63 protein-coding genes (2 of these 63 running past the window's edge) are annotated in these 53,944 nt (G+C 64.1%); 23 read left to right on the top strand and 40 right to left on the bottom strand.

Features of this window, described 5'->3' with window-relative positions:
• From KRZ98_RS02275 to KRZ98_RS02260, 4 genes are all read right to left on the bottom strand, one after another.
• Nucleotides 1-1,430, bottom strand: partial view of a translocation/assembly module TamB domain-containing protein gene (locus tag KRZ98_RS02275; RefSeq protein WP_217672045.1) — the beginning only. 2,749 nt of this gene lie to the left of the window's left edge; 1,430 of the gene's 4,179 nt are visible here — the first part of the coding sequence; the start codon lies at nt 1,428-1,430; its stop codon lies off the left edge, out of view.
• Nucleotides 1,430-3,478, bottom strand: a complete 2,049-nt coding sequence (locus KRZ98_RS02270; RefSeq protein WP_217672044.1) for an autotransporter assembly complex family protein — start codon at nt 3,476-3,478, stop codon at nt 1,430-1,432. Before KRZ98_RS02270 ends, KRZ98_RS02275 begins: the two co-directional genes overlap by 1 nt.
• Before the next feature lie 77 nt (nt 3,479-3,555).
• Entirely contained in the window at nt 3,556-4,035 is a 480-nt protein-coding gene (locus tag KRZ98_RS02265; RefSeq protein ID WP_217672043.1) for a DUF1465 family protein, read from the bottom strand.
• A gap of 122 nt (nt 4,036-4,157) precedes the next feature.
• Nucleotides 4,158-4,337 carry a YdcH family protein gene (locus KRZ98_RS02260; protein ID WP_037492337.1) on the bottom strand — a complete coding sequence of 60 codons (180 nt, stop codon included), beginning with the start codon at nt 4,335-4,337 and terminating at the stop codon, nt 4,158-4,160.
• A 188-nt stretch (nt 4,338-4,525) separates the two neighbouring features.
• On the opposite strand from KRZ98_RS02260, the gene KRZ98_RS02255 reads away from it, so the two are divergent.
• The gene (locus tag KRZ98_RS02255; RefSeq protein ID WP_006966541.1) at nt 4,526-4,684 is read left to right on the top strand and encodes a YdcH family protein; all 159 of its coding nucleotides are present in this window, start codon (nt 4,526-4,528) and stop codon (nt 4,682-4,684) included.
• Nucleotides 4,685-4,847: 163 nt separating this feature from the next.
• Here KRZ98_RS02255 and KRZ98_RS02250 read toward each other — a convergent pair whose 3' ends face one another.
• From KRZ98_RS02250 to KRZ98_RS02230, 5 genes are all read right to left on the bottom strand, one after another.
• On the bottom strand, nt 4,848-5,222 hold the full coding sequence (locus KRZ98_RS02250) for a PilZ domain-containing protein (protein WP_217672042.1): 375 nt from the start codon (nt 5,220-5,222) through the stop codon (nt 4,848-4,850).
• 68 nt (nt 5,223-5,290) lie between these two features.
• Nucleotides 5,291-5,755 (bottom strand): RNA polymerase-binding protein DksA, encoded by a 465-nt coding sequence (gene dksA, locus KRZ98_RS02245; protein WP_006966545.1) that lies wholly within the window; start codon nt 5,753-5,755, stop codon nt 5,291-5,293.
• 653 nt (nt 5,756-6,408) lie between these two features.
• Nucleotides 6,409-6,891: a hypothetical protein gene (locus KRZ98_RS02240; RefSeq protein ID WP_254798021.1), complete on the bottom strand. Its 483-nt coding sequence runs from the start codon at nt 6,889-6,891 to the stop codon at nt 6,409-6,411.
• A 12-nt stretch (nt 6,892-6,903) separates the two neighbouring features.
• Nucleotides 6,904-7,305: a hypothetical protein gene (locus KRZ98_RS02235; protein ID WP_217672041.1), complete on the bottom strand. Its 402-nt coding sequence runs from the start codon at nt 7,303-7,305 to the stop codon at nt 6,904-6,906.
• Between the two features lie 267 nt (nt 7,306-7,572).
• A complete protein-coding gene (locus KRZ98_RS02230; protein ID WP_119744322.1) occupies nt 7,573-8,013 on the bottom strand; it encodes a host attachment family protein in 441 nt (146 codons plus the stop codon).
• A 93-nt stretch (nt 8,014-8,106) separates the two neighbouring features.
• On the opposite strand from KRZ98_RS02230, the gene serS reads away from it, so the two are divergent.
• The 6 genes from serS to rimO are packed head-to-tail and all read left to right on the top strand — an operon-like array spanning nt 8,107 to nt 14,254.
• Nucleotides 8,107-9,516, top strand: coding sequence for a serine--tRNA ligase (serS, locus tag KRZ98_RS23945; protein ID WP_254798019.1), 1,410 nt, complete (start codon nt 8,107-8,109; stop codon nt 9,514-9,516).
• Nucleotides 9,517-9,527: 11 nt separating this feature from the next.
• A complete protein-coding gene (locus KRZ98_RS02215) occupies nt 9,528-9,911 on the top strand; it encodes a DUF2513 domain-containing protein (protein WP_217672040.1) in 384 nt (127 codons plus the stop codon).
• A 4-nt stretch (nt 9,912-9,915) separates the two neighbouring features.
• Nucleotides 9,916-10,680: a 5'/3'-nucleotidase SurE gene (surE, locus tag KRZ98_RS02210; RefSeq protein ID WP_119744324.1), complete on the top strand. Its 765-nt coding sequence runs from the start codon at nt 9,916-9,918 to the stop codon at nt 10,678-10,680.
• Between the two features lie 45 nt (nt 10,681-10,725).
• Nucleotides 10,726-11,772: a M23 family metallopeptidase gene (locus tag KRZ98_RS02205; protein ID WP_217672039.1), complete on the top strand. Its 1,047-nt coding sequence runs from the start codon at nt 10,726-10,728 to the stop codon at nt 11,770-11,772.
• The gene (locus KRZ98_RS02200) at nt 11,769-12,824 is read left to right on the top strand and encodes a TrkA family potassium uptake protein (protein ID WP_217672038.1); all 1,056 of its coding nucleotides are present in this window, start codon (nt 11,769-11,771) and stop codon (nt 12,822-12,824) included. Before KRZ98_RS02205 ends, KRZ98_RS02200 begins: the two co-directional genes overlap by 4 nt.
• Before the next feature lie 47 nt (nt 12,825-12,871).
• Nucleotides 12,872-14,254 carry a 30S ribosomal protein S12 methylthiotransferase RimO gene (gene rimO, locus KRZ98_RS02195; protein ID WP_217672037.1) on the top strand — a complete coding sequence of 461 codons (1,383 nt, stop codon included), beginning with the start codon at nt 12,872-12,874 and terminating at the stop codon, nt 14,252-14,254.
• A gap of 102 nt (nt 14,255-14,356) precedes the next feature.
• Here rimO and KRZ98_RS02190 read toward each other — a convergent pair whose 3' ends face one another.
• A complete protein-coding gene (locus tag KRZ98_RS02190; protein WP_217672036.1) occupies nt 14,357-15,196 on the bottom strand; it encodes a DUF4163 domain-containing protein in 840 nt (279 codons plus the stop codon).
• On the bottom strand, nt 15,196-15,396 hold the full coding sequence (locus KRZ98_RS02185; protein WP_217672035.1) for a hypothetical protein: 201 nt from the start codon (nt 15,394-15,396) through the stop codon (nt 15,196-15,198). Before KRZ98_RS02185 ends, KRZ98_RS02190 begins: the two co-directional genes overlap by 1 nt.
• 144 nt (nt 15,397-15,540) lie before the next feature.
• Between KRZ98_RS02185 and KRZ98_RS02180 the strand changes: the two genes are divergently transcribed.
• The 4 genes from KRZ98_RS02180 (at nt 15,541) to argC (ending at nt 19,213) form a co-directional block, all read left to right on the top strand.
• Nucleotides 15,541-16,935 (top strand): M17 family metallopeptidase, encoded by a 1,395-nt coding sequence (locus KRZ98_RS02180; RefSeq protein ID WP_217672034.1) that lies wholly within the window; start codon nt 15,541-15,543, stop codon nt 16,933-16,935.
• Nucleotides 16,936-16,996: 61 nt separating this feature from the next.
• Entirely contained in the window at nt 16,997-17,404 is a 408-nt protein-coding gene (locus KRZ98_RS02175; protein ID WP_217672033.1) for a MarR family transcriptional regulator, read from the top strand.
• Entirely contained in the window at nt 17,364-18,272 is a 909-nt protein-coding gene (locus tag KRZ98_RS02170) for a C40 family peptidase (protein WP_217672032.1), read from the top strand. The genes KRZ98_RS02175 and KRZ98_RS02170 overlap by 41 nt, the downstream gene beginning before the upstream one ends.
• Nucleotides 18,269-19,213 (top strand): N-acetyl-gamma-glutamyl-phosphate reductase, encoded by a 945-nt coding sequence (gene argC, locus KRZ98_RS02165; RefSeq protein WP_217672031.1) that lies wholly within the window; start codon nt 18,269-18,271, stop codon nt 19,211-19,213. The genes KRZ98_RS02170 and argC overlap by 4 nt, the downstream gene beginning before the upstream one ends.
• Nucleotides 19,214-19,223: 10 nt before the next feature.
• Here the strand turns inward: argC and KRZ98_RS02160 are convergent, their stop codons facing one another.
• Nucleotides 19,224-19,433 (bottom strand): hypothetical protein, encoded by a 210-nt coding sequence (locus KRZ98_RS02160; RefSeq protein ID WP_217672404.1) that lies wholly within the window; start codon nt 19,431-19,433, stop codon nt 19,224-19,226.
• A 226-nt stretch (nt 19,434-19,659) separates the two neighbouring features.
• Between KRZ98_RS02160 and KRZ98_RS02155 the strand changes: the two genes are divergently transcribed.
• Together KRZ98_RS02155 and KRZ98_RS02150 are read left to right on the top strand one after the other, a co-directional pair.
• On the top strand, nt 19,660-19,833 hold the full coding sequence (locus KRZ98_RS02155) for a hypothetical protein (RefSeq protein WP_182913842.1): 174 nt from the start codon (nt 19,660-19,662) through the stop codon (nt 19,831-19,833).
• A 59-nt stretch (nt 19,834-19,892) separates the two neighbouring features.
• Nucleotides 19,893-21,218, top strand: coding sequence for a sorbosone dehydrogenase family protein (locus KRZ98_RS02150; RefSeq protein ID WP_217672030.1), 1,326 nt, complete (start codon nt 19,893-19,895; stop codon nt 21,216-21,218).
• 87 nt (nt 21,219-21,305) lie between these two features.
• Here KRZ98_RS02150 and KRZ98_RS02145 read toward each other — a convergent pair whose 3' ends face one another.
• On the bottom strand, nt 21,306-22,121 hold the full coding sequence (locus KRZ98_RS02145) for an ATP-binding protein (RefSeq protein WP_217672029.1): 816 nt from the start codon (nt 22,119-22,121) through the stop codon (nt 21,306-21,308).
• A gap of 123 nt (nt 22,122-22,244) precedes the next feature.
• Between KRZ98_RS02145 and KRZ98_RS02140 the strand changes: the two genes are divergently transcribed.
• A complete protein-coding gene (locus tag KRZ98_RS02140) occupies nt 22,245-23,204 on the top strand; it encodes an L-threonylcarbamoyladenylate synthase (protein WP_217672028.1) in 960 nt (319 codons plus the stop codon).
• 217 nt (nt 23,205-23,421) lie between these two features.
• Here the strand turns inward: KRZ98_RS02140 and KRZ98_RS02135 are convergent, their stop codons facing one another.
• The 7 genes from KRZ98_RS02135 to KRZ98_RS02105 form a co-directional block, all read right to left on the bottom strand.
• Nucleotides 23,422-23,688: a hypothetical protein gene (locus KRZ98_RS02135; RefSeq protein WP_217672403.1), complete on the bottom strand. Its 267-nt coding sequence runs from the start codon at nt 23,686-23,688 to the stop codon at nt 23,422-23,424.
• Between the two features lie 98 nt (nt 23,689-23,786).
• Nucleotides 23,787-24,320: a peptide-methionine (S)-S-oxide reductase MsrA gene (gene msrA, locus KRZ98_RS02130; protein WP_217672402.1), complete on the bottom strand. Its 534-nt coding sequence runs from the start codon at nt 24,318-24,320 to the stop codon at nt 23,787-23,789.
• A gap of 41 nt (nt 24,321-24,361) precedes the next feature.
• On the bottom strand, nt 24,362-26,068 hold the full coding sequence (locus KRZ98_RS02125) for an AMP-binding protein (protein ID WP_217672027.1): 1,707 nt from the start codon (nt 26,066-26,068) through the stop codon (nt 24,362-24,364).
• 137 nt (nt 26,069-26,205) lie between these two features.
• Nucleotides 26,206-26,889 carry a DUF1013 domain-containing protein gene (locus KRZ98_RS02120; RefSeq protein ID WP_119744336.1) on the bottom strand — a complete coding sequence of 228 codons (684 nt, stop codon included), beginning with the start codon at nt 26,887-26,889 and terminating at the stop codon, nt 26,206-26,208.
• A gap of 115 nt (nt 26,890-27,004) precedes the next feature.
• A complete protein-coding gene (locus tag KRZ98_RS02115) occupies nt 27,005-28,033 on the bottom strand; it encodes a glycosyltransferase family 1 protein (protein ID WP_217672026.1) in 1,029 nt (342 codons plus the stop codon).
• Between the two features lie 96 nt (nt 28,034-28,129).
• Nucleotides 28,130-29,005 carry a UDP-2,3-diacylglucosamine diphosphatase gene (locus tag KRZ98_RS02110; protein ID WP_217672025.1) on the bottom strand — a complete coding sequence of 292 codons (876 nt, stop codon included), beginning with the start codon at nt 29,003-29,005 and terminating at the stop codon, nt 28,130-28,132.
• Between the two features lie 156 nt (nt 29,006-29,161).
• On the bottom strand, nt 29,162-30,193 hold the full coding sequence (locus tag KRZ98_RS02105) for an NAD(P)H-quinone oxidoreductase (protein WP_217672024.1): 1,032 nt from the start codon (nt 30,191-30,193) through the stop codon (nt 29,162-29,164).
• A 78-nt stretch (nt 30,194-30,271) separates the two neighbouring features.
• Between KRZ98_RS02105 and KRZ98_RS02100 the strand changes: the two genes are divergently transcribed.
• From KRZ98_RS02100 to KRZ98_RS02085, 4 genes are all read left to right on the top strand, one after another.
• A complete protein-coding gene (locus KRZ98_RS02100; protein ID WP_006953215.1) occupies nt 30,272-30,469 on the top strand; it encodes a DUF1192 domain-containing protein in 198 nt (65 codons plus the stop codon).
• 156 nt (nt 30,470-30,625) lie between these two features.
• The gene (gene clpA / locus KRZ98_RS02095; RefSeq protein ID WP_217672023.1) at nt 30,626-32,944 is read left to right on the top strand and encodes an ATP-dependent Clp protease ATP-binding subunit ClpA; all 2,319 of its coding nucleotides are present in this window, start codon (nt 30,626-30,628) and stop codon (nt 32,942-32,944) included.
• Nucleotides 32,945-33,651: 707 nt separating this feature from the next.
• A complete protein-coding gene (locus KRZ98_RS02090) occupies nt 33,652-33,942 on the top strand; it encodes a hypothetical protein (RefSeq protein WP_217672022.1) in 291 nt (96 codons plus the stop codon).
• A 146-nt stretch (nt 33,943-34,088) separates the two neighbouring features.
• Nucleotides 34,089-34,718: a glutathione S-transferase family protein gene (locus tag KRZ98_RS02085; protein ID WP_217672021.1), complete on the top strand. Its 630-nt coding sequence runs from the start codon at nt 34,089-34,091 to the stop codon at nt 34,716-34,718.
• A gap of 181 nt (nt 34,719-34,899) precedes the next feature.
• Here the strand turns inward: KRZ98_RS02085 and KRZ98_RS02080 are convergent, their stop codons facing one another.
• A complete protein-coding gene (locus KRZ98_RS02080; protein WP_217672020.1) occupies nt 34,900-35,634 on the bottom strand; it encodes a Bax inhibitor-1/YccA family protein in 735 nt (244 codons plus the stop codon).
• Nucleotides 35,635-35,759: 125 nt separating this feature from the next.
• On the opposite strand from KRZ98_RS02080, the gene thpR reads away from it, so the two are divergent.
• Nucleotides 35,760-36,302, top strand: coding sequence for an RNA 2',3'-cyclic phosphodiesterase (gene thpR / locus KRZ98_RS02075; RefSeq protein WP_217672019.1), 543 nt, complete (start codon nt 35,760-35,762; stop codon nt 36,300-36,302).
• 9 nt (nt 36,303-36,311) lie between these two features.
• On the opposite strand, the gene KRZ98_RS02070 is transcribed toward thpR, so the two are convergent.
• From KRZ98_RS02070 to KRZ98_RS02020, 11 genes are all read right to left on the bottom strand, one after another.
• Complete coding sequence (locus KRZ98_RS02070; protein ID WP_217672018.1) at nt 36,312-36,845, bottom strand: superoxide dismutase family protein; 534 nt, start codon at nt 36,843-36,845, stop codon at nt 36,312-36,314.
• 302 nt (nt 36,846-37,147) lie between these two features.
• Nucleotides 37,148-38,209 carry an OmpA family protein gene (locus KRZ98_RS02065; RefSeq protein WP_217672017.1) on the bottom strand — a complete coding sequence of 354 codons (1,062 nt, stop codon included), beginning with the start codon at nt 38,207-38,209 and terminating at the stop codon, nt 37,148-37,150.
• A gap of 201 nt (nt 38,210-38,410) precedes the next feature.
• Nucleotides 38,411-38,908 carry a DUF2793 domain-containing protein gene (locus KRZ98_RS02060; RefSeq protein ID WP_217672016.1) on the bottom strand — a complete coding sequence of 166 codons (498 nt, stop codon included), beginning with the start codon at nt 38,906-38,908 and terminating at the stop codon, nt 38,411-38,413.
• 20 nt (nt 38,909-38,928) lie between these two features.
• Nucleotides 38,929-41,118: a phage tail protein gene (locus KRZ98_RS02055; protein WP_217672015.1), complete on the bottom strand. Its 2,190-nt coding sequence runs from the start codon at nt 41,116-41,118 to the stop codon at nt 38,929-38,931.
• A gap of 12 nt (nt 41,119-41,130) precedes the next feature.
• On the bottom strand, nt 41,131-41,496 hold the full coding sequence (locus KRZ98_RS02050) for a C40 family peptidase (protein WP_217672014.1): 366 nt from the start codon (nt 41,494-41,496) through the stop codon (nt 41,131-41,133).
• Nucleotides 41,493-42,302: a DUF2163 domain-containing protein gene (locus KRZ98_RS02045; protein WP_217672401.1), complete on the bottom strand. Its 810-nt coding sequence runs from the start codon at nt 42,300-42,302 to the stop codon at nt 41,493-41,495. The genes KRZ98_RS02050 and KRZ98_RS02045 overlap by 4 nt, the downstream gene beginning before the upstream one ends.
• Nucleotides 42,303-42,304: 2 nt before the next feature.
• On the bottom strand, nt 42,305-44,635 hold the full coding sequence (locus KRZ98_RS02040; protein WP_217672013.1) for a DUF2460 domain-containing protein: 2,331 nt from the start codon (nt 44,633-44,635) through the stop codon (nt 42,305-42,307).
• A complete protein-coding gene (locus KRZ98_RS02035) occupies nt 44,635-45,186 on the bottom strand; it encodes a tail tape measure protein (RefSeq protein WP_217672012.1) in 552 nt (183 codons plus the stop codon). The genes KRZ98_RS02040 and KRZ98_RS02035 overlap by 1 nt, the downstream gene beginning before the upstream one ends.
• 147 nt (nt 45,187-45,333) lie before the next feature.
• Nucleotides 45,334-45,531 (bottom strand): phage tail assembly chaperone, encoded by a 198-nt coding sequence (locus KRZ98_RS02030; RefSeq protein ID WP_217672011.1) that lies wholly within the window; start codon nt 45,529-45,531, stop codon nt 45,334-45,336.
• Nucleotides 45,528-45,851 carry a gene transfer agent family protein gene (locus KRZ98_RS02025; protein ID WP_217672010.1) on the bottom strand — a complete coding sequence of 108 codons (324 nt, stop codon included), beginning with the start codon at nt 45,849-45,851 and terminating at the stop codon, nt 45,528-45,530. Before KRZ98_RS02025 ends, KRZ98_RS02030 begins: the two co-directional genes overlap by 4 nt.
• Nucleotides 45,848-46,255, bottom strand: a complete 408-nt coding sequence (locus tag KRZ98_RS02020) for a phage major tail protein, TP901-1 family (protein WP_217672009.1) — start codon at nt 46,253-46,255, stop codon at nt 45,848-45,850. Before KRZ98_RS02020 ends, KRZ98_RS02025 begins: the two co-directional genes overlap by 4 nt.
• A 54-nt stretch (nt 46,256-46,309) precedes the next feature.
• On the opposite strand from KRZ98_RS02020, the gene KRZ98_RS02015 reads away from it, so the two are divergent.
• Nucleotides 46,310-46,636: a hypothetical protein gene (locus tag KRZ98_RS02015; RefSeq protein WP_217672008.1), complete on the top strand. Its 327-nt coding sequence runs from the start codon at nt 46,310-46,312 to the stop codon at nt 46,634-46,636.
• A 107-nt stretch (nt 46,637-46,743) separates the two neighbouring features.
• Nucleotides 46,744-47,769: a hypothetical protein gene (locus tag KRZ98_RS02010; RefSeq protein WP_217672007.1), complete on the top strand. Its 1,026-nt coding sequence runs from the start codon at nt 46,744-46,746 to the stop codon at nt 47,767-47,769.
• A 64-nt stretch (nt 47,770-47,833) separates the two neighbouring features.
• On the opposite strand, the gene KRZ98_RS02005 is transcribed toward KRZ98_RS02010, so the two are convergent.
• The 5 genes from KRZ98_RS02005 to KRZ98_RS01985 form a co-directional block, all read right to left on the bottom strand.
• A complete protein-coding gene (locus KRZ98_RS02005) occupies nt 47,834-48,235 on the bottom strand; it encodes a DUF3168 domain-containing protein (RefSeq protein ID WP_217672006.1) in 402 nt (133 codons plus the stop codon).
• Nucleotides 48,232-48,423, bottom strand: a complete 192-nt coding sequence (locus tag KRZ98_RS02000) for a hypothetical protein (RefSeq protein ID WP_217672005.1) — start codon at nt 48,421-48,423, stop codon at nt 48,232-48,234. Before KRZ98_RS02000 ends, KRZ98_RS02005 begins: the two co-directional genes overlap by 4 nt.
• On the bottom strand, nt 48,420-48,956 hold the full coding sequence (locus tag KRZ98_RS01995) for a phage head-tail connector protein (protein WP_217672004.1): 537 nt from the start codon (nt 48,954-48,956) through the stop codon (nt 48,420-48,422). Before KRZ98_RS01995 ends, KRZ98_RS02000 begins: the two co-directional genes overlap by 4 nt.
• A complete protein-coding gene (locus tag KRZ98_RS01990; RefSeq protein ID WP_217672003.1) occupies nt 48,956-49,234 on the bottom strand; it encodes a hypothetical protein in 279 nt (92 codons plus the stop codon). Before KRZ98_RS01990 ends, KRZ98_RS01995 begins: the two co-directional genes overlap by 1 nt.
• Before the next feature lie 154 nt (nt 49,235-49,388).
• Entirely contained in the window at nt 49,389-50,507 is a 1,119-nt protein-coding gene (locus KRZ98_RS01985; RefSeq protein ID WP_217672002.1) for a phage major capsid protein, read from the bottom strand.
• Between the two features lie 179 nt (nt 50,508-50,686).
• Between KRZ98_RS01985 and KRZ98_RS01980 the strand changes: the two genes are divergently transcribed.
• Entirely contained in the window at nt 50,687-51,355 is a 669-nt protein-coding gene (locus KRZ98_RS01980) for a phytanoyl-CoA dioxygenase family protein (RefSeq protein ID WP_217672001.1), read from the top strand.
• Nucleotides 51,356-51,454: 99 nt separating this feature from the next.
• On the opposite strand, the gene KRZ98_RS01975 is transcribed toward KRZ98_RS01980, so the two are convergent.
• The 3 genes from KRZ98_RS01975 to KRZ98_RS01965 all read right to left on the bottom strand — a co-directional run bounded on the left by KRZ98_RS01975 (nt 51,455) and on the right by KRZ98_RS01965 (nt 53,524).
• Entirely contained in the window at nt 51,455-51,853 is a 399-nt protein-coding gene (locus KRZ98_RS01975) for an HK97 family phage prohead protease (RefSeq protein WP_217672000.1), read from the bottom strand.
• Nucleotides 51,854-51,981: 128 nt separating this feature from the next.
• Nucleotides 51,982-52,302 (bottom strand): DUF6127 family protein, encoded by a 321-nt coding sequence (locus KRZ98_RS01970; RefSeq protein WP_217672400.1) that lies wholly within the window; start codon nt 52,300-52,302, stop codon nt 51,982-51,984.
• A 100-nt stretch (nt 52,303-52,402) separates the two neighbouring features.
• Nucleotides 52,403-53,524 (bottom strand): phage portal protein, encoded by a 1,122-nt coding sequence (locus KRZ98_RS01965; RefSeq protein WP_217671999.1) that lies wholly within the window; start codon nt 53,522-53,524, stop codon nt 52,403-52,405.
• 239 nt (nt 53,525-53,763) lie between these two features.
• On the opposite strand from KRZ98_RS01965, the gene KRZ98_RS01960 reads away from it, so the two are divergent.
• Nucleotides 53,764-53,944, top strand: the beginning of a protein-coding gene (locus KRZ98_RS01960; RefSeq protein WP_217671998.1) for an energy transducer TonB. Its footprint extends 473 nt past the window's final position; only the first 181 of its 654 coding nucleotides appear in the window; its start codon is at nt 53,764-53,766; its stop codon lies beyond the right edge, outside the window.

Below are 53,944 nucleotides of genomic sequence, written 5' to 3'. Positions count from 1 at the left end.
AGCCCGAAATCATAGCGGCCCGTATTGAGGTCGGCGAGCATCACCAGCTTGCCGCGCAGCTTGTCCGAGCGCACGTCCATCGGATTGCTGACGATCTGCTGGCCGTTCAGCTGGAGGACGCCGTCGAGCGCGAAATTGCGGACGATCCCCTCGACCAGTTCGCCCTGCCCGTCGAGCCGCGCGGCGCGCAGGCGCAGCGGGATCAGCGCCGGGCCATTTTCCGCCCGTCGCCCCTCGCCATCCATGCGCACGTTGCTGATCAAAGTCTTGTCGAACGCCAGCTGGCGGGCAGTGAGCAGATATTCATAGCCCAAAGTCGAAAAGGGACCGTCGAGCCGGATCTTCGCCGCGACATCCTGCCCGCGCATGGTCTTGAGCAAGGCCTGCGGGCGGGCGAGTTTCAGCTGCACCAGCATATTGTCGAGCGCGCTGTTACGCAGGTCGATCGCGCCGTCCGCGTCCAGATCGATCGCGGCGGAACGGAGCCAGAGGCGGCCGTCAATCACCCGATCGACCATTGTTCCATTGGCGCGGACAGCGAGGCGCGGCGCGGCGAGACGTTGGACGAGGCCGGTGCCTGCAATCGCGCCGCCCTCGATGGAGCCGCGCGCCGAATAGGCGCCGCTGCGTGCGGCGAGGACGAAGTCGGCGACCGGCTGGCTGTCGAGCGTGGCAGACAGGCGACCGTCCCAGCGGCTCCAGCCGCCCTTGCCGCCGATGCGCAGATTGGCGTCCTGTTTAAGGCCCGCCATTGCCGCCAGTACGCCGCCTTTGGGCGCGTTGACGGTGACGTCCAGGCGGAAGCGGTCATTGTCAGGGCGGCTGTCGAGCGCCACGGTCAGCGCGTCCTGCCCGTCGATGACGCGGGCGGTCAGATCGATGATCGCGCGTCCGCCGCGAATGTCGGCGTCGCCCGCCATCGTCGCCTGCTGCACCCGGCCCGTAATGCCCGGCGCGATCGTCAGTTGCCCGACCGAAAATTGCATCAACCGAATGTCGAAGCCGGGCAGGATCGGACCCTGTTTCTGGCTGGGATTGAGTTTGGGCAATTTGTGCAGGGTGGCGCGTGGGATGACCAGCCGGTCGATATCCAGCCGATTATAAGCCCAGGCGAAGGGCCACCAGTCCAGCTCGACCCGTGGCGCGTCGAAGAAACGGCCTTTGGGATCGGACAGGGTCAGATTGTGGAGGACAGCCTTGCGATAGATGCTGCCCTCAATCCGGTCGACCTGGATGCGCAGGCCCGATGGCGGCTTGATCGTCGCGATCCGGCTGATGAGGAAGCGATGGCCAGACGACGTATCGAGCCACGCCAGCGCGCCGACGACGATCAACAGCAACGATGCGACGATGCCGACCAGCCAGCGCTGCCAGCGCCCGTCCCAGGCGCGGCGGCGATGCGGCTTGGTGGCGGGAGCGTCGTCCGCCATCAGAAGGCCTGCCCCAAGGACACATAGACTGCGACGCGCGGGTCGCCCTTTTGCGGGTTGATCGGGGTGCCCACGTCGATGCGGATCGGGCCGAAGCTGCTATAGTAGCGCAGGCCAAGCCCGGTGCCGATGCGCAGGTCGCGGAAGCGCGGCAGGAATGTGGTCGAGATATTACCCGCATCGACGAACGGCACGACGCCGAAATTGCCAAAGCGCACCCGCGCCTCCAGCGAAAATTCAGCCAGACTCTTGCCGCCGACCGGATCGTCATCGACGCCGAAGCGCGGGCCGATCGCCTGATAGCCATAGCCACGCACCGACGCGCCGCCGCCCGCATAAAAACGCCGCGATGGTGCGATCTGTTCAACCGTCGAGCCAAGGATGGTGCCAAAACGCGCGCGGGCCGCGACCACGACCTTTTCACCAGCAGGCTGGTAGATACTGCCATCGACCTGCACCTTGGCATAGCCGAAGGTCTTGTCCTGAAAGGAGAGTTCGGGGCTGAGCCGGCCGCCGAGGCGAAAGCCTTTGGTAGGGTTGAGCAGGTCGTCGCTGCCGTCATAGGTGAGGCTCAACGGGATCGCGCCGATCAGGAAGGTGCGGCGCGCGCCGCCGCTGAACGCATCGGCTTCATCCGACGCGATCAGCTCCGCACCGAAACGCCAGACCCAGTCCTTCTGGAACAATATGTTGGTTTGCCGCTCCAGCCCGCCCGACAAGGTGATGGTGCGCGCGTCATAGGCGTCGCGCTTGATGTTGCTGACCGACAGCAGGCCAGTCAGCACATTGTCGCGGCGGTGGAAATTGTTGCGGCGATAGGTGAAGGAGGCGGTCTGTTCCTGCGTGCCGACGACACCGCGCACCGTCACTGCGCCTTCGGGCGGGAAGAAGTTGCGATGCTGCCAGCTGACTTCGGCGCGATAGCCTTCGCCCGTGCCATAGCCCAGCTGGCCCGCGATGGTGCGCAGCGGCGCGGGGCGGACATCGACGGCGAGATCGACATGGGTGCCATCGCCTGCCTCTTTGGGCTTCAGGCTGACCGACGAGACAAGGCCGGTCGCGACAATGGCGCGGCGCAAATCCTCGACATCCGACGCCTTGTAGGGATCACCGGGATCGAAGCGGGCGATTTCCTGAACATGGTGGGCGCTGAACAGCTTGTCGTCGTTCAGGCGGATCGCACCGAAGCTGCGATAGCCGCCGGGCGTGACGATGATGTCGAGGTCGCCCTTGCGCTCCTCATGGTCGATCCGCACTTCGGGTTCATCGACCTTGGCGAAGGGAAAGCCGGTTTCGGCCAGCACCGCCGACAGCGCGTCGCGCCCGGCCAGAATCGCATCGGCATCGACCGGATCGCCGACCTTGGGCGGGAAAGCGGCGCGTAGTTGCGCTTCCTTGTCGCCCGTCTCGGCGAGGCCAGTCAGATCAACCGATTCGAGCAGATATTGCGGGCCGGGCGTGATGTCGAAGCTGACGGCAAGCCGGTCGCTGCCTGCGGGCGGCGCAGCGACGGCACCCCGGATGCGCGCGGCATAATAGCCCTTGGCGCGCAACAGCCGGTCGAGCAGTTCGTCATCCTCTTTGATCCGTCGGTTGATCTGCGCAAGGTTGGCGGCCTTGCCCTCCCCCTGCCGAAGCGCGGACAATTCGTCGAAGCGCAGTTTGAAGGTGGCGTCGGCGATCGTGTCGACGCCGGTGAGCTGGACGGTATAGCGCCGTTCCTCCCCTGCGTCGGCGAAGGTCGTGGCTTCCTCGACCGGCTCGGCCGGCGCGCTGGCATCGGGCGCAGCGTCAGGCGTTGCCACCTGCACGTCAGCCGGATCGTCGGGCAGCGGCTTTACGCTATCCTCTTGCCCCAGGTCGGGCCAGTCCAGGCCGATGTCGGGCATGGTATCAAGCGACTGGTCGATGTCCGGCATGGCGTCTGGCGGCGTGACGGACTGCGCCAGCGCCCCGCCCGGACAGGCGAGCAGCATCGGAACAAGCAGGAGCCGTGCGGGGTGCGGGCGGCCAGAAGGGCGGCGAAAGGTCCGCAAACCATGGATCATGGCGATGGTCTAGACCAAGTGCGTGCGAAAGCGCCAGTCTTAGAAAGCGAAGAATGCGGCCAAATGCGGGACCGCGATCAGAAGGCGCTGTGCAGCCGGTCGATCAGCGCGCGGGCCGGGTTGGCATCCTTGACCGTAGCCGGACCCATCATCAGGTCCATCCGGTCCTGCAACCGGGCAACCCGGTCGTACAATTCCTGGCTCGCATCGATCAGCGATCGGGCCATGAAGGGAAAACCGGCGGCGAGTTCAGGTGCCGTCTGGGTCGCGCGGCCCAGCCGATATTTCTCGTCCGACAGATCCGCGTCGCCAATCTCGCCCCGCTGCCACGCCCGCTGGCTGAGCAGCCAGGCGATGATGTGCATCAGGCGGGTGGTCACTTTAAGCGATTCGCAGGCGAAGGAAACGCGGCGGAGCGGATCGTTCATTCCTTCGTCGGTGCTGGTGCTACCATCGAAATAGGATCGCGCCTCGTCAGCCATGACCATGGCTTCGAGATAAAGGCCGTCCACCAGTCGGCGGTGAAGGCCACGATCCAGAAAGGCTGCGCTTTGCATGGAGGATGAGTGACATATTATCGCAACCTTGTCAGGTCCGCCGGTGCGCTTTTAGCGTGCGCTGTCCCATTCAGGGTCGGTTAGCCCAGCGTTAACCACAATATTCCGATATAGAAACGAATTTACGCAATGATGTCTGGCACCAGCGCATCTTCCAGCTGAGCGATTTCGTCGCGCAGGCGCAGCTTGCGCTTCTTGAACCGGGCAATCTGCATCTGGTCACCCGCGCCCGCCGCCATCAGAACGGCGATCGCACTGTCGAGGTCGCGATGCTCCACCCGCAACAGCTCCAGTCGGCGCATAATATCTTCTCGGCTCACTGCGCCCCCGATCCGTCAACCATGCTCGTCATACACCCTGATAACCCGCCGCCCTGATGCGGGCCATCGCAAAATTTTCTCATTCAGGCGCAGGGTGCGAATCAGGGCGAGACAAGCCGAATATTTCATGATCTACTTCGTCATCCATCACCCCTCATCTGGAGAATGTTATGGAAAACAGCCACATTTCAGCTCTTTCTGCCAAGCACGCAGGTATCGACGCCCGAATCAAGGCGGAGACGAGTCGGCCCATGCCCGACGCTATTTTGGTCGCTTCGCTCAAGAAGCAGAAATTGCGGTTGAAGGAAGAACTGGAAGCGCAGCACTAAACAGCAGTGCGCGATACGGAAGGAGGTCGAGACGCGGCAGCAGCAGACTGCCGGTCCGGCCCTTCCCGATCATTCCGGTCTCTATCGTTCAGACAGTAAAACGCCCCGCAACCAGTTGGTTGGCGGGGCTTTTTACTGCCTGGCCGATGAATGACTGCTCGGATCAGCGGCGCGGAATGCTGCGATGGTGCAGCCGCAGATAATCAGGCACCGCCTGTGGCACTGCGCCGGTCGACACCGGCTTGCGCGCCAGTTGCGGGTCGATCGGTTCGTCAAAGGACAAGCCAATCTTGTCCTCACGCGCCCAGGCAACGATGCCGGTCATCTTGCCGATGCCCCGCAGTTCAAATTCCACCCTGGTGCCCGCAGGAACGCCGCGTTCGCAGTCCGCCATCAGGCCGGTGGCCGAAAGGTTGCGCACGCGGGCCTTGCCCAGCGGTGCACCTTCGGGCGTCATGAAGCTGGTTAGCAGGAACAGACTGTCACGCGGCGCGGAGCGTGCCGGTCCCCGATCGGAAGATTCCTGTTCGTCGTTCATGCCAAGACCCGCGAATAAAATGCCAGATAATTGGTGGGCATTATAGTCGCGGGGGAATGGAGAAAGGGTTAATCGTCGCGGGAGATCTTCTCTTGCCGCTCGTGTCGTTCCTGCGCTTCGACCGTCATCGTTGCAATCGGCCGAGCCTCCAGTCGGCCCAGCGAAATCGGTTCGCCGGTGACTTCGCAATAGCCATATTCGCCATCCTCGATCCGGCGGAGCGCCGCCTCGATCTTGGAGATCAGCTTGCGCTGGCGATCGCGGGTGCGCAGTTCGATCGACCAGTCGGTCTCGCTGGATGCACGGTCGTTGAGGTCGGGTTCGCGCAGCGGTTCATTCTGTAGGACAGCGAGCGTCCCTTCCGCTTCAGCATGGATCTGCTTCTTCCAGTCCCACAGCCGCTGCCGGAAATATTCCAGCTGGAGCGGGTTCATGAATTCCTCATCGGCGGACGGCCGGTAATCAGCAGGAAGTTCGACAGTCGATTTGGGCGGCTTGTCGCCGTCTTTATCGGAATTCAGGACCGATGCCATCTGGCTCTCCGACTCGGAGGACGCCGGCGCTTAACGTCCGGGCGCCCATGACTTTTCATTGAGGGCGCCTCATAGCGACGGGCGCAGGGCGACACAAGCGGGCAATCTTACGCGTCCGCTTCATTCTGTCCGATTTCGCGGAAGGTCGCTGGCCTGTCCTGTCGAGTCCGGCCAGCGGGGCAAAGGGGCAAAACATGCCAAGCGATTTTTACCCGGCACGCGCCAGTCGTTCCATAGTGGGACGTTAACCATTTCCCTTGGGAAGAAGGCAGGATTTCCCTCGACTTGACCATCATATTCAGGGTTAACACCGTTGCAGTTAACGCTTTCTTTTGCGTTCTTGCGCATAGGAAGTTCCGAGCAGCCCTTCATTGGATAACGCCAATGCCGGGTTGCAGGACAACAAGATGAAGAGTGGACCCTATGTCGGTACGGATGGCTTTGGCTAAATTGTGCGCCTGCACTTGCGGCGGGGCGATCATCGGCGGTGGCGCGGTGCATGTTGCCGAAAATGCGCGACCGGCAGTGGTCCACAGCAGCAAGAGCACCAAGGCGGCAGCGCCCCGGAAACGCTATGCCGTGCGGACAGTGAAGCGCAAGGTGGTGCGGACAGTCACCAAAACAGTGCCGCAGACCGTTACGGTCGTAACGCATCAGGCTCCCGTGCCCCTGCCCATGCCCATGGCTGAAATGCCGATGATGTCGGGCGGCGGCGGTGCCGTTCCCATGGTCATGGGCGGTGGCGGCGGCTTTGGCGGCGGCGGCTTCGTCGGTGGTTTCTTCGGCGGCGGTGGCGGCGGCAGCGGTGGCGGGTCGGTCGTGATTTCCTCGACCAGCAGCTCGACCGGCGGCATCAGCAGCTCGACCAGTTCGACCACGGGCGGCGTGTCCACATCGACCGGCGGCGTTTCGACCTCCACCGGTGGCGTCTCGACCTCCACGGGCGGTGTTTCCACGTCCAGCGGCAACGTGTCCACATCGAGCGGCGTGTCGACGTCGAGCGGTAATGTGTCGACCTCCAGCGGCAATGTCAGCAGCAGCTCGTCCTCGTCCAGTTCCAGCTCTTCGTCCTCATCCTCCTCGTCCAGCTCCTCATCGAGCAGTTCGGGCGGATCGAGCGGCGGCAAGCCGGGCAAGCCTGGCCATGGTCACGGGTCGAGCGGCGGATCGGGTGGCAGCTCCGGCTCCAGCGGCAGTTCGGGATCGAGCGGCAGCAGCGGATCGTCGGGCAGTTCCGGGTCGAGCGGCAGCAGTTCTTCGTCGTCATCCTCGTCGTCGGGCAGCTCCTCCTCTTCGGGCGGTTCGTCCAGCTTCGGCAGCACGGGCAGCAGCGGATCGAGCGGCAGCTCCGGCTCCAGCGGCAGTTCGGGGTCGAGCGGTTCGTCCTCCTCGTCGAGCAGCAGCAGCTCCTCCTCGTCCAGCAGCTCCAGCGGCGGATCGAGCAGCAGCGGCGGCACCGACGTCCCTGCCCCGCCGATGATCCTGCTGTTCGGCGCAGCCGCGGTCGCACTGGTCGCCCGCCGCCGCTTTGCCGAGCGCAAGGGCGACAAGGCCGCCTGATCCGTCAGGCAGCGACGCGAAAAAGGGCGGCTCCCGATAGCGGGGGCCGCCCTTTTCGTTTGCGATCATGCTCTTGCAAACCCAGCATACACTCTCGTCATGCTGAACTTGTTTCAGCATCCATCGTGCCCCAAAAACCGCCGCTCGCAACGAGAAATGGATCCTGAAATAAATTCAGGATGACGTTGAAAAGGAACGCAATGTCACATGCGATATCCCTTTCCTTTTTAGGCAAGGGAAGCTTTGTCGCTTCCAAATCAATTGTCGGCGATGATCCGTTCGATGTCGGCGATCGGATGGTTGACCAGATCCTTGGCGATCTCGCCGGTCAGGCGGCTTTCGACTTCCTTGTGATAATGTTTGCGCATTTCGCCCAGCGTGCCGGGCGGGGCGACGATGATCAGCTTCTCATAATCATTGGCAAAGGCGCGGTGCTTGAGGATATCGGCGGCTTGCGCTGCGAAGCGATCCTCCTCCAGATCGTGGAAATTGGTTTCCGACATGGCGCTGCGATGTCCGCCGACCGAGCTGAAGGCGCGGCCGGGCGTGTCCGTCCCCTGATCGCGACCGGCCGGATTATCCTGCTTCTCGACCTGTTCGGTTTCCAGGCTGGGGATGGCGGCGTCGCCCTTGTTACGGAAAAACAGCATCTTGCGGCCGTCGGCCACCAATATGAGCGCGTCCTGGTCTATCTGCATCGCCTTGTCCTTTTCATTTTACGGGATGCTTGCCTAACGGATGACAGCGCGCAGGGTTGCGTGGCCCGTCGCACGGCGGCATAGGACTGCCCCATGCACGACATCCGTTTCATCCGCGAAAATCCCGCTGCTTTCGACGCTGGCCTCGCCCGGCGCGGGCTGGCACCCCTGTCCGCCGAAATATTGGCGCTGGACGAGCAAAGCCGGGCGCTCAAGACGCAGTTGCAGGTGGGGCAAGCCCGTCGCAACGAGGCGAGCAAGCTGATCGGTCAGGCCATGGCCGCGAAGGACGTCGAGAAGGCGGAAGCACTGAAGGCCGAAGTCGCAGCGATCAAGGAAGGCACGCCCGTGCTGGAGGCGCAGGATCGCGAGGTTGGCGACGCGCTTGGCGCGATGCTGGCGGCGATCCCCAACCTGCCTGCCGACGATGTGCCGCAAGGCGACAGCGAAGCCGACAATGTGGAGGTGAGCCGCTGGGGGACGGTGCGGGCGTTCGACTTTGCGCCGCAGGACCATGCCGATTTCGGCCCGGCACTGGGGCTGGATTTTGAGGGCGGCGCGGCTTTGTCCGGCGCGCGCTTCACTGCGTTGCGCGGGCAGATGGCACGGCTGCACCGAGCGCTGGCGCAATTCATGCTGGACCGGCAGACGGCTCAGAATGGCTATGAGGAGGTCAATCCGCCTCTGCTGGTGCGCGACGAGGCCTTGTTCGGCACCGGACAGTTGCCGAAGTTCGCGGAGGATCTGTTTTCCACCTCATATCCTCTTGATTTATCAAAACTTCAGCAAGAAATAGAGATCGCTTGCGAAGGCCATTTCACCAATAGATCCACGCGAGATTTGTTCGTATGGGGACTTTCTCGAAAACTCAAAGCTGATCATGACTCGCTACCGAAGCGCTGGCTCATCCCGACCGCCGAAGTCAGCCTCACCAATCTGGTCGCCAACCAGATTGTGCCGCTGGCTGACCTGCCCGTCCGGCTGACCGCGCTGACCCCCTGTTTCCGCTCCGAAGCCGGGTCCGCCGGGCGCGATACGCGCGGGTTCATTCGGCAGCATCAGTTCGAGAAGGTCGAACTGGTCGCGATCTGCGCGCCTGACGAGTCGGAGGCCGAGCATGAACGCATGTGCGCGGCGGCGGAGGGCATCCTTCAGGCGCTCGCCCTGCCCTATCGCAAGATGCTGCTCTGCACCGGCGACATGGGCTTTGGCGCGCGCAAGACATGGGATCTGGAAGTGTGGTTGCCCAGCCAAAACACCTATCGCGAGATCAGTTCGGTTTCCAACTGCGGCGATTTTCAGGCGCGGCGGATGAACGCCCGCTACAAGCCGGAAGGGGAGAAGCAGACGCGCTTCCTGCATACGCTGAACGGGTCGGGGCTGGCCGTCGGGCGGACGCTGGTGGCGGTGCTGGAAAATTACCAGCAGGCCGATGGCAGCGTGATCGTGCCGGAGGTGCTGGCGCCCTATATGGGCGGCATCAGCGAACTGCGGCCCAGCTAATGAAACGGGACATGGACCTCATCAGAGAATTGCTTCTACTGATTGAAAGCCATCCAGTATCTGATCCCATTCTTACCAAAGACATTTGTATCAATGGATATAGTGACGTGCAGATTGGGCTGCACATTAATATGATGAACGATGCAGGACTACTTGTCTCAGAAACTGCAAACAGCAAGACAAATATTCATCGGACGATTTTGGTCATTTTGATATTTGACTTGTCTTGGAAGGGACATGATTATTTAAGCAGTATTCGAGATCCTGCTATTTGGAAAAAGACTAAATCCTTTGCGGCGAAGGCGGGAAATTCCAGTTTTGAGCTAATGATCGAAATTGCGAAATCGTTAGCCAAACAGGCTCTCGGTCAACTTGGGCTGCCAGTTGGGAATTAAGCTATTGCGTATCCTGCTCACCAACGACGATGGCGTTCACGCCCCCGGCCTCAAAGTGCTGGAGGCCATCGCCCGGCAATTTTCCGACGATATCTGGATAGTCGCGCCGAGCGAGGAGCAGTCGGGGGCTGGGCATAGCCTGACGCTGACCCGGCCGTTGCGTATCCGCAAACATGGCGAACAGCATTATAGCGTCACCGGCACGCCGACCGATGCGGTGATGATGGCGGTCGGGCATTTGATGAAGGATGCGCGGCCCGACCTGATCCTGTCCGGGGTGAATCGCGGGGCGAATCTGGCCGAGGATGTGACCTATTCCGGCACCGTCGCAGCGGCGATGGAGGGGGCGATTTCGGGGATCAGGTCGATCGCGCTGAGCCAGGTCTATGCGCGCGAAGGGATGGGCGACGCGGTGCCATTCGCCGCCGCGCAGGCATGGGGCGCGAAGGCGATCGCGCCGCTGATCGCCATGCCGCCATCGCGCCGGATGCTGTTCAACGTGAACTTTCCGGCGATCGAACCCGATGCGGTCAAGGGCATCCGCGTCGTGCGGCAGGGATTTCATGATGTCGATCGCACGAAAATCGTCGAGGGCACCGACCCGCGCGGCTATCGCTATTATTGGTTCAGCCTGGGCAGCAGCGACGCGGTGCCGGAGGGGAGCGATCTGGCGGCGATCGCGCAGGACTATGTCACGGTGACGCCGCTTCATTATGACCTGACGCAGGACAGCGCGATGGCGGCAACGGCGGCGGCGTTCGGGCAATAAAGGCAGGGGGTGGCAAGCGCGGCGCGATGCGATAGACAGGCGGCGATGCAACGATCGCTCTTTCATGCTGCCCTGCTGCTTGCCCCGATGTTGCTGGCTGGCTGCATCCCCAATGAGGCGGCGCCCGCACGGGGCGAGACGCCCCCGCCCCGGCTGGATGCCGATGCGTCCGCCGTCGAACTGGTCGAGGCGGAGCCGGTGTGGACCGCGCAGCAGGTGGTCGCCAATGCGCAGACCGTGGCGACATCCACCTATATCGTCCAGCCCGGCGACACGCTGCGCGGCATCGGCAATCGCAGCGGCGCGGGATCGGAAGCGATTGCGCGCGCCAACGGGCTGACGCCGCCCTTCGCCATTCGCGTGGGTCAGAAGCTGACCATCCCCGGCGGCCGCTATCATCTGGTGGCGGAGGGGGAGACGGGGATTGCGATCGCGTCCGCCTATGGCGTGGCGTGGAGCCGGATCGTGACGGCCAACGGGTTGAGCGAACCCTTCATGCTGCGGCGGGGCCAGCGGCTATTATTGCCGGGTGATGCGCCAGTGGCCGCGCCGGACCTGGAGCAGCGCGCCGCCGCCTTCCGCATCGACATTGACGATGTGCTGACCGGCGGCCAGCCCGCAGCGGCGGAAAATGCGCCGGTGGCCGTCGCCTCGTCCCAGCCGCGCCCGCTGCCGAGCAATGTGCCGATCGCCCAGCCCGCCAGCTTCACCGGCCGTTTCGCCTGGCCGGTCAAGGGTAAGCTATTGTCGCGCTTTGGCCCCGGCGAGAGCGGCGCGAAGAATAATGGCATCGACATTGCTGTCCCCGCTGGCACGCCGATCCGCGCGACGGCAGACGGCGTGGTCGCCTATGCGGGCGACCGGGTGGCGGTGTTTGGCGGGCTGGTCCTCATCAACCATGGCAGCGGCTGGGTGAGCGCCTATGGCCATGCCAGCCGGGTCGATGTGGTGCGCGGGCAGAAAATCACGCGCGGGCAGATTGTCGGCCTGACTGGCGACACCGGCTATGCCAGCCAGCCCAAGCTGCATTTCGAACTGCGCAAGGACCGGGTGCCGGTGAACCCCATTCCCCAGCTGCCGACCGCGCCATGAGGGTGGACCGGGCGGCGTCGCGATCGACCGAAGGCTTTTTGCGGCGGCGATCGTCCATGCCGATGTGGGTGGATTTGAGCTGGCGCGTGGCGCTGGTATTCGGGCTGATCGCGCTGGTGCTGCTGCTCCACTGGGTCGGGCGCGATGGGCTGAAGGACAATCTCGACAATCATATCAGCTTTGTCGATGTGCTCTATTTCACCACAGTCACGGTGACGACCGTGGGCTATGGCGACATTGTCCCTGTCACGCCCGAAGCGCGATTGTTCGAATCGCTGTTCGTCACGCCGATCCGGCTGTTCGTGTGGCTGATCTTTCTTGGCACAGCCTATTCGCTTTTCCTCCGCAACATCCTCTACAGGTGGCGCATGGCCCGCATACAAGCCGATCTGCACAATCACATCATCGTCACAGGGTTCGGCACCAGCGGGCAGGAAGCGGTGCATGAACTGCTGGCGCGTGGCACCGACCCGCGCGAGATCGTCGTGATCGACGGCAGCGAGCAGGCGCTGGAACTGGCCGAGGCGCAGGGATGCAATATCTTGTGCGGCGATTCGACCCGCGACCGGACATTGAAGGACGTGGCGATCCACCGCGCGCGCAGCATGATCGTGTCGGCTGGGCGCGACGATACGTCGATCCTGATCACGCTGACCGCCAGGCATCTGGCCCCGCGCCTGCCGATCAGCATCGTGGTGCGCAATGAGGATAACGAGTTGCCCGCGCGGCAGGCGGGCGCGACCACGGTGATCAACCCGGTCAGCTTTGCCGGACTGCTGCTGGCGGGCAGCACCAGCGGCAAGCATATCGCCGATTATATGGCCGATCTGGCTGCGTCGGGCGGGCGGGTGAAGCTGAACGAGCGGTTCGTCAAGCCGCAGGAGATTGGCGGGCCATTGTCGGCGATCACCACGGGGCTTGGCGTGCGGATCTATCGCGACGATCGCCCGATCGGGTTCTGGGAGGACGGCGCGCGGCAGCTCCAGACCGGCGACCTGATCATAGAGATTGTCGAGGGTGATGGGGCAGGAGCAAGCCGCGAACCGGCCTGAATGGCGCGTCCCCATCGCGCGGCGTGACATTCCGCGCAAAAATCCCTATGTGCGCGACCATCATGGCAACCAAATTTCCTGACGCGCCGAAGATCGGCATGGTTTCGCTCGGCTGTCCGAAAAACCTGGTCGATAGCGAACGCATCCTGACCAAGCTGCGCTCCGACGGCTATCAGATGTCGCCCGACTATGCCGGGGCCGACGTCGTGCTGGTCAATACCTGCGGCTTTCTCGATTCGGCGAAGGAGGAATCGCTGGAGGCCATTGGCGAGGCGATGGCCGAAAATGGCCGTGTCATCGTGACCGGCTGCATGGGTGACGAGGCGGAGCTGATCCGCGCGAAATTCCCGCAAGTGCTGGCCGTCACCGGCGCGCATCAATATGAGCAGGTCGTCAACGCGGTGCATGACGCATCGCCGCCGGTCCCCAACGCCTTTGTCGATCTGGTCCCCGAAGGCGGGCTGAAACTGACTCCGCGCCATTACAGCTATTTGAAGATCAGCGAAGGGTGCAACCATCGCTGTTCCTTCTGCATCATCCCCTCGATCCGGGGCGATCTGGTGTCGCGGCGGATTGACGCGGTGCTGCGCGAGGCGGAGAAGCTGGTCGCGGCTGGCACCAAGGAATTGCTGGTCATCAGCCAGGATACGTCGGCCTATGGCGTCGATACGCGGCATGAAAGCCGGTCGTGGAAGGGCCGTGACGTGCGTGCGCATATGACCGACATGGCGCGCGAACTGGGGCAGCTGCGCACGGCGGAGGGGCGCGCGCCATGGGTGCGGCTCCACTATGTCTATCCCTACCCCCATGTCGATCAGGTCATCCCGCTGATGGCCGACGGGCTGCTGACGCCCTATCTCGACATTCCCTTCCAGCACGCCGCGCCTAGCGTGCTGAAGGCGATGAAGCGCCCGGCCAATGAAGCCAAGGTGTTGGATCGCATCCATAAATGGCGCAGTATCTGCCCCGACATCACGATCCGCTCGACCTTCGTCGTCGGCTTCCCCGGCGAGACGGAGGCGGACTTCCAATATCTGCTCGACTGGCTGGACGAAGCGCAGCTCGACCGCGTCGGCGCATTCCGCTTCGAGCCGGTCGAGGGCGCGGCGGCCAATGCCCTGCCCGGCGCGGTGCCCGAAGAGGTCAAGGAAGAACGCTATCAGCGGATCATGGAAAAGACCGCGGCGATCAGCGCCGCAAAGCTCGCGGCCAAGGTCGGGCGCGTGCTGCCGGTGATCGTCGATGAGGTGGGCGAGCCGGACGAGGAGGATGGCTCGATCGGCGCGACCGCGCGCTCACAGGCGGATGCGCCGGAAATCGACGGCAATGTGTTTCTGCGCGATGTCGGCGAAGGACGCAAGGCCGGCGACATGTTCGACGTCATGATCGAGGATGCCGACGAGCATGATCTGTACGGGGTGCCGGTTTAGGGGCACACGCTCCGTCATCCCGGCGAAAGCCGGGATCTCCCTTCTTCTGTTTCGAGTGGATCAAGAAAAGCGGGATCCCAGCATTCGCTGGGATGACGGACGCTAATTTACCGCCACAAACCCGTCCTGATATTCGGTTTTGATCGCCTTGCGCATCGCCGCATCGATCGGCAGCGCGACCTCGTACGTCCCTTCCGCATAGGGACCAGCGCTGTAAGGGCCGACCACGACGGTCACGCCGTCGATCAGCTTGCCGTCCTTCGACGTCAGCACCAGCACCTGTTCCATAGGGTCGATGCACTGGGTAAATTCATCGTCACCCCGGACAACCGGCGCACCGCGTTTTTCGGCGCGTTGCTTGTCCAGTTCGGCGCAGAAGCGGTCGCGGATGGCGGCGGCGAAGGCGGCGGGGCTGGTCATCACCGCCTTGACGCTGGTTTCGCGACTGCGGGCCTTATCCCATAGCAAGCTATCATAGCCGGTCATGCCGTGCGCGCCGCCGGTAAAGACATAGGTTTGCGACTGAAGCGCCAGGAAGCGCGGGGTATTGGCGGACACGCTCCATTCGGTTTCCAGACTATGGGCGTGGAAGGGGAAGCCTGATTGCATCGACGCAGCGCTGTCGTCCTTCGCCATTTTCAGCGCATCGGCCCTGGAGGTTGCCAATTGCTTGCCAAACTTCTCCACCAGCGCGGGGATGGCGGCGGCCTGCGCAGGATAGGCATAGGCGAATTCCAGCAGTGCGCTCTTGTCCGTCTGTGCGAAAGGTTTGGCGGGGGGAGCTGGTGGCGGTGTACCCGCCATCTTGTCGGCAAAGCGGGACGCCGCGACATTGGCCGCCGCGTTGCCGTTCACCTCCTCTTGCGAGGGGGTGCAAGCAACCAGCAGCATCGCGGCGATACCCAACAGCCCCGCCGACCGGGCCAGCTCCCTGTGACGCATCAGTGCGCCCGTGCAGCGCGGCAGCGTTCGCCGATCGCCTTGCGCGCATAGTCGCTTTGCAGCGCTTGGCCCGCATTGGGCCATCCTTCGGCGATCAGCGCCTGTTCGACGGCATGGCCATTTTCAAAATGGCCGCTCTCCGCCAGCACATAGGCGCGGGCGCGGGCGGCCTGGAGGCCGCGGTCATCGGAATGAATCATCGTCTCTCTCCTTCGCATTTTGTGATGGGGACGAAGCTAGGCCTCACCGGCGCTGGACGCAAATGGGGAAAGGGCGACTTGTGCGGTGCAGGCGATGAAATTTCCCGCTTTCCATCAGTTGCGCCTTTCTCCTACACCCATCCCATGACCGATTATGCAGCCTTGCTCAAAGCCGACAACAAGCAACCTGCCCGTTCGATCCACCTCACTGAGGCGATAGGCTATGACGATTGGCTGGCGACCCAGCCGGAGCGGGTCCGCACGATCGTGGCGGCGCAGAAATTTCAGGGGAAGCCGGGCGAACAGGCGATCGTGCCGGGCGAGGCAGCGGGCGACTGGTGGGTGGTCGCCGGTATCGCCAGCAAGGCCGCGCCAGGTCCCTGGTGCCTGGCGAAGCTGGCCGAAACGCTGCCCGAAGGCACATACCGGCTGGCGGAAGGATCACCCGATGCAGCGGCCCTGGGCTGGCTGACGGCGCATTACCGGTTCGATCGTTATCGCAAGGAGGATGGCGCCGTCGGGCCGCGCGTGCTGTTGACCAGCGATGTCGCGCGGATCGAGGCGACGGTGCAACTGGCGCAGGCAATCGCGCTGGTGCGCGACCTCGTCAATACGCCCGCCGCCGACATGGGACCGGCCGATCTGGAAGCGGCGGTGGCGCAAATCGGCAAGGCGTTCGGAGCCAGCGTCACCACGACGCGCGGCGATGCGCTGGAGCAGGGCTATCCGATGATCCACGCGGTGGGCAAGGCGGCGGACAAGAGCTTCGCCCCGCGCCTCATTGAACTGACTTGGGGTGATCCCGCAGCGCCGCGCATCGCGATCGTCGGCAAGGGTATCTGCTTCGACAGCGGTGGCCTCGACATCAAGCCCTCGTCAGGGATGCGGCTGATGAAGAAGGATATGGGCGGCGCGGCCCATGCGCTGGCGCTGGCCCAGCTGATCATGGGCGCGCGGCTGCCGGTGCGGTTGCACCTGCTGATCCCGGCGGCGGAAAATGCGATCAGCGGCAATGCCTTCCGACCCGGCGACATATTGCAAACGCGCAAGGGGCTGACGGTAGAGATTGGCAATACCGATGCCGAAGGGCGGCTGGTGCTGGGTGATGCGCTGACCCGCGCGGGGGAGGAAAAGCCGGAGCTGATCATCGACTATGCGACGCTGACCGGCGCGGCGCGGGTCGCTGTGGGACCGGACCTGCCTGCGCTGTTCGCCAATGACGAACAACTTGCGGCGGAGATGGCGGCGGCGGGGGGTCAAGTGGACGATCCGACCTGGCGGCTGCCCTTGTGGGACGGCTATGCCGATATGCTCAAATCCGACATTGCCGACATCAACAATGCGGGCGAAGGCGGCTTTGCAGGAGCGATCACCGCCGCCCTGTTCCTCAAGCGCTTCGTGCCGGACGATGTGGCCTGGCTGCATCTGGATACGTTCGCCTGGCGCCCGGCGGCAAAGCCGGGTCGCGCCAAGGGCGGCGAAGCCCTTGGATTGCGTGCGGTTTTCCGCCTGTTGCAGCAGCGTTACGGGCGCGATTGAGCATGTGACGATTGTGCGCGTCCGTTACGCAACCGGATTGTGCATCATGCGTTAAGCCCACATGAACGCTCATCCCGCCACCGATCTTTCGCCCGCAATCGACCGGCCCGGCATATTGCCGCTCACCCACTGGATGCGCACCCTCGTCGATTATGTCCGGTCGGGCAAACCTGACCTCACCAACCGCCAGATGGCATTGATGATGACCGTCTATATTGGCGACGGGCCGCATACGGTGCGCGGCCTTGCCGAAGCGCTGCATGTGTCCAAGCCAGTCATAACCCGCGCCCTGAACAAATTATCGGCGCTCGGCTACCTCCGCCGTGAGCGCGATGTGAGCGACCGGCGCAATATTTTCATCACCCGGACCCCCAAAGGGGCGGAATTTCTTGACGCCTTTCACCTTTTCATCGCAGGAACCGCGCGCGATGACAGGTATGAACAGCCCCGCGCGGAACGGACCGCCTGAAAGAACCCGCTTCAAGCTGGACGGGCGTTCCGTCGCGCTCGATCGCCGTATCCACGCGGCGCGTGGCGACTTGGCCGACCTGGCCTTGGCTGGCACATTGTTTTCCGCCCATTATGCCCGCGCCGTCGCCCTCACCTGCGTTGCGCCCGGCACGCCGATCCTGAGCGCGCCATCGGCGAGCGGCGAAGGGGTCAGCGAATTGTTGCGCGGCGAGACATTCCATGCGCTGGACGTGATGACCGACTGGGCCTGGGGCTTTTGCGGGCATGACGGCTATGTCGGCTATATAAGGCGCGAAGCGCTCGACGTGCTGGAACCTGTCAGTCACCGGATCATTGCCAAAACCGCCCCGCTATTCCGCGCACCGGACATCAAGGCGCCGATCGCCGACTATTGGCCGGGCGGCGCGCTGTTTTCGGGCGAGGCGGAGGATGGCTTCATCGCCTGCGCCGAAGGCTTCATCCATGCGCGCCACGCCGCCCCGCTCGACGCCCCTGCCGCGGACTGGGTCGCGGTGGCGGAGCGTTATCTGGGCCAGCCCTATGTCTGGGGCGGGCGCGGGCATCGCGGCATCGACTGTTCGGGACTGGTGCAGGTGGCGCTGGGCCAATGCGGCCTGTCCGTGCCGCGCGACACCGACCTGCAATGCGAAGGGATCGGCAATCCGATCGACAGCGACGCGGTGTTGCGGCGTGGGGATATTCTCTTTTTCCCCCGCCATGTCGGCATCATGATCGACGGCAAGACGCTGCTCCACGCCAATGCGCACTGGATGGCGGTCGTCGCCGAACCGCTGGCCGATGTGGTTGCGCGGTTGGCCGGCGACCATGCCCAACCCATCATCGCGCGGCGGAGGATCGGCGCATGACAACACAGGTTTTCATCGACGGCGGCCATGGCACCACCGGCATCGAAATCGCCGACCGGCTGGCGGGGCGTCCTGAACTCTCGCTGATCCGGCTCGATGAGAAGGATCGCAAGGATGCAGGCGCGCGCCGCGATGCGCTGAACGCGGCGGACGTCGTGATCCTGTGCCTGCCCGACGATGCGGCGCGCGAAGCCGTCGCGCTGATCGACAATGACCGCACCTGCGTGATCGACGCATCGACTGCGCACCGGGTGGCGGATGGCTGGACCTATGGCTTTCCCGAACTGGAGCCGGGGCATCGCGAGACGCTGGCGGCCAGCCGCTTCGTCGCCAATCCGGGCTGCTGGCCTACCGGCTTTCTGGCGCTGGTGCGGCCTCTGACGCTCGCGGGACTTGTGCCTGCGGACTGGCCGGTTACCGTGTCTGGCGCGTCGGGCTATTCCGGCGGCGGCAAGGCGATGATCGCGGAATATGAAGGCGCAAACGGCGCACCGACCGCATTTCGCGCCTACGGCCTCGGTCTGGCGCACAAGCATGTGCCGGAAATGACCCGCTATTCGGGTCTGACCCATGCGCCTCTGTTCGCGCCTGCCGTCGCCAACGCCTATCGCGGGATGCTGGTCGAAGTGCCGCTGCAATTGCGCGCAATGCCCGGTGCGCCTGCGCTGGGTGACGTTCATGCCGCTTTGGCGTCGGCTTATGCCGGTTCGCCGATCGTCAGCGTCGCGCCATTGGCCGACAGCGATGCCATGGGCGTAATCGAGCTGGAGCAGGTCGGCGCGACCGACCGGCTGCAACTATACGTGTTCGGCAATGCTATGAGCGGTCAGGCGCGGCTGGTCGCTGCGCTCGACAATCTGGGCAAGGGCGCGGCTGGCGCGGCGGTGCAGAATCTCAATATTTTGGCTGGACTGCCGGAGACGGCGGGACTTCGGTTTTAACGCCGCACCCTCAGTGAATCGTCCCTAGCGGCTGGTCATAGGCCAGCAGCACGATCAGCCGCTCGATCTGCCGCCAGTGGCAGAAATGGATATGATTGCCCACGTCCAGGCTGCGGTCGGCGCGCGCGGCGGCTTCATATCCGGCATTGTCGCCGAACAGCGCCATCAGTTCAGCAGCATCCTCATAGCTTTTTCGGCCCGAAAGATATGGCAACTGCATTGCGACCCCCGTCATTCTTCTTGGCGACACCTGTTGGTTCGCTCCCACCTTCAATCCCCGTGCCATTTCAGCGCCTTGGCGCGGCAGGCGGGATGCGAGGGTGAACGGGGTGTTAGCCAAGTCCCATCGCGGGACGGACATCCCGTAACGGCACGATCCGTCCCGACACGGCGCGCAGCATCAAAGCCGCTGGCCTTGCCACGCCGTCCATGGCAAGGGGCTGGGCATGAGCAATGACAGGAAAGACCCGACTGGCGCGGGCGCGATCATCGCCTTCCTCATCCTGGGGGGGGCGATCACCGGCGGGCTGATGGGCCAGCCCAGTATCGGCCTGCTGGCGGGCGTGGGCGCGGGCATCGTGATCGCGCTGCTGCTGTGGCTGCGCGACCGACGCAAATAAGCGAGGCGGCCAGCCCCATCTGCCTTGCCCGACGCGGCATCGCGACATAGATGAGGGGAATGAACAAGCATCTGATCGCCCTCCCGCTCGTCGTCCTCACTTTGGCCGGCGGTGCATTCCTCTATTTCGCGCAAGGCGACACGGCGCAATTGCCGCCCGGCGCGGATATGGGACGCGAACCGGTGTTCACCGGGCCGCGCAGCGAGATGATCCCCACGGTCAATATCGCCGAAGTGAAGCCATGGACCGCAGGCGAGAAGCCGGTGCCGGCCAAGGGGCTTACTGTCGCGCGCTTTGCCGAAGGGCTGTCCCATCCGCGTTCCTTGCTGCGTCTGCCCAATGGCGACGTGCTGGTGGCCGAAACCAACAGCCCGCCCCGCCCGACCGGCGGCATCGTCAACCGGGTGATGAACTATCTGATGAACAAGGCGGGCGCGGGCGATCCGTCACCCAACCGCATTTCGCTGCTGCGGGACGCCGATGGCGACGGGCGGGCGGAGACGAAAACCGCCTTCCTGACCGGGCTGAACTCGCCCTATGGCATGGCGCTGCTGGGCAACACATTGTTCGTCGCCAATACCGACGCGCTGATGGCCTATCCCTACAAGCCGGGCGATACGAAGATCAGCGCGCCGGGGCGCAAAATATTGAACCTGCCCGCGCAGGCGCCCAACATGCACTGGACCCGCAGCCTGACCGTCAGCCCCGAAGGGATGCTTTATGTCGGCGTCGGGTCAAACAGCAATATCGGCGAAAACGGGCTGGAAACCGAAGCCAACCGCGCGTCGGTGCTGGAGGTGAACCCCCGGACCGGCGACTATCGCATCTGGGCGTCGGGGCTGCGCAATCCGGTGGGCCTGGCCTTTGAACCCAAGAGCGGCGCGCTGTGGGGCGTGGTCAATGAACGCGACATGCTGGGCAGCGATCTGGTGCCAGACTATCTGGCGCGGGTCGAATTTGGCGGCTTTTATGGCTGGCCGTGGAATTATTGGGGCGGCTATGAGGACCGCCGGGTCCAGCCGCAACGCCCGGAAATCCGCGAATATACCAAGCGGCCCGACTATGCGCTGGGCAATCATGTCGCGCCGCTGGGGCTGACCTTCGCCGACAAGGTGACGCTGGGCGCGCCTTATGCCGACGGCGCGTTCGTCGGCCTGCACGGCAGCTGGAACCGCAAGCCAGCGGCGGGATACAAGGTGGTGTTCGTCGGCTTTGGCGATGGCGAGGCGGGCAAGGCGAAGCCGGTCGATGTGCTGAGCGGCTTCCTCGACAAGGATGGCAATGCCCATGGTCGCCCGGTGGACGTGACCGCCGATGCCAAGGGTGCGCTGCTGGTCAGCGACGATGTCGGCGGCGTTGTGTGGCGGGTGACGAAGGGGACGTGATTTCCAAACCCGTTCGCTTCGAGCGAAGTCGAGAAGCCTCGGCTAGGCGTTTCTCGACTTCGCTCGAAACGAACGGATCTATGCCTGTTAGACGCTCAACCCGTTGCGCCCCGCCAGTTCAACCACATATTGCCACGCCACGCGCCCCGATCGGCTGCCGCGCTGGGTTGCCCACTGGATCGCTTCCAATGGATCGAAGCTGATCCCCAGTTTCGCCGCATAGCCGCGCACGATCGCGACATAGGCGTCCTGATCGAGCGCATGGAAGCCAAGGCTCAGGCCAAAGCGGTCGGACAGCGCCATCCGGTCATCCACCACATCACGCGGATTGATCGGGTCGTCCTGCTCCGACAGATGGCGCGGTACGATATGACGACGATTCGACGTCACATAGAGGCGCACATTGGCCGGCCGCGCCGCAGTGCCGCCCTGCAACAGCGACCGCAGCGACCGGGCATCGCCCACGCCTTCGTCAAAACCGAGATCATCCAGGAACAGGATGAATGGCCGGCTTGTGCCGCGCAGCAAAGAAAAGAGCGTGGGCAGGCTCGCCAGTTCGTCGATCGCGCATTGCAGCAAGGCGATGTCCTGCCCCTCCCCCTGCAACTGGCCGACGACGGATGCGACCACCGCCGACTTGCCCGTCCCGCGCGCGCCCCATAGCAGCACGTCATGGGCGGCATGGCCCGCCGCATGACGACGGCTATTGTCGAGCAGCGCGCCTTTCTGCGCGTCGATCCCGGTCAGCAGGTCATAATCCACCGGCGCAAACGCCTCGACCGCGTGGATCGCGCGACCATCCCAGACATAGGCGGGCGAAGCGGCAAGATCGGCGGACAGCGCAGGCGGCGGCGCGAGCCGTTCGAGCGCCTGGGCAATGCGGTTGAGCAGTTCGTCGGTCATGGCGCGGGCTTACCCGGCGACGGGCGCGACGGCAAGCATGGGCACTGCTGTCATGCGCCTATGTCATGCGACTGACGCAATGCCCTTTTACTGGGTCGATGCGCCGTCTATATCGCGGGGGCCGTGACCATCGCCAATCCAGCCTATTCCACCCGATCCTGCCGTTATGGCGCGGAATCCCTGCGCGAGGCGGCTTTGCTGATCCGTGCCGGTGAACCCGTCGCGGTGCCCACCGAAACCGTTTATGGCCTGGCCGCCGATGCGACCGACAGCCACGCCGTCGCCGCCATCTACAGCGCCAAGGGGCGGCCCAGCTTCAATCCGCTAATCGTCCATGTCGCAGACCGGGAGATGGCCGAGCGGCTGGCGGATTTCTCCGCTGTCGCCGATACACTGGCCGACCGCTTCTGGCCGGGACCGTTGACTTTGGTGCTGCCGGTGCGGGCCGATAGCGGCCTGTCGCCGCTGGTGATGGCGGGTCTGCCGACCGTAGCGCTACGCCTGCCTGCCCACCCCGCGATGCGCGCGCTGATCCGGGAAAGCGGACGACCGCTCGCCGCGCCATCGGCCAATCGCAGCGGATCGATCAGCCCGACACGGGCCGAGCATGTGCTGGCCAGCCTGAATGGCCGGGTGCGGATGATATTGGATGAAGGGCCGACCAGCGAAGGCGTGGAATCGACGATTGCCGCGCCGGAGCATGACCATGTCCGCCTGCTCCGGCCCGGCCCGGTGACGGCGGCGATGCTGGAGGAAGCGACTGGCCTGCCGGTTATGATTGGTATGGACGGAGGCAAGATCATCGAAGCGCCCGGCCAGCTCGAAAGCCATTATGCGCCGTCCAAGCCGGTACGGCTCGACGCCATGCGGGCGGAGCGGGACGAATATCTGATCGGCTTTGGCCTGATGCCCTGCCACATCAATCTCAGCCCGGAAGCCGATGTGCGGGAGGCCGCGGCCAATCTGTTCGCGGCGCTGCATATTGCCGACGCCAGCGCGCAGCAGCGCATTGCGGTTGCGCCTATTCCCGAAGAGGGGATCGGCGCCGCGATCAACGACCGGCTAAAACGCGCGGCGGCTTGATTGTGATTACCTGACCCTAAGCCGTTCGTCCTGAGTAGCCATTGAGCCCTTCGACTGCCTGCTTGCAGCAGTCGCTCAGGATAAACTTCACCAAAGGTGAAGTCGAAATGGCGTATCGAAGGATCAAGCGCTCTGCGCGATGCTTCGATACGAGCCTTCGACAAGCTCAGTCTCTACTCAGCACGAACGGAAGTAATTCAAAGGAACGTCATCGCGCTCAATCGCAATTATCGTAGCCCGCATCCTCGCACTGGCGGCGGCGTTCCTTGTCCGCCTTCTTGCGCGCCTTGCCATCGCGCGCTTCCTGCTCGCGCATCTTGCGGCCATAATTGCGATCGGATTCGTCCTGACTGGTCGTCGCCCAGTCCGCCGCCTGCGCGCCCGCGCGCACCGGCATCGTCGCGATGTCCAGCGCCGTCTTGGCGATACAGCCGGGCAGAGCCAGCAGCATCAGCGGCGCGGCCAGCATCAATATCTTGTTCATCATCAGTCCCCCGACTTGGTTCGCCGCCGTCCTGGCACAGGCTACCTTAACCGCCGCCTAATCAGGATGCCAAAGACGGCGAAGCGTGTCGCGGAAAATCAGCCGTCAATCCTGTCGGCAAAGCCCTTGCGCAATTTTGCGAGCTTGGGCGGGATCACCGCCATGCAATAGGGATTGCGGTCGCCGACCCGGTCCCAATATTGCTGATGATAATCCTCCGCCGGATACCAGGGGCCATCCGGCTCGATTGTCGTGACGATCGGATCGTCATGGTCCGCCTGCGCCCGGTCGATCGCGACCCTGGCCTCCGCCTCCTGCTCCGGCGAATGGGGGAAGATGGCGGAACGATATTGAGTGCCGACATCATTGCCCTGCCGGTTCAAAGTCGTGGGATTATGCGTCGCAAAGAAAATGTCGAGCAGGTCGGCATAGCTGATGATGTCAGGATCGAAGCTGATGCGGATCGCCTCGGCATGACCGGTCGTGCCGGAACAGACCTGTTCATAGGTCGGGTCGGGCTTTTCCCCGCCGATGTAGCCGCTCTCGACCGCGCTCACGCCCTTGAGATTTTGATACACCGCCTCGGTACACCAGAAGCATCCGCCTGCGAGTGTCGCGATTTCCTGCGCCATCTGTCCATTCCTATCCATGTTGGCCACACAGATAGGAACGCTCAGGCCGCCGTTCCAGCCTCCGCCGTCATCGCCGCCGCTTTCGCCCGTTCCTCGGCCACCAGTTCCTTGCGCGACAGCTTGCCGACCAGCGTGCGGGGCAGGTTCAGCCGCACTTCGACCTCGCACACCCGTTCATGCTTGCCCAGTTGCGGATTGAGCCAGTCTTTCAGAGCAGCGCCGTCAATCTGCGCATCCTCGATCAGGGTCACGAACGCCTTGGGCTGTTCGCCGCGATAACGGTCGGGAATGCCGATCACCAGCGCTTCCTTGACCATCGGATGATGGTAGAGCACCGCCTCGACCTGGCTGGGAAATACCTTGAAGCCGCCGACGGCGATCATGTCCTTGAGCCTGTCGACGATGCGGACATAGCCATCCTCGTCTATCTCGCCCACGTCGCCGGTACGGATGAAATCGCCGATAAATACTTCGGCGTCGGCGTCGGGCCGGTTCCAATAGCCCTTCATGATCTGCGGCCCGGCGAACAGCAATTCGCCTGGCTCTCCGGGCGGCGGCGGTTTGGTCGGATCTTCGCGATCGACCAGCTTGACCCGCGTCCCCGGCACCGGCTGCCCCACCGTCCCGGTCTTGTTCAGCCCCTCATAGGGGTTGGAACAGACGATCGGGCTGGTCTCGGTAAGGCCATAGCCCTCGATCAGCTTGGCGCCCGTCGCCGCCTCGAACCGTTGCCGCACTTCCAGTGGCAAAGGCGCGCCGCCCGAAATACAGGCGCGCAGCGAGGAAAAGTCGATGTTGCGGATCGCGGGATGATCCAGCAGCGCCTGGAACATGGTCGGCACGCCGGGCAGCGAGGTCGCCTTGACCCGCTGCACCGCCGCCAGCACCTGCGCCGCGTCGAAACGGGGCAGCATCACCATCTCGCCGCCGTTCATCACGGTGCGGTTGAGCGTGCAGGTATTGGCGAACACATGGAAGAAGGGCAGCACCGCAATGATGCGGTCCTCCTCATTGGCGTGCGGGTCGATCGCCTGCGCCTGCCGCGCATTGGCGGTCAGATTCTGGTGGGTCAGCATCGCGCCCTTCGGCGTGCCGGTGGTGCCGCCGGTATATTGCAGCAGGGCGATGTCCCGCTCCGGGTCGATCGGCGGCACGGTGCAGTCGCCTGCATTGGCGATCAGCCGGTCATAGCGCAGCACGCGCGGATCGTCCGGCAGCGGCACGGACTCGCTCGCCTTGAACAGGCGGAACAGCACGGATTTGACCGGGGGCAGCATCTCCGCCACCGATCCGACGACCAGCTTCTCCAGGCTGCTATGGTCCAGCACTTGCAGCGCCGTTGGCAGCAGCGCCTTGGCCGACAGGGTGAACAGGATTTGCGTTCCGCTATCCTCGACCTGATGTTCCAGTTCGGCGGCGGTATAAAGGGGGGAGAAATTGACGACGATCGCGCCCGCGATCAGCGCGCCATAATAGGCGGCGACATAATGGGGGGTGTTGGGCAGATAGAGACCGACCCGGTCGCCCTTCTTCACCCCCATCGCCTGCAAGCCGCAGGCGATGCGGCGGATTTGCCCGAACATCGTCCCATAGCTGAACCGGCGGCCCATGAAGTCGATCATCGGCGCATCGGGGTGGGCCATGGCACTGTTGGTGACCATCTCTCCCATCGACATGGGCGCGAATGTCCGGTCCCATACCGTGGGGTGCTGGTACCGCTCTCTCCAGATTTTTTCTATATTCTCCATGGGTGAAGTCTATGGAGAATAGCTGCTTTACGCAAGCGTCAACCACAGCAAAAAGGGCCGCGTCGATTACCCGGCGCGGCCCCTGAAAATGCTGCATTGCGGCGACTTACGGACGGTCGCCGAATGACGCTACGGCATCACACCGCGCCCTTGTTGTTGCTGAACGGATCAAGGATGGTGGCGACGCCGGAAATCAGTTCCGCCTCGCTGCGCAGAGCCTCGTCAGCGCGCCGCGCATTGTCGTCACGCTCACGCCGCAACTCCTCGATCAGCGCCGCACGGTCGCCATCCAGACGCGAATCGGTCGGTGCCTCGATACCCAGCTTCTTGGCGGTCTTGGCCACCAGAGCGTCCAGTTCGCGCTGCGAACACAGGCCCAGCGTCACCGGGTCTTTGGGTGTGATGTTGGAAATGTTCCAATGGGTCCGGTCGCGGATCGCCGCGATGGTGGTGCGGGTGGTGCCGATCAGCTTGCCGATCGCGCCGTCCGACACTTCGGGGTGGTTGCGCAGGATCCAGGCGATGCCATCGGGCTTGTCCTGACGCTTGGACACCGGCGTGTAGCGCGGCCCCTTGGTGCGACGGACAGGCTCCGGGCCTTTCAGCATCTTGAGCTTGTAGTCGGGGTTCTGCTCGCCCTTGTGGATTTCGTCCATGGTGATTTCATGGGCGCGCACCGGGTCACGGCCGGTATATTTGGTGCTGGCGGTATCGTCGGCGATCGCCTGCACTTCCAGGATGTGAAGCCCGCAAAATTCCGCGATCTGGTCGAAGCTCAGAGCGCTGTTGTCGACCAGCCAGCTGGCGGTCGCATGGGGCATGAGTGGCTGGGACACAGGAACATTCTCCGGCACAAAAACGATAAGGGCCGCCCAAGCAGGGCGGCCGCGACCGTCTGGAGATAGTCGATCATCCCCGTTGGAGCAAGGAAAAGCGTCAGGCCGCGCTATCCAGCCCCAACCGGTCAATGGTGTGCAGCCCCGCCAGGAACTCGCGCGCGCTGCGTTCCCAGCTGAAGCTGCGGCCATAGGCGGCGCAGGCGGCCCGATCACAGGTCAGCGCCCCGGCAATCGCCTGCCCCAGATCATCCGACAGCGCGCCGCTTTCCGGGGTCACAATGTCGACCGGCCCGGTGACGGGATAGGCCGCGACCGGTGTGCCGCAGGCCAGCGCCTCGATCATCACCAAGCCGAATGTGTCGGTGCGGCTGGGGAATACGAACACATCGGCCCCGGCATAGGCGCCCGCCAGCGCCTCCCCGAACAATGGCCCCATGAAATGCGCCTGTGGGTAGCGCCGCTCCAGCGCTGCGCGGGCGGGGCCATCGCCTACCACCACCTTGGTGCCGGGATGATCAGTGGTCAGGAACGCCTCCAGATTTTTCTCCACCGCCACCCGACCGACAGCCAGCATGATCGGCCGGGGCAGGTCGGCAAACAGCGCGGGCGGCGGCGCGTCGGGGGTGAACGCGCTCAGGTCCACCCCCCTGCCCCATGGCAGCACATTGTGCAGCCCATGGGCGCGGAGTTGCGCGCGCACCGACCCGGTCGATACCAGCACCGCCTGCGCAGACCCGTGAAACCAGCGAATATAGCGCCAGAACCAGGCCGCAGGCAGGCCGGTGCGCTGCGCCACATAATCGGGGAAATGGGTGTGATAGGCCGTCGTGAACGGCACATGCTCCCGCAAACACCAGCGCCGCGCGGCCAGGCAGAGCGGCCCTTCCGTCGCCAGATGAACGGCATCCGGCTGGAAGGCCGCAATCGCCTGCCCCACAACGCCAGGCCGCACCAAGGCCAGCCTTATTTCGGGATAGGTTGGGCAGGGAATGGAGCCATAAAGATCAGGCGAAATCACCTGAACATCATGCCCCATCGCCTCCAACTCCGTCCGGATCGTCTGGAGCGTGCGCACCACGCCATTGACCTGCGGGGTCCAGGCATCGGTGACGATCATAATGCGCATTTGGTTACCTCACTCACCGTATTCCCGCGCAGGCGGGAACCCAGTTCAACGGCCGGACTGGGTTCCCGCCTGCGCGGGAACACGCGGCATATTATCTCAAGCCGCCATCCGCGCCCGTTCACCCTGCTCTGCCTGCGTCCGCGCCGCGATTTCATCGGCCCAATGCAGCACTTCCATCCGTCCGCACTCATGCTCGACCAGCGCTGTGCAGCCTTCCACCCAGTCGCCATCGTTATAGTAAGCGACGCCGCCAATCTCGCGCATTTCCGCGTTATGGATATGGCCGCACACCACGCCATCGACGCCCCGCGCGCCCGCTTCATGCGCGACGACTTCCTCAAACTGGGAAATGAAGGACACGGCATTCTTGACCTTGTGTTTGGCCATTTTGCTGAGCGACCAATAGGGCAATCCCATACGCTGCCGCACCGCGTTCACGACGACATTCAACCGCATCAGCGTGGTGTAGGCAGCGTCGCCGACAAAGGCGAGCCAGCGATGCGCCAGCATGATCGTGTCGAACTCATCGCCATGCAGCACCAGCAGCTTGCGCCCGTCGGCAGTCGTATGGATCGCCTTGCGCCTTATTTCCACGCCACCGAAATTCATGCCGGTGAACTGGCGGAACATTTCGTCATGATTGCCGGGGATATAGACGACCCGCGTGCCGCGCTTGGCCCGCTTCATCAGCCGCCACACCACGTCATTATGGCTGGCCGGCCAGTAAAAACGCTTCTTAAGCCGCCAGCCATCGATGATGTCGCCCACCAGATAGATGGTGTCGCTATCCACATTGTCGAGGAAATCGATCAGCATCGCCGCATTGCAGCCACGGGTGCCAAGGTGGATGTCGGAAATCCAGATGGTACGAAAGCGGCGACGCTCACCTTGCGTCCGTTCCGGAACGGAAAATGGCTCTGCGCCGTCCTCCGGCAGGTCCGCCAAAAATGGCAGGCGCGTGATGGCGTTCATGATGCGATCCCCAAAGACTGATGCCCTCAGGACCGGTTCCCTACCGCCGCAATGTTACAGTTCCGAAGGGATTATGACGGAAATGCTACGGTTTGCGGGGTTTTCTGCTCCCCCTCCCGCCTGCGGGAGGGGGTTGGGGGGTGGGCCAACGCACCCTCAAACCACCAGCACAATCTTCCCGAAATGCTCGCCCGCATCCATCCGCGCGTGCGCCTTGCTCGCGTCCGCCAGCGCAAAGCGCTGATCCATCGCCGGGCGCAACTTCCCGTCCTCCACGAAGGACCACACCGTCCGCACCAGTTCATCGGCCACCAGGCTCTTGAAGCCCACTGACCGCGCCCGCAGCGTCGATCCGGTGATCGTCAGCCGCCGCTGCATGATCGCGGGAATGAATATGCTGGCCTTCGCCCCGCCCAGCACCGCGATCGACACATGCCGCCCATCCTCGGCCAGGCACTCCAGGTTGCGCGGCAGATAATCGCCGCCGACCATGTCCAGCACCGCCTGAACGCCCTGCCCGCCGGTGATGCGCTTAACCTCCGCGGCATAATCCTGGGTCTTGTAATTGATCGCCTCGTCCGCACCCCACGCCTTGGCCTGTGCGCATTTCTCGTCCGACCCGCAGGTGACGATGACACGCACGTCGAACAGGTTGCACAGGCGGATCGCCATCGTGCCGATCCCGCTTGTCCCGCCATGGACCAGCACCGTATCGCCACCCACGGCATAGGCGCGCTCGAACAGGTTGGTCCACACGGTAAACAACGTCTCCGGCAGCGCCGCCGCCTCGACCATGTCATAGCCGTCCGGCACCGGCAGGCATTGCCCCGCAGGCGCTACCGCATATTCCGCATAGCCGCCACCTGCCAGCAGCGCGCAAACCCTCTGCCCGACCAGCAGCTCTGCCCCGCGCCCGGCAGCCGCGATCGTGCCGGACACTTCCAGCCCCGGAATGTCCGAAGCGCCCGGCGGCGGCGGATACTTGCCCTGCCGTTGCAGCACATCGGGCCGGTTCACCCCGGCGGCGGCGACGCGGATCAGCACCTCGTCATCGCCCGGCACCGGCACCGCGCGCCGCTGTGGCACCAGCGCGTCAGGACCACCCGGCACGGGAATGGCGATCGCCATCATCTCGCCCGGTACGCGGTTGCCGTCGGCCATCATCGCTTCCCCCAAAAACACGCTCATGCTGCACCGCACCAAAATCGACAGGCAGAACGAGCGCCCTTATTGACAGAGTGGCCCGCAGGGTCAACATTACGCTTTATGGACAAGGATGATGATCTCCCCCGCCGGGCTGACGATCCACTGGCCCGGCTGCACGCGCAGGATCTGGACCCCTTGTCCGTGGCTGAACTGGACGCCCGCATCGCCGCTCTCAAGGCGGAAATAGCGCGGACAGAAGCGAAAATGGAATACGCCGTTAACCATAAGGCAACTGCCGAGGCGTTATTCAAGCGATGAACCCGCGCCTTGCCCCACGCACCCTTTTGACGGGTTCTACCGGGCACGGTCAGTCTGGCAATTCCGCAGGTCGGGACGCACGTCTTGATCCGGCGTCGAGCAATGCCGACATAAGGTTCAAGACCGCCCTCTCATCGGGCCAGGAGTAGAACAGACATGCCTTCTTTCGCCCCCGCTCTGGAAACCACCCTGCACAATGCGCTGACCCATGCGTCGGAACGCAAGCATGAATATGCCACGCTGGAGCATCTCCTCCTGGCACTGATTGATGACGAACATGCGTCAAAAGTGATGCAGGCGTGCGGCGTGGAAATCGGCGAACTGGGCGACGCCGTCACCCAATATCTCGATACGGAACTGGACAGCCTCAAGGTGGAGGGCGCGTCCGACCCCTCCCCCACCAGCGGATTCCAGCGCGTGGTCCAGCGCGCCATTCTCCATGTGCAATCGTCTGGCAAGGATGAAGTGACCGGGGCCAATGTCCTCGTCGCGCTCTTTTCCGAACGCGAAAGCTATGCCGTCTATTTCCTGCAACAGCAGGATATGAGCCGTCTCGATGCCGTGAGCTTCATCAGCCATGGCGTCGGCAAGGGTACGCCCGCGCCTGAGCGTCAGGAGACCAAGGGGGCAGCCGAAGAGGAGAAGAAGGTGCAGGACGGCAAGGGTAAGAAGGACAGCGCCCTCGATCAGTTCACCGTCAACCTCAATGAGAAGGCGGCGCGCGGCAAGGTCGATCCCCTCATCGGGCGCGCGTCGGAAGTGGACCGCACCATCCAGATCCTGTGCCGCCGCTCGAAGAATAACCCGCTCTATGTTGGCGATCCCGGCGTCGGCAAGACCGCGATCGCCGAAGGTCTGGCGCGCAAGATCATCGAGGGCGAAGTGCCTGATGTCCTGAAGGAAGCCGTCATCTACTCGCTCGACATGGGCGCGCTGCTGGCCGGCACCCGCTATCGCGGCGATTTTGAGGAGCGGCTGAAAGCCGTCGTCACCGAACTGGAAAAGCTGCCCCACGCGGTCCTGTTCATCGACGAAATCCACACCGTGATCGGCGCTGGCGCGACCAGCGGCGGCGCGATGGATGCGTCCAACTTGCTGAAGCCCGCTCTGTCGGGCGGCACGATCCGCTGCATCGGCTCGACCACCTACAAGGAATTCCGCAACCATTTCGAAAAGGACCGGGCGCTGCTCCGGCGCTTTCAGAAGATCGACGTCAACGAACCCACGATTGAGGATACGATCAAGATCCTCGCTGGCCTGCGCTCGGCGTTTGAGGAGCACCACCACGTCAAATATACGCCCGACGCGATCAAGGCGGCGGTGGAACTGTCCGCCCGCTACATCAACGACCGCAAATTGCCCGACAAGGCGATCGACGTGATCGACGAGGTCGGCGCGATGCAGATGCTGGTCGTGCCGTCCAAGCGCAAGAAGGTGATCACCCCCAAGGAGATCGAACTGGTCATCGCGACCATGGCCCGCATCCCGCCCAAGACCGTCTCGTCCGACGACAAGAGCGTGCTGGAATCGCTGACCACGGACCTGAAGCGCGTCGTGTTTGGCCAAGACAAGGCGATCGAAGTGCTGTCCAGCGCGATCAAGCTGTCGCGCGCTGGCCTGCGCGATCCCGACAAGCCGATCGGCAACTATCTCTTCTCCGGCCCCACCGGCGTCGGCAAGACGGAGGTGGCGCGCCAGCTTGCGACCCTGCTCGGCATCCCGCTCCAGCGCTTCGACATGTCGGAATATATGGAACGCCACTCGGTCAGCCGCCTGATCGGTGCGCCTCCGGGCTATGTCGGCTATGACCAAGGTGGCCTGCTCACCGATGCGGTCGACCAGCAACCGCACAGCGTCCTGCTGCTCGACGAAATTGAAAAGGCCCACCCCGACCTGTTCAACATCCTGTTGCAGGTGATGGATAATGGCCGCCTGACCGACCATCACGGCAAGACCGTCGATTTCCGCAACACCATCCTCATCATGACCACCAATGCCGGTGCGTCAGACATGGCGAAGGAATCGATCGGTTTCGGCGAACTGACCCGCGAGGATGTGCAGGAGGATGCGGTGAAGAAACTCTTCACCCCCGAATTCCGCAACCGCCTCGATGCGATCGTCCCCTTCGGCTATCTGCCCCCGGAAATCGTCGCCCGCGTCATCGACAAGTTCGTCCTGCAACTCGAACTGCAACTGGCCGACCGCGACGTCCACATCACCCTGGATCAGGATGCCAAGGACTGGCTCACCAAGAAAGGCTATGACAAGCTGTATGGCGCCCGCCCGATGGGCCGCCTGATGCAGGAAAAGATCAAGCAGCCGCTGGCCGAGGAACTGTTGTTCGGCAAGCTGGTCCATGGCGGCGAAGTCCACGTCCATATGAAGGACGAAGCCCTGGCCTTCGAAATCACCCCCGCAGCCCCCAAAAAGGGCAAGAAGGGCGGCAAGGCCAAGGCAAACGAAGGCACCAAATAAGCGCGATGACAGACGCAAACGAAAGGGCGGCCCGCAAAGGCCGCCCTTTTTTTTCATCACGCGCGCGTCTCACTCCAACCCCGTCATCCCCGCGGACGCGGGGATCCATCTCTCGCCACGCAACTAGGTTGGCCATGGCAGAGGAAGTCAGGTTGCTAACCCAACATGGGTGGATTGCAGACGGGCAGCTTCAAACGAGGCTTCGTAATAAACCGACTATGCCTCTCAACGAATCCAGCTGGGTGGCTCAGCCCGCCGGAGATCACGAATATCTGTTATTTTGACCACTAGACCTAGCGGAGCGTTATCACTTTTTTCGGCAACGCCTTCGATATTTGCCCGAAAGAACTTAACTCCATGCCAGTCAGAAGCACTTTGGTTAATCCTCATTCGGTTCAGGGCCCCCTCGCTTACGCCTAACCACAACGGCGCAGTGTCACAGTCTGCGGGATGCAGCGTCGTTGCCCCATCTGATCTATATCCGATGAACGCATTATGGGCGGTTACGCGCGCTCCTTCGGAAATCGAAAGCTTCTGGCGATCCCAGCATCGCGCGAGGTTCACATTGGGTGGCGCGACCTTGCAGCTACTGAGAGCTATTACGATCGGCAGAATTTGATGCATCTGCATATATCTCTCTCCCCTGCTTTTGGCCTCGACGTCTGCTAGCGGATAGCATGCAATGCGGGTTCGAACGGCAAGAAGAAATGGTCGAAAGCATCACATCACTTATCGGCGTGATATCTTTGTCGGAAGCTCTCAAGCCAGTGTATGCGGCTTGCAAATTGTTTTTTCTGCTGAGTGCTGGGGGCAATGCCCAGGCGCGTTTTGCACCTTGCGATTTCGTTGTCGAGTTCGACCAAACTCAATTTGGCCAACCCCTCTTCATGATCGATGACACGGCTGCGCTTGCCCACATCGGCAGGATAACCGGCCCGTTGAATGTCCGCAACCGGGCCAGCGCCATTGTGATCTCAATTGCAATAAGTGGTCGTTAGCAACAGTCCGTCTCCTCGTCATACCAGGCTAGACTTGGCAACCATCCGCATATCTCGATAGCGGACAACCCGGCAAATCCCGCTGGCCCCGTCCCCACATTTCCGCCACCCTCTCCCCAACCGCCCCGCCAAAGGAGAGCTACGCCGTGCCAGACACCCTCACCCTCTACACCAACCCCATGTCGCGCGGGCAGATCGCCCGCTGGATGCTGGAGGAGGTCGGCTCGCCCTATGGCACCGTGGTCCTCGACTATGCCACAACCATGAAAGCCCCCGACTATCTCGCCATCAACCCGATGGGCAAAGTCCCTGCGATCGTCCACAACAGCACCATCGTCACCGAATGCGCAGCCATATGCGCCTATCTCGCCGACGCCTTCCCCGCCGCCAACCTCGCCCCGCCACCGCAAGCACGCGGTGCTTATTATCGCTGGCTCTTCTTCGCCGCTGGCCCCGTCGAAGCCGCCATCACCAACAAGGCCATGGGCTTCGTCCTGCCCGAAGGCCGCGAACGCAGCGCGGGCTATGGCTCGCTTGAAACGGTGCTGGACACGCTCGAACAGGCGGTGTCGGGGACGACATGGATTTGCGGCGACCAGTTCACCGCCGCCGACGTCTATGTCGGATCACAGATCGACTGGGGCCTGGCCTTCGGCACCATGCCGGAACGCCCCGCCTTCACCGCCTATGCGGAGCGCCTCCGCGCCCGCCCGGCTTATCAAAGGCAAAAGGACATAGACGGCGCCCTGATCGCCGCCATGCAGAAACAGGCCTGATCCCCACCCCCACCCCGTTCGCTTCGAGCGTAGTCGAGAAGCAAGCAGCGCTGCATCGACGCCAAGCGCGCCTCGTTTCTCGACTGCGCTCGAAACGAACGGATGTTGGTGCAAAGCCATAACAAAAAAGGCCCGGCGGAGATCACTCCGCCGGGCCTTCCTTATCTCGCTACCGCGCCAATCAGTCGCGATTGCCCATGAAGCGCAGCAGGAACAGGAACATGTTGATGAAGTCGAGATAGAGGTTCAGCGCCCCCATGACGACCGACTTGCCCATCATGTCCGTACCCGCGACATGCGCGTAGATGCTCTTGATCTTCTGCGTGTCATAGGCGGTCAGACCCGCGAACAGCAGCACGCCGATGAAGCTGATGACCAGATCCATCGCGCTCGATTTCAGGAACAGGTTGATCAGGCTGGCTACCAGCAGGCCAACCACGCCCATGATCAGGAAGGTGCCGAAGCCCGACAGATCCTTCTTGGTGGTATAGCCAAACAGGCTCAGCCCCGCGAACGCCGCTGCCGTCGCAAAGAAGGTCTGGCCGATCGACGTGCCGGTATAGACCAGGAAGATGGACGAGAGCGACAGGCCCATCACCGCGGCGTAGGCCCAGAACAGCCCCTGCGCCGCCGCAGTCGACAGCCGGTTGATGCCAAAGCTCAGCACCATCACGAACACCAAAGGCGCGAACATGATGACATATTTCAGGATGCCGGGACCGCCCAGCACCTGCAACGCCAGCCCGCTCGACGCAAACAGCACCGCGACGATGCCCGTCAGCAGCACGCCGCTCGCCATATAATTATAGACGGACAGCATATAGCTGCGCAGACCGGCGTCGTACGCCGCACCCTGCGCGACGCTTCTGCCGCCAAAGCCCGCAATATCGGAACGGGGATCAGACCAGTTGGCCATGAAAATTCTCCTTCGTCGGCGTCACTGTCGCCGCTGAATCCATTATCGGCTGTTATGCACCGATATTCAAGCGCTGTCGTAACCACACTGGCCTAACGCCCGGTAAAGCCTATAGTCGCCGCGTCATGCACCGCCTGTTCGTCGCCATCCGCCCGCCGGCCAGCCACCGTGCGCAGCTGCTTGCGTTGATGGGCGGGGTCGCGGGCGCCCGCTGGCAACGCGACGACCAGTTGCACCTGACGCTGCGTTTCATCGGCGAAGTCGACCGGCATTGCGCAACCGACATCGCCTATGCGCTGCGCACGATCCGCTTCGCTCCGTTCGACGTCAGCGTCTCAGGCGTCGGCGCGTTCGACCGTCGCGGCGTGATCGACACGCTCTGGGCCGGGGTCCAGCCGCGCGATCCGCTCGCCAGCCTGCATCGCAAAGTCGATCGCGCCTGTGTCGCGCTTGGCCTGTCGCCCGAAGAACGGGCTTATCTGCCCCACATCACCCTCGCCCGCTTTGGCCGGACGGCCGCTCTGGTCGATCCCTTCCTCGCCGCCCACGCCGCGCTGACCAGCCCGCCCTTCACGATCGACAGCTTCGCCCTGTTCGAAAGCCGCCTCGGCCATAACGGCGCGAGCTATCATATCGTCGAGGATTATGGGCCAGGCAGCCCGGCCTGAACGCGGGTCCTAACCCGCCGTCAGCACGCCGCAGGCGATCCGCCCGCCCGCATTGCCCGCCGGGTCGCTCTTATTGTCGTCGGCCTGCGCGTGGATCACCACCGCCGCGCCATCGTCATCCAGCAAGGGCATCGTCCCGCTGCTGATTGTCCCGCCCGCAATGACATATTCGATCGCGCCGGTGCCGTCCGTTCCGACCGTCATATTGGGCATATCGCCCATATGCGCGCCCGCCGGATTGTCCATGCCATGCTTGCGCCCGGTCGGGTTCCAATGCCCCCCGGCGCTGGCAAAGTCGGGCCCGGTGCAGGTGCCGGTCACATGGACATGCACGGCATGAATGCCCGGCGTCAGCCCAGTCGCCTTGACCAGCACATGCAGCCCGTCCGCCGACTCGGTCATGCTGGCGGTGCCACGCTCGGACCCGTCACCTGCCGCCAGACTGGCACCGGCCGTTGGAGCAGACGCGTTCGACCCAGTGGTTGCACAGGCCGATGCCGCGATCGTCAGGGGCAAGGCGAGCAATATGGCGACAAATTTCATGATAAACTCCCGGAGGTCGGCGAACATAGCAGCGAACGCCGCAACGGCACATTTGTTGCCGATCATCACCGGTCTGTCACCGCATTTTTGCCCGACATAATGCTACCGAGTGCAGCCTAGCATGGTCATACCGACCCTCGTTCGCTTCGAGCGCAGTCGAAAACGACAATCGCAATGCCCGCGCTACAAACAGCCAATCTTTCAGATCCGCACACCCAATACTGCGCACCCCAACGAAAAAGGGGCCGGTCTTTCGACCAGCCCCTTCATCTGCTTTCCATCTTTGCGGAAGGAAAAGTCTCTTACATGCCCGAACCCGGACCGTAGGTGATTTCCACGCGACGGTTCTGCAGTTCGCGAACGCCATCGGCGGTTTCAACGCGGGGGTTCGATTCACCGAACGCCTGGGTCGTCATGACGCCATCAGGGATGCCCTTCGAAGCCATGTAAGCCTTAACGGCGTCAGCGCGACGCTGCGACAGGCCGACGTTGTACGAGGACGAACCCGACTTGTCCGCATAACCTGCCAGCATGACCTGGGCGCTGCCGCAGTTGCTATAGGCCGAAACCGCGTTGTCCAGGATGGTGGCGGCGTCAGGCGTGACGTCCGACTTGTCCCATTCGAAGAACACGATGTACGGTCCAGGGCTGCACTCTGCCACTGGCGGCGGAGGCGGCGGCGGGGGAGGCGGCGGGGGAGGCGGCGGCGGCGGGGGAGGCGGCGGAGGAGCAGCCGGTTCGCCGAAGTTGTAGGTCAGACCCAGCAGCAGGCTGTGGGTGCGCAGCTTGGTGTCGGCGGTCGCGCCGGCCGGCGCAAATGCACCGCCATAAGCCGTGACCAACTTGATATCGTCCTGGTTGAAGAAGCGATACTTCAACGAAACGTCGACATTGTTGGTGACCGGGTAGCGAACGCCCGCAATCGCCTGCCAAGCGAAACCGGTGTCGCTGTCATTCACATTGTCGTTAGCCAGCTTGCCGCGCGAAACGCCGACACCGCCGCCAACGAAGCCCTGCAGGCCATCATCGGGACCGAAGTCGAGCAAGCCGTTCAGCATGAACGACAGGGCTGAAGCAGAACCGCCGAAGCCGCTCTGGTCCAGATCAACCTCGGCGCGCTTGTACGCGGCCTCGGCTTCGAGGCGGAAACCGCCAAAGTCATAACCAATGTTGGCATCGAAGTCGTAGCCCTTGTGGTAATCCACAGAGGGCGAAGCAGCGCGCGCAGGCGTAAAATCGATAACCTGGTCTTCGACAATCATTACACCGGCATCAACGCCGACATACCAACTGTCGTCACGTGCCATGGCCGGGGTGGCCAAAGCAGTGGTAGCAAGAGCAGCCGCGAGGGCAAGCTTCCGCATCTGAATTCCCCTTTCAAAAGTGTCACGAAGGACTGCTGAAACCCTGTATCTGGAAGAAAGTTTCATGGCAAGTCCACAAATAGTGAAACCGTTGCAAAAATAACGCAGTAGGGCTCCTCGGAACCCCCATTTAGGCTATTTGCATGGTTCACTCAGCTAATAGCGAGACGACATGACAATAAAAAGTAAATTCGGACAAATTTAGCTTTCGATCAGCCCATGTGTCCTTAAAACAACGAGTATGGCCTCCAGTGTAGTGCGCGCCTCTGCGTCAATCGTCGCGCCGCCCGTCGGCGCGGCAATCGCCCCCTGCCGCCCGCCGACAACTTTTTCCCCGTCCAGATACAGCCCATCGTCACGCACCAATGCGTCCCGCCACAGGCTTCCGTCATGAAAAAGCGCATGACCCCGGTCCGCCACATCCATAGACAGCCCGGCACGCGGCGCCACAAAGCGCCACCCACCCTCGCTCCAGCTGGCTACGCATCCCTCCTGTCCGGTCCAGGCCCCGCCCGCGCCAGCCGCTACGATCCAGCATTGCCCCGCCGTCGGCGTCGCAGGCGGCGTCGCCACATCCGCGCTCTCAACCCTGCCGTGCAGCAGCGTGTCGATCCGCACCAGCGACTCGTTGTGGAAAATTTCCTTCTGTGCCTGCCCTGCAAACAGCATCGGCATCGCCCATCGCGCCGTCATGTCCATCCCATCGCTCCCGTCCAAAATCAAATCGTGATCCCGATCAGCCCCGCCCGCCCTGTCGCAAAGGTGCCGACCTGCCGCACCTCCACGCTCAGCGCGCCGTCTTGCCCGGCACCACTATCCGCCGCGATCATCACAGCATCATAGGTCCAGCCCGGCACCAGCGTCTCGGCACTGCGCACCACGACATCGCCGTCCAGCACCCGCACGAGATAACGCTCGCTTTCCTCGCCCAGCGGCACATCGCCCCCGCTGCTCCAGCGCCAGCCCGCCCGACTCCGCCGCGTCCAGCCAATCACCCAGCCACCCCCGTCCGCCCGCGCCGTCAGATGCACCGGAGAGGGTGGCATCAGCGCCTCGCCCGTCACCGCAATCTCCGCCACCACCGGCTCCACATCGCCCAGCCCGATGGCCGACAACTGCACCGTCCCGCCTATCTCGCCTGCCACGCCCAGCATCGCCAGCGGCTCGACCAGCCTTTCCTCCTCGATCAGCAGGAACGCCTCGCCCGCCGCATGGTCCGCCATCGCCCATTCGGTCCCGCGCAGCCCACGGCGCAAATCGCTCAGCCGATAGCTTGCCTCGCCCGTCTGCACCGCCGCACCAAACTGGATCAGCTCGCGCCCGACCAGACACAGGTTTCGTCCCTGCGCCAGCGCCGCCTCATCCGCCGACAACAAATCCATATCTTCCGCGAGCAACGCCACCAGCAGCGCATTTTGCCCGTCCAACATCGTAACGCTACCCGGCGACAGCGCAGTGTCCGCCACCCCCATCACCGCCCGCGGCGCGCTCCGGCCGATCGGCACCGCCTCCCCCGTCCCGCTCATCGCAAACAGCGCCGCGCTGCGCCAACCTCGCCCACCGCTCGCCGCAGCCACCACCAGCGGCGCATTCGCAACGCCCTTAATCAGGCGCGGCAGGTCCGCCAGCATCAGGCTCGTCACCCCATGCGGCGCATCCACCTGCCGCACGATCACGCCGGACGACGCCCCGCCGGGCAACACTCCGCCAGCCCCCGGCACTCGGCGCAGCGACAGCCGCACCGCCATCCCCTCCCATTCGCGCTCCTCGATCCGCCACAGTCCCGGCGCATCGACCACCCGCACCACCATGCCCGGCTCCAACCCCAGCGCCGCCCAGCCGCAACGTAGCGCCATCGTCGCCCGCCCGGTCCAGCCGCTCGCCAGCCGCTCGCCCGCCAACGCCCGCGCCGCATCCGCGGCCAGCACCGCAGGCAGCTCGATCCCGCGCTCGCTGCGCCCCGGCCCCGGTCGCGTCACCCGCTGCACCCCCGCCTGATAATCACGCGCCGCATCATAGTGCCGCAGCGACAGCGCCACCGGCACGCCATCCGCCGCCCCGCCGGACTGCTCGACGGCATCGACCGCCCGCCCATTGACCCGCGCGGCCAGCACGCCGGCACCAATCTCGTCCACACTCTCGCCCGCCGCCATCAGCGTCAGCCCCTGCAACGCCAGCCCATGCGCCTCGACCAGCGGCGTGATCGCCTCTCGCACATCCGCTCCGCTCGCCGCATAGCCCTCGACGCTGGCCAGCCCGGCCCCGCCGATTCGCCCGCAACTCACCGCCGCCGCCACAGTCTCGATCGCCACAGCCCCCTCGTCCGCCTCCACCTCGAACGTCAGCGACGGAATCCGATTGCCATAATCCTCCAGCGCCAGATCCTCGAACAGGACATAGGCGATACCGCGATGCGCAGGCGTCTCCTCCACGCCTTGCGCTGCGGCGATCAGCGGATCGACCGGCTGATCCTCGCCCCCGTCATGCACCCGGAACGCCGACACCGCGCTCTTGAAGTCCCCCGCCGCCCCGCGCAGCAAATTGCCATCGGCCCAGATCCGCCCGATCGACCGGATTTTCCGCGCCGACAAAGCCACCGCAAAACTCGCCGAATAGCTGTAGCTTGTGACGCTCGGCCGACCCTTGCCGCCACCACTCTTGCTTTTTGTCTCACGCAGGTCGGTCGCCCAGATCACCGTCCCGGCCACCCGCATCGTCCCGAACAATTGCGGCACCTGTGTACCGTAACTCGACGTCTGCACCTGCAATTCATTGAGGCGCGGCCCCTCCCGCCCCTTGGGCTTGAACAGCACGGCATGGTCGATCGCATTGCCGATCAGCGCCCCGATAGCCCCGCCGATCGGCCCGCCAATCACCGTGCCCACCGCACTCAGCACCACCGTCGCCATGACACACTCCTTCTATATCGCCAGCCACCACCCCATCACCGGCCAGGGCGACGCCCCCGGCATCTCGACCACGCGCCGCAATCCGGCATGGGCATGGACAAAACCACCCGGCACACAGATCATCAGATGCAGCTGCAACGGCCCCGGCCGCACCAGCGCCACATCGCCAGGCTCACCACCCGCCACCGGCACCAGCCCCGCCGCCCGCAGCCAGCCCTCGGCCCGCCCGACATCCCCGCTGCGCAACCCGTAAGCATGGGGCGCATCCCGCCCCAGCGCCAGCGCCACCAGCCCGACGCAGTCCAGCCCCGCCATGCTCCGCCCATGCAATCGAAACGGCACGCCCACCAGCGCCCGCGCCCGCTCCACCGCGCTCATGCGCCGGGATAGCGGGTCAGCAAATCCATCCCCGGCAGATAAGGCTCACCCCGAAAATTCACCCCATTGCCAAAGCGCCCGGCGCAGGTCACCATCTGCCGGTCGCACCCTTCCGTCAGCAGCGCCAGCGTTCCCGCCGCCACCGCAAAGACCGGCGGATCGGCCAGCGTCACCCCGTCCACCCCATTATCCAGCACCGCCTGCACCAGCCCCGCATTGGCCCCGCCCAGCCAGCGCAATGTCCCGAACGCATAGTCGCCCGCCACCAGCCCGGTCACGGCAACCTCAGCACCATCAACACCGGAAACCGCCACCACCCGCCGCCGCCCCGCGAGATCAACCCGGCATGCCCGGTCGCCCAGGCTCGCGCGGCAATCGGGCGATGTCGACGGCGCCACCGCCGCCCCCAGCACCGCCGCAGCCCCGATCAGTTCCGCGCTGAACGCCGCCCCCTTGCGCGCCACCGCGCCAATCTCGCCGCGCGCCAGCGACAGCCATAGCACGCCCGGCGCCTCCCACTGCGTCAGCCACAATTCCAGCGCCGCCCCATCCCAGCGCCCCGCCATCAAATCCGCCTCGCTGATCGCATCACTGGAAAGCGCCCCCGCCAGGTCGCTATCCTCCCCCTCCAGCCCGATCCCGCTGCGGATCGCCGATGGCGTCATCCCAGGCGCGGCGCGATAGGTCAGCCCATCAATCACCAGATCGCGATCATGGTTCGTCAGCCCGATCGTCACCCCGTCCCGCCGCTCGATCCGCCAGCAAAAGGCGAGCGTCACCAGCGGCTGCTCCAGCGCCTCGATCATGCTCATTCGCGTATCTCCACCAGCGGCACCGACGGCGCTTCCCCCGCCGCAAAGGTCGCCCGGTTGATGTCCAGCCGATCCTCGGCAAAGCGCACCGGCACGTCGAAGCGGAACCCGGCGGTCAGCACCACGCCATCGGCAGGCGCCTCGTCAAAGGCGATAATCCCCATCCCCTCATGGCTCCACCCGCCGACCATCTCGACACCATCTACCGCCACCCGGATCGTCTCCGCCACTGGCCGGGTGATGACCCGCCCCTGCGCATCCTCCCCGACGCCATAATAGCGCATCAACTGGAACGCGGCCTGCACCCCGTCGCCCACGCCCAGCTTCTGGTCGAGCGACCCCGGCACCTGCGCCACCGCCCCGCTGCGATCATCATAGGGATCGCTGAAGCGGAACCCCCGCGCCGCGCCGCGCCTTGCCCGGAAAAAGCCGATCAGCGTCGCAATGTCCGCCTCGGACCGCACTCCCGGCCCCGCATCGAAGGACAGCCGCGCATCCGCCCAGTCGCTGCTCCGCCGCTCATGCCCGGACGGGCTTTCGACAATCTGCGTCGAAAAGGCCGGCGACAGACTCGCCTCCCGCCCAATGGCCAGAGGAAACAGCACATCATCAAAGGCTTGCATCGCATCCTCTCCATCCATCCTGAACGCGACAAAGCCATCGCGGCACACTTGCGGCAGCGCCCAGACAAAGGTCGCCGCCGTCCCCCGGTCCACCGACGCCTGCGCCGCCGCCGCAATCTTGCGCCACTGTCCGGCCTGCTCCGGCAACAGCACAAAGCCCGCCAGATAATGCTGCTCGTCGACCGGATAGCCGAGCCGCGCCGTCGCCAGCTCTATGCCCCGCGCGGTCAACCCAGGCCGCCCCTCGGTCACCCAGTCATAATCTTCCAGTTGCAGCACATCGAAGGCAGGCGAGGCCCACCCCACCGGCATGTTCGCGCGCTTCGCTTCGGGCGCGCGCGGGTCCAGTATCGTCGGCAGATAGGCCAGCAAATGCGTCACCGCCCCCGGCGCAACCGCCTTCACCGCCGCGCACAGGGCCGCCGTCGACGCCGCCAGCACCACGCCCGCCTGATCCAGCAACGCGCATTGCGCCCCATCGAGCGCGCCCCAGATGCTCGCAATCGACACCGGACTGCCGCCAAAGGCCGCCCGCGCCGCATCGTCATAGATGCAGATCCGCCCGTCGCCTGGCAACACCCACCACCAGGGTTCGCCCACCTGAAACAGGATCGGCAGTCCCGCTTCCAACCCGATGAAAACAAAGGCACCTGCCACAGCCTGCAAATAGGCCATCGCCCCGCCATGCGCGGGCGACAGCAGGGTCGAAGGCGGCACCCACCCCGTCAGCGCCGGGTCGCCATTCTCCGCCCGCTGCTTCCAGTCGTTCCAGCAATGCGCGTCGAACAGCTCGTAGGACAGCGACCAGATGACATCGAAGCCCAGCGCCCTGGCCCGTACCGCAAAATCCCGATGCCACGCCGCGCATGGCCCGTTCAGCACCCCGCCCGCCAGACTGACGTAAAGCTCACTGCCAACCCGTTCGAGCCGGAAATAATGGCTCATCCCGACATAATGATTGATCGCCCCGCGATAGCCCAGCGCATGGATCGCCGCGACCACCCGCTGAGGCGTCTGGTTGAAACAGTCATCATAGCCCGTCGCCATGGCCAGCCCATGTTCCGGCACCATGACGTCACCAATCGCCAGCACGGACCCGGCCCCGTCGCACGCCATGTCCGAAAGCTCAGCCCAGCCCTCGACAGCGCCCGCAAAGGCCGTATCCCCCGCATCATAATCGGGCGGCACCAGCGATATGAACATCCGGTCCACGTCGCCCGCCCACACCGGATCGGCCTCGCCCGGCAGCAGAAAGCCACCATCAAGCGCGGCAAAATCCAGCGTGATAACCGCATCTTCCGGCCCGCCGCTGGCATAGTTCCACAAGCGCACATACCAGGCGCGCGGATTCCCCGCCGCGTCCCGCCCCTCGATCGTCAGCGTCGGCCCATGCGTCTCGTCCAGCTGGCGCAGCCCCCCGCTCCGCCAGCGAAACCGCAACACGCACGCGCGAAAATCTTGGCTCCTCTCATAGGCCAGCAAAGGATGGCTCCACCCGTCCGCCGCCTCCCAGATCAGCCCCGCCAGATCGCCCGACCCGTAAAAGACCGCATCCACCCGCAAGGCATCTGCCCCGGTCGTGACCACGCTCGCCATCATCGGGCGCGGGAAATTGACGGTCCAGTGGGTCGGGGCAAAGCGCTTCATCCAGCGCATCTCCTGCCCCCGCCGCGCATCCGCCAGCCAATAGTCAAGTCGCCCCATCAGCCCAGCGCCCCCTTAACCGCCCGCGCCACCTGCCGTGCACTGCGCGCCAGCAATCGCGCCTCGCTCTCCTGCCCTCTGCCATTCACCGCGATGCTCACCCGCACATGCCGCGCGCCCCCGCCGCTAGCGACCACCTGCCCGCTGCTCGTCGGCACGAACATTTCCGGCCCGCGCTCGCCGACCATATAGGCCCGCCCCGGTGCCACCGGCCCGCCCGTCGCCCGCCCCGGCAGCCCCAGCGCCGACGTCAGCAACGAAGCGCCGAGATTGACGAGACCACCTCCGCCACCGGCACCATTCATCGCCGTCCGCAACGCACTGGCTGCAATCTCGTCCAGCACCGACAGCGCGATCCGCCGCAAATCCTCAAAGCCGAACTTGCCGGTCCGCACCGCCCGCAACAGCCCCTGCTCGATCCGCCTTCCGGCCCGCTCGGCCCCGTCGCCCAGCGGCCCCTCGATCCCCGCCCGCATCACCTCCACGTCCCGGCTCAACCCCTGCGTATCCGCCCGAACCCGCACCACCAGCGTTTCGATTTCCTCGTCCATCCGGGTCACTCCCTTTCACAATTTCCGTTCGCCCTGCGCGAAGTTGAAGGGCCAGCCTGAGCGGAGCGAAGGCACTTCGCCTGCGGCTCAGTGGTCGGCTTCGACTTCGCTCTCCTGAGCTTGTCGAAGGGCCGAACGGCAAATGGTTCAATCCGGCATCACCCTCATCAACCGCGCCAACTCACCCCCATCCACCCCCGCATCCACAACCTCATCCCCCCGCGCCGCCCGCAGCACCGCCGCCAGTTCCGCCGGAGTCGCGCGCCAAAACTCATCGGGCCGCCAGCCCAGCAGCCATCCGGCCACCCCCGCCAGCCGCGCCGCGCCCTGCGCAAAGCCCGTCATTTCCCCGCCAATATCTGCTGCAAAATGGCCTTGAGCACCGGCGTCACCTTCGCCAGCCCCACCGCGACAATCGCCTCGCCCAGCGCCTCGCGATCCATCCGGTCCCGATCAATCAGGCAATGCCAGAACAAGGCCACCAGATCGCCCAGCGACAGCTTCCCGTCCGCCGCCCGCTCCACCAGCGCGAACAGCGGCCCCAGTTCCGCCTCCGCCGCCACCAGCGCACCAAAGCTGGGCCGCAACGCCAGCACGTCCCCGCCAATCTCCAGCGCCGCCTCGCCCCGTTCGGGATTTGGGCGCTCCGCGTTAGCGCCGCTCATTCGGACACCACCGCGCCGGAGCTTTCCAGGCTCAGCGCATAATTGCGCTCGCCATTATAATCCCCTGCATAGTCCAGCCGCGTCACCAGAAAGCGCCCGCGCATCCGCTCGCCGCTCTCGAAACTCAGCTCATAATCCTCGATCGTGCCCGACAGCGCATGATTGCGAATGCGCACCTCCGCCGCCGACCCGGTAAACAGCCCCGCCGCCGATACGCTGACCGATCGCACCCCCGCACCCGACAGCAATTCGCGCCACCCGCCCGAATCCTTGGACGTGACGTTCACCGCCTCGCCATTCACGGACAATTGCGTAGTGCGCATCCCCGCGACGGTCGCATATGTTGCCGGAATGTTGCCATCCCCCACTTTCAACAGAAACTCACTTCCCTTTTCGACGCCCATGGCGCATCCTTTCTTCCGATAAAGCGTGCAAAACGCTGGTTAAGGAGAGTCTCAATGATCTTCATCGCACCGCTCATGTTGCTGGCCGCAGCGGCCGCTCCCGCCGCCGATCCTGTCGGCGCGGGTCGCAAGGCCTATTCGCAATGCCTGTCGGCCCAGATTCAGCCGGGCCTGGAAAAGAAGCTGACGCTCGGCGATTTTCAGTCCGACATGAAAAAGACCTGCGCCGCCAAGGAAGCCACCTTCCGCGCCGCCATCGTCGCCGCTGACAAGGCCGACGGCATGTCCGAAAAAGCCGCCCAGGCCGACGCCGACGACCAGATCGCCGAATATGTCGACAAGATCACCGCGGAATATGAGGATTATAACAAGCCTGGCTGAGGCGCAGTCGGCCAGCGGTACGCAGGGTCTGCTTCTCACCTAAAAGGGGCGTTATTGCTCAAGAAGGGAGAGAGAATGGTCTACAAAATTGTGTCAGCGCAAAAGCAGTGAGCGATAAATCGATACAAGAGAGATTCATTCGGGAGATTTCGTTAAATCTCTTGGGTTCTCAATCGGTTTTCAAGCCTTCACATTACGGCATGGGAAGAGAGCCGGCTGACCTTGTTTGGGCGGCGGGTCGCTGCGTTGCCATAATGTACATGACCTCTGGCAAGGACAGCTTCGAGGAAAAGCGCAGGCATAACCATGTACAGATGCATGAATGGATTCGAAATTGGCAGACAGGGCAGGTGCTTCACGGGCCGAAAACCGCTCTAGGCTATGGCGACGTCGACTACATCGTTGGCATATCTATCGTTGGCGGCTTCCAATCCGGTTCAATGATAGATGACACACAAGTCAAATACGGCGAATCCAACCATCGATTTGGAAATCGAAAGCTATACGCTTGTGCAACAATATCAGATTCCGTTTTTTTGCGTTTATCCAAGCGAAGTGTTGGCATACGCGACATCATCCATTTCTTCGATTATTTACGCGGCCGTGGGGATATGGTGAGCGATGATGATGCTGTTTCATGGATTGACCACTGGGAACAGGCGCAGGCGGCTCAGGCTCGGAATTGCTTTGGGCCGATACTGCCATCAAGTGAATCTCTAAATGAAGCTTGGCAACAGACCCGAATGCTGTTCCATTCGATAAGGACTCAGCCTATTGGCGAAGGACATGTGAATCATGGGCTAACGTTAGATTTATCCATGGGCGATGCAGTCTGGCTAAGCGTTGCTGAGCGCTCACTTGCTCTGCAAATCGCTTCTCCTGGAGAAAAAGGACCTGTACTCATAGGATCTAGTAGAGCAGTAAGCGTTTATAATTTAAACGTTTTAATCGCTGCTCAAACCAAGTTTATACCAAATAATGCAGTTTATTTTCAAAAACCAGGGATTACGATGATTTCATCGTTAGATTTTGGTGCTGAAAATCCTGTCCGAATGTTTTTCATCGGTGGGAATTCTTTTGGAACTGGCATTTACAATGCTCTAGATGAGTTTCGTCAACAGATGGCAGTTTAAAAAGACCGCCAAGCCGGCACCCATTCCCTTTGCGTCAGGGCTTGGACCCATTGATGTGGACTGCTCACGCCTCCCACACCGCCCGCACCCGATAATCCACCACCGCGGTCCACCCACCACCCTGCCGCACCGCCCGCGCCACGCGCGACCGCACCAGCCGCGCCGTCACGACCCGCCACCCGTCCCGCACTGCCACCCCCGCCAGCACCGGGTCGATCCGCGCAATCATCCCCGCCAGCCGCCCCGGCGTCTCGCCACCATCATGCAGGCCGATCGTCAGCCGCACCTCGCGCCCCGCCACATCCTTGCCGCCCCAGTCCGCGCCGATACAGTCGCCGACCACGCCATAGGGCAGGCTGGCCCGCACCGGCTCGCCGTCAAACAGGCCGTTCAGCCCGTCTATCAACGCGCTATCCGCCCGCAGCGCGTCGATCACCGCCGCGCGCACCGCCACCTCAGCGCTCATAATCCGCCCCTTCCCGCGTCCCGCAGCGCCAGTTCCCGCCACCAGCGCGCTACAAGACCACGCCCGGACGCCCGCACCGCATCACCCTCAATCGCCACGACCAGCCCCGCCTCGTCCAACGCCGCCGCCACAGCCGCCCACCTGCGCGCCGCCCGCTGCTCTACCAGCCGCGCCAGCGCCGCCCTCATCGCAACCGCATCCGCCGCCAGGGCCGCCAGAGCGCGCTCACCACCGCAGGCGGCGCGGCACTCTCCGTCCCGCGCGCAGAAAAATGCTCCGCCGCCAGCCTTACGATCCCCTGCCGCAGCGCTTCGGGCAGGCCGTTCATCTCGCTCGCCATCCCCGCCGAATAGCGCACCATCAACCGCCGCCGGTCCCCCGCACGGGTCGATCGCACCCATCCCTCGCCCGCCGCATCAATGTCGATCGCATAGCCATCGACCGGCAAGGCCACCGCCGTGCCATCAACCTCCGCCGCCTCGACACTCTCGATTCCCACCACAGGCCGCGCCGCCAGCCTCTGCCAGCTCCCATCGCCCGCCACCGTTTCCCGCGCCCCTCGCACGATCAGCCACTGCCCGACAAATTGCTCACACAAGGCCGCCGCGCTCCGCAACAACCCCGCCAGTACCCCATCCTCGCCGTTCGTCTCGATCCGCAAATAGGCCTTCAGCTCGGCCAGCGACGCCGCCAGCGCCCCGCTCTCATCCTGCGCCAGCATCAGCGTTCCTCCACCCGAAATGTCACGGACCGATCCTCCACCTGCCCGTCGGACAAAGTGACCCGGTTGGTCAGCCGATAGACGCGCCCGACCACACCCCCGCTCACCCGCACGCTGGTCCGCGCCGCCTCGAACCCGGACGTCTCGATCGTCAGCCCGCCCGCCTCGACCGGCTCCACGCTCCACGCACTGGCCAGGATCGTCTGCCCCGCCAGATGGGCCGACCAGTCGATGCCATGATCGATGCTGCTATCGGCATCCTTCAGATACAGGCTCATCGCTGCTTGCTCCCCACAAACAAAAAGGGGGAGAGACGCGAACGCCTCCCCCCAAAAAACCTTCTCCCCTGGGGGGGAGAAGGATACGCAGCCTTACTGGCGCAGCCAGTTAGGCGAAGTTGGATGAGGGGGTACGACGCCGGCCCCCTCGCCCTTACGAAGCCGCAAACTTCATCAATTTGATCGCCTCGCTATTCGCCACAGCCCCACCGATCCGCTTGACCGCATAGAAATGCACGAACGGCTTGTTGCTGAACGGATCGCGCAAAATGCTGGTGTCGCTACGCTCGGCGATGACATAGCCCGCCTGGAAATTGCCGAACGCGATCGATAGGCTCCCGGCGCTGATGTCCGGCATATCCTCGGCCTCCACCACCGGATAGCCCAGCAACGTCGCGGGCTGCCCGGCACTCAGCGAAGGCTGCCACAGAAACGCCCCATCGCTCGTTTTCATCTTGCGGATGGCACTCAGCGTCGCGCTGTTCATCACGAACGACGCCCCCTGCCGGTAGGGCGCACGCAGGCTCTGCACCAGGTCGATCAGCCTGTCCTGCGGATTGGACGCCGCAAAAGCCCCCGCCGCGCCCGACGCCACATATTGCAGCGACCCGAACGCCCGCACGGCGTCCGCCTCGTTGGTGGTGGTATAGGTCAGGAACCCCTTGGGCTTGTTCGTGCCATTGCCGTTGATGAAGGCCGCCCCTTCCGCCACCGCGAACTCACGGGCAACCTCGCCCGCCAGCCAGCCCTCGACATCGAACTGCGCATCGTCCAGCATCGCCTGGCTCGCCGCAGGATTGGCGAACAATTCGCCCGACGGCGGCGCAATCTCGTTGAAAGACGGCGTCCCCGTCTCGCCCCGCGCCCCCGTCTCGCTGGCCCAGCCCGACACGATCCCGCCAGCCGTCACCAGCTTGCGATAACCCGCCGTCCCGGTCCGCACGACATTGGCGATCGCGCGAATGGGCGAAATGCTTTTGAGCGTCGCATCGATCAGCTGATCAATCTCCCGCGGCACCGCATAACCGCCGGTCGCACCGCTCGCCCCGGAAAAGCTCTTCAGCTCCACCCCCGCTTCCTGCCCCTGCCGCAAATAGCGATCGACGAAGTTGGCGCGCGCCGGATCAACCACCCCGCCCTTCACCCCATCCAGCGCCGGCCGCTGCATCGCCACCCGCATCGCACTCAAATCCGCCTCCAAAGCCGCAATCCGCTCCCCCTGAAGCACCACATCAAAGCTCCCCTCCAGAGCATCCGCCACGCCGTCCGTCATGTCATTCTCCCGCTAGAAAACACCAAAAAGGGCGGCCCCGGTGGGACCGCCCTAAAACTCTCAAAACCTTCTCCCTTGGGGGGAGAAGGATACGAAGCCTTGCCAGCTTGCTGGCTAGGCGCAGTTGGATGAGGGGGAGCGCCGCTTGCGTCACGCACCCCGACACAGCATAAAACCCCATGCCCCTGACCCTCGCCACCGACGGCGCCCACCACATCCCCGCCGCCCTCGACGCCACCACCCTCGCCACCGTCGAAGCCGCCCTCACGACGCTGCCAACAGACCGCCCCGGCCAACGCCTGACAGCCCTAGCCGAACTCGCGCCATTTCTCGCGCCAACCGGCCCCATCGGCTGCCACGCCGCCGCCCATCTGGGCAACGCCGCAAAGCCGGTGCGTGCGATCCTGTTCGACAAAAACGAAACCACCAACTGGGCGCTCGGCTGGCATCAGGACCGCACCATCGCCGTGCGTCAACGCATCGAAACACCGGGCTTTGGCCCCTGGACGATCAAATCCGGTCTCCAGCACGTCGCCCCGCCGCAATCGCTGCTCGACCGCATGTGTACCTTGCGTATCCATCTCGACCCAGTCGACGCCGACAATGCGCCTTTGTTCATCGCCCCCGGCTCCCACCTCCATGGCCGCATCGCGGAAAGCGATGTCCCGGCCATGGTCGATCGCTGCGGAAGCGTCGCCTGCCTCGCCTCGCGCGGTGACATCTGGCTCTACGCCACGCCCATCCTCCACGCCTCAGACGCCGCCGCCAATCCCCGCCACCGCCGCGTCCTCCAACTCGACTATAGCGCCGACGCTCTGCCCGGCGGACTGGAATGGCTGGGGATATAGCCCCAGCAAACCTTCTCCCCACGGGGGAGAAGGATACGAAGCCTTACCGGTGCAACCGGTTGGGCGAAGTTGGATGAGGGGGCAGCGCGCCCGCGTAAATCACGCCACCCTAATCACCCGCGCCCCATCCTGCATCGGATGCGTCACCAGGCTCACCTCCACCAGTTCCAGCGCCAGCAATTCGCGTGGTCCCGCCCCGCGCGCCTCCCGCACCCGATACCCAAACGACAGCCCATCCAGCGCCCCCGCCTTCAACCCCGCCGCCGCCTCGCGCCCGGCTGCCGTCCGCGCCGACACCCGGCCGATCACGCGCAGCCCCCGTGCATCCTCCTCCAGCCGCTCGACCGATCCGATCACCTGCCCCGGCCCATGCTGCCACAGCAACGGCACCCCCGCCGCGCGCGCGCCATCAAAGGCACCCGCCCGCACCACATCCCCACCCCGGTCCACCCGATCGAAAATCGCCGCATAACCGGCAAAGCGCACGTCTTGAGCCATATAATCTCCGTTCGCCCTGAGCCTGTCGAAGGGCTTGCCTGAGCTTGTCGAAGGCTTCCGACCTCGCTCCGCTCGGCCAAGGGCTTCGACTTCGCTCAGCCCGAACGGAACAGGTGCCACATCGTCACTCACGCTCTGACCAACCCGACCAGCCCGGTCTTGACCGCAATCCCCAGCAACAGCAGCGCCAGCGCGATCCGCGCCAGCCAGCCGATCACCGCCCCGCGCGCCGCCTTCTTCGCGTCGCGCCAGGCGCGCAGCAATTCGCGCAGTTCCCGCACATCGCCCTCGGCCCGCCGGTCGGCCAGCCCCAGCCGCTCCAGCGCCCGCCCCGCGCCCAGCTCGCTCGCTTCCTCCACCAGCGCCCGGATCATCACCATATCCGCCGCCCCCGGCCCGCCATCGGCTTGCGCCACCAACCGCGCCAGCATCTCGCCATCCTGTTTCATCACGCCCTCCAATCCCCTCGCCCCTTGGGGGAGAGGGATACGAAGCCTTGGCGGCGCAGCCGCCTAGGCGCAGTTGGGAGAGAAGGAACCGCCGCCCGCCTCACAATCCCAACAAAGCCTTCTTCTCCTCCGCCGACAGGAAGTCCGCCCCCGCGACCCGCTCCCACAGCGCCGCCCGCTCATCGCTCAGCGCCGCCACGCCATCCAGGTCCGGCTCGATCCGCAGCCCCGGCCACCAGCCGCTCAAACCCTGCCCCAGCCCCGCGCCTATCTTCCCCACCAGCGGCGATATCGTCTGCCGCCACAGCGCTTTGTTCGCCTCGCGATAATTGGCGTAACTATTGTCGCCGGGCAGCCCCATCAGCATCGGCGGCACCCCGAACGCCAGCGCAATCTCCCGCGCCGCCGCCGCCTTCAGTCCCACAAAATCCATCTCTGCAGGCGTCAGGCTCAAAGCCTTCCAGCTCAACCCGCCCTCCAGCAGCATCGGTCGCCCCGCATTGGCCGCGCCTGCAAAGGCGATCTCCATCTCGCGCTTCACCCGCTCATATTGGTCGGGCGCCATCACCGATCCGTCGCCCGGATCGTAAACCATCGCCCCGCTGGGCCGCGCCGCATTGTCGAGCAGCGCCTTGTTCCACACGGTCGCCGCATTGTGGATCGCCACCGCCCCCGCCGCCGCACCGACACAGCCCAACCCATAATGATCGTCCAGCGGATGCAGGCTTTTCAAATGCAGCACCGTGGTCCGCCCCGCCCCATCTTCGGGCGACAGCCGCGTCACGCTCTCCCCCACCCGGTAGAGGTAGGCCGCCGGCCACCCCCGCGCATCCGCCTCCACGCTTACCCGCTCAGGCCGCAGCGCGAACAGCTCGGCCGGCATCCCGTCCGCCCCGCCAATCACCTGCACATAGGCATTGCCGTGCAACAGCAAATGACAGGCCAAAGTCTCCACCAGCCCCTGCCCCGCCGAAGCCCGCGCCACCAGCGCCAGCACCCGCGCGCCATCCGCCACGCCAGCGACCTTCAACGCCGTGGCCCCCGCCCCCTCCGACACCAGCCGCATCGCCCGTTGCGCCACCGGATTGCCGATCACCCCGGCGCGTAACTGCGCCTCATAGCTGGCAGGCCACTCCCCCAGCGCCACCGCGCCCGTCCCCCAGGCGCGCGCCAACACCGGCCGCACATCCGCCTGCACGGCCTTCATCCCAAAGAATTTCATGCTTGCCTCCCGCACAACAAAAAAACCTCGCCACGACGGGGAGAGGGCCAAAGCGATTTCTAATCAGATAGAATATCTGATGGCTCGGAAATCGCGCTAAAACTAAAGCGAAGGTTGGCAGCGAAGCTGCCTTACCGAAGCTGGGAGAGGGGAAAGCCCCCTCACGTCTAATCAAGGATTAAGCCGCTACCTCCAGCCATCCACTTTACAATCCAGTCGCTACCATCGAACATCCGCTGATGTGGCACCACGCACTAAGCTTACTCGCTCTGACCGACCCGACGCAGCTTCCACCAGCACCGGCAAAGCGGGAAATCATCCCCATCGCCCTGCCGACCGCGCAGGACTATGCGCTCGTGATGCTGCGCGCGGACGCCATTGGCGAAGCCATCGTCACTATCGCGCAACGCGGTGATACCG

This window comes from Sphingobium sp. AS12 (assembly GCF_019097845.1).
Lineage (GTDB): Bacteria > Pseudomonadota > Alphaproteobacteria > Sphingomonadales > Sphingomonadaceae > Sphingobium.
This window is presented reverse-complemented; position numbering and strand designations above follow the sequence as displayed.

Bases quoted from the DNA above. Each gene is read 5' to 3' on its own strand.
- KRZ98_RS02270 (WP_217672044.1), bottom strand. From the start codon at position 3,478: ATGATCCATGGTTTGCGGACCTTTCGCCGCCCTTCTGGCCGCCCGCAC.
- KRZ98_RS02265 (WP_217672043.1), bottom strand. From the start codon at position 4,035: ATGCAAAGCGCAGCCTTTCTGGATCGTGGCCTTCACCGCCGACTGGTG.
- KRZ98_RS02260 (WP_037492337.1), bottom strand. From the start codon at position 4,337: ATGCGCCGACTGGAGCTGTTGCGGGTGGAGCATCGCGACCTCGACAGT.
- KRZ98_RS02255 (WP_006966541.1), top strand. From the start codon at position 4,526: ATGGAAAACAGCCACATTTCAGCTCTTTCTGCCAAGCACGCAGGTATC.
- KRZ98_RS02250 (WP_217672042.1), bottom strand. From the start codon at position 5,222: ATGAACGACGAACAGGAATCTTCCGATCGGGGACCGGCACGCTCCGCG.
- dksA (WP_006966545.1), bottom strand. From the start codon at position 5,755: ATGGCATCGGTCCTGAATTCCGATAAAGACGGCGACAAGCCGCCCAAA.
- KRZ98_RS02230 (WP_119744322.1), bottom strand. From the start codon at position 8,013: ATGCAGATAGACCAGGACGCGCTCATATTGGTGGCCGACGGCCGCAAG.
- serS (WP_254798019.1), top strand. From the start codon at position 8,107: ATGCACGACATCCGTTTCATCCGCGAAAATCCCGCTGCTTTCGACGCT.
- KRZ98_RS02215 (WP_217672040.1), top strand. From the start codon at position 9,528: ATGGACCTCATCAGAGAATTGCTTCTACTGATTGAAAGCCATCCAGTA.
- KRZ98_RS02205 (WP_217672039.1), top strand. From the start codon at position 10,726: ATGCAACGATCGCTCTTTCATGCTGCCCTGCTGCTTGCCCCGATGTTG.
- KRZ98_RS02200 (WP_217672038.1), top strand. From the start codon at position 11,769: ATGAGGGTGGACCGGGCGGCGTCGCGATCGACCGAAGGCTTTTTGCGG.
- rimO (WP_217672037.1), top strand. From the start codon at position 12,872: ATGTGCGCGACCATCATGGCAACCAAATTTCCTGACGCGCCGAAGATC.
- KRZ98_RS02190 (WP_217672036.1), bottom strand. From the start codon at position 15,196: ATGCGTCACAGGGAGCTGGCCCGGTCGGCGGGGCTGTTGGGTATCGCC.
- KRZ98_RS02185 (WP_217672035.1), bottom strand. From the start codon at position 15,396: ATGATTCATTCCGATGACCGCGGCCTCCAGGCCGCCCGCGCCCGCGCC.
- KRZ98_RS02180 (WP_217672034.1), top strand. From the start codon at position 15,541: ATGACCGATTATGCAGCCTTGCTCAAAGCCGACAACAAGCAACCTGCC.
- KRZ98_RS02175 (WP_217672033.1), top strand. From the start codon at position 16,997: ATGAACGCTCATCCCGCCACCGATCTTTCGCCCGCAATCGACCGGCCC.
- KRZ98_RS02170 (WP_217672032.1), top strand. From the start codon at position 17,364: ATGACAGGTATGAACAGCCCCGCGCGGAACGGACCGCCTGAAAGAACC.
- argC (WP_217672031.1), top strand. From the start codon at position 18,269: ATGACAACACAGGTTTTCATCGACGGCGGCCATGGCACCACCGGCATC.
- KRZ98_RS02160 (WP_217672404.1), bottom strand. From the start codon at position 19,433: ATGCAGTTGCCATATCTTTCGGGCCGAAAAAGCTATGAGGATGCTGCT.
- KRZ98_RS02155 (WP_182913842.1), top strand. From the start codon at position 19,660: ATGAGCAATGACAGGAAAGACCCGACTGGCGCGGGCGCGATCATCGCC.
- KRZ98_RS02150 (WP_217672030.1), top strand. From the start codon at position 19,893: ATGAACAAGCATCTGATCGCCCTCCCGCTCGTCGTCCTCACTTTGGCC.
- KRZ98_RS02145 (WP_217672029.1), bottom strand. From the start codon at position 22,121: ATGACCGACGAACTGCTCAACCGCATTGCCCAGGCGCTCGAACGGCTC.
- KRZ98_RS02135 (WP_217672403.1), bottom strand. From the start codon at position 23,688: ATGAACAAGATATTGATGCTGGCCGCGCCGCTGATGCTGCTGGCTCTG.
- msrA (WP_217672402.1), bottom strand. From the start codon at position 24,320: ATGGCGCAGGAAATCGCGACACTCGCAGGCGGATGCTTCTGGTGTACC.
- KRZ98_RS02125 (WP_217672027.1), bottom strand. From the start codon at position 26,068: ATGGAGAATATAGAAAAAATCTGGAGAGAGCGGTACCAGCACCCCACG.
- KRZ98_RS02120 (WP_119744336.1), bottom strand. From the start codon at position 26,889: ATGCCCCATGCGACCGCCAGCTGGCTGGTCGACAACAGCGCTCTGAGC.
- KRZ98_RS02115 (WP_217672026.1), bottom strand. From the start codon at position 28,033: ATGCGCATTATGATCGTCACCGATGCCTGGACCCCGCAGGTCAATGGC.
- KRZ98_RS02110 (WP_217672025.1), bottom strand. From the start codon at position 29,005: ATGAACGCCATCACGCGCCTGCCATTTTTGGCGGACCTGCCGGAGGAC.
- KRZ98_RS02105 (WP_217672024.1), bottom strand. From the start codon at position 30,193: ATGAGCGTGTTTTTGGGGGAAGCGATGATGGCCGACGGCAACCGCGTA.
- KRZ98_RS02100 (WP_006953215.1), top strand. From the start codon at position 30,272: ATGGACAAGGATGATGATCTCCCCCGCCGGGCTGACGATCCACTGGCC.
- clpA (WP_217672023.1), top strand. From the start codon at position 30,626: ATGCCTTCTTTCGCCCCCGCTCTGGAAACCACCCTGCACAATGCGCTG.
- KRZ98_RS02090 (WP_217672022.1), top strand. From the start codon at position 33,652: ATGGTCGAAAGCATCACATCACTTATCGGCGTGATATCTTTGTCGGAA.
- KRZ98_RS02080 (WP_217672020.1), bottom strand. From the start codon at position 35,634: ATGGCCAACTGGTCTGATCCCCGTTCCGATATTGCGGGCTTTGGCGGC.
- thpR (WP_217672019.1), top strand. From the start codon at position 35,760: ATGCACCGCCTGTTCGTCGCCATCCGCCCGCCGGCCAGCCACCGTGCG.
- KRZ98_RS02070 (WP_217672018.1), bottom strand. From the start codon at position 36,845: ATGAAATTTGTCGCCATATTGCTCGCCTTGCCCCTGACGATCGCGGCA.
- KRZ98_RS02065 (WP_217672017.1), bottom strand. From the start codon at position 38,209: ATGCGGAAGCTTGCCCTCGCGGCTGCTCTTGCTACCACTGCTTTGGCC.
- KRZ98_RS02060 (WP_217672016.1), bottom strand. From the start codon at position 38,908: ATGGACATGACGGCGCGATGGGCGATGCCGATGCTGTTTGCAGGGCAG.
- KRZ98_RS02055 (WP_217672015.1), bottom strand. From the start codon at position 41,118: ATGGCGACGGTGGTGCTGAGTGCGGTGGGCACGGTGATTGGCGGGCCG.
- KRZ98_RS02050 (WP_217672014.1), bottom strand. From the start codon at position 41,496: ATGAGCGCGGTGGAGCGGGCGCGGGCGCTGGTGGGCGTGCCGTTTCGA.
- KRZ98_RS02045 (WP_217672401.1), bottom strand. From the start codon at position 42,302: ATGATCGAGGCGCTGGAGCAGCCGCTGGTGACGCTCGCCTTTTGCTGG.
- KRZ98_RS02040 (WP_217672013.1), bottom strand. From the start codon at position 44,635: ATGGGGCGACTTGACTATTGGCTGGCGGATGCGCGGCGGGGGCAGGAG.
- KRZ98_RS02035 (WP_217672012.1), bottom strand. From the start codon at position 45,186: ATGGACGAGGAAATCGAAACGCTGGTGGTGCGGGTTCGGGCGGATACG.
- KRZ98_RS02030 (WP_217672011.1), bottom strand. From the start codon at position 45,531: ATGACGGGCTTTGCGCAGGGCGCGGCGCGGCTGGCGGGGGTGGCCGGA.
- KRZ98_RS02025 (WP_217672010.1), bottom strand. From the start codon at position 45,851: ATGAGCGGCGCTAACGCGGAGCGCCCAAATCCCGAACGGGGCGAGGCG.
- KRZ98_RS02020 (WP_217672009.1), bottom strand. From the start codon at position 46,255: ATGGGCGTCGAAAAGGGAAGTGAGTTTCTGTTGAAAGTGGGGGATGGC.
- KRZ98_RS02015 (WP_217672008.1), top strand. From the start codon at position 46,310: ATGATCTTCATCGCACCGCTCATGTTGCTGGCCGCAGCGGCCGCTCCC.
- KRZ98_RS02005 (WP_217672006.1), bottom strand. From the start codon at position 48,235: ATGAGCGCTGAGGTGGCGGTGCGCGCGGCGGTGATCGACGCGCTGCGG.
- KRZ98_RS02000 (WP_217672005.1), bottom strand. From the start codon at position 48,423: ATGAGGGCGGCGCTGGCGCGGCTGGTAGAGCAGCGGGCGGCGCGCAGG.
- KRZ98_RS01995 (WP_217672004.1), bottom strand. From the start codon at position 48,956: ATGCTGGCGCAGGATGAGAGCGGGGCGCTGGCGGCGTCGCTGGCCGAG.
- KRZ98_RS01990 (WP_217672003.1), bottom strand. From the start codon at position 49,234: ATGAGCCTGTATCTGAAGGATGCCGATAGCAGCATCGATCATGGCATC.
- KRZ98_RS01985 (WP_217672002.1), bottom strand. From the start codon at position 50,507: ATGACGGACGGCGTGGCGGATGCTCTGGAGGGGAGCTTTGATGTGGTG.
- KRZ98_RS01980 (WP_217672001.1), top strand. From the start codon at position 50,687: ATGCCCCTGACCCTCGCCACCGACGGCGCCCACCACATCCCCGCCGCC.
- KRZ98_RS01975 (WP_217672000.1), bottom strand. From the start codon at position 51,853: ATGGCTCAAGACGTGCGCTTTGCCGGTTATGCGGCGATTTTCGATCGG.
- KRZ98_RS01970 (WP_217672400.1), bottom strand. From the start codon at position 52,302: ATGAAACAGGATGGCGAGATGCTGGCGCGGTTGGTGGCGCAAGCCGAT.
- KRZ98_RS01965 (WP_217671999.1), bottom strand. From the start codon at position 53,524: ATGAAATTCTTTGGGATGAAGGCCGTGCAGGCGGATGTGCGGCCGGTG.